The sequence below is a fragment of the Echinicola shivajiensis genome (assembly GCF_018642165.1).
In the GTDB taxonomy this organism is placed as follows: Bacteria; Bacteroidota; Bacteroidia; order Cytophagales; family Cyclobacteriaceae; genus Echinicola; species Echinicola shivajiensis.
The window spans coordinates 1-50,253 of the sequence record NZ_JAHHZM010000023.1; the positions used below are offsets into that span (position 1 = coordinate 1).

Annotated in this window: 41 protein-coding genes; 25 read left to right on the top strand and 16 right to left on the bottom strand. The window is 37.6% G+C overall.

The window, feature by feature from the left end:
- Nucleotides 1-406: 406 nt before the first annotated feature.
- The 10 genes from KMW37_RS21825 to KMW37_RS21870 all read right to left on the bottom strand — a co-directional run bounded on the left by KMW37_RS21825 (nt 407) and on the right by KMW37_RS21870 (nt 8,345).
- A complete protein-coding gene (locus KMW37_RS21825) occupies nt 407-1,105 on the bottom strand; it encodes a DUF6438 domain-containing protein (protein ID WP_215226764.1) in 699 nt (232 codons plus the stop codon).
- A gap of 153 nt (nt 1,106-1,258) precedes the next feature.
- Nucleotides 1,259-1,720 (bottom strand): hypothetical protein, encoded by a 462-nt coding sequence (locus KMW37_RS21830; protein ID WP_215226765.1) that lies wholly within the window; start codon nt 1,718-1,720, stop codon nt 1,259-1,261.
- 494 nt (nt 1,721-2,214) lie between these two features.
- Complete coding sequence (locus KMW37_RS21835; RefSeq protein WP_215226766.1) at nt 2,215-2,727, bottom strand: phage tail protein; 513 nt, start codon at nt 2,725-2,727, stop codon at nt 2,215-2,217.
- A 489-nt stretch (nt 2,728-3,216) separates the two neighbouring features.
- Complete coding sequence (locus KMW37_RS21840) at nt 3,217-3,558, bottom strand: hypothetical protein (protein ID WP_215226767.1); 342 nt, start codon at nt 3,556-3,558, stop codon at nt 3,217-3,219.
- Nucleotides 3,559-3,826: 268 nt separating this feature from the next.
- Nucleotides 3,827-4,252, bottom strand: coding sequence for a hypothetical protein (locus KMW37_RS21845; RefSeq protein WP_215226768.1), 426 nt, complete (start codon nt 4,250-4,252; stop codon nt 3,827-3,829).
- A 301-nt stretch (nt 4,253-4,553) separates the two neighbouring features.
- Entirely contained in the window at nt 4,554-4,817 is a 264-nt protein-coding gene (locus KMW37_RS21850; RefSeq protein WP_215226769.1) for a hypothetical protein, read from the bottom strand.
- Between the two features lie 534 nt (nt 4,818-5,351).
- Nucleotides 5,352-5,948 carry a hypothetical protein gene (locus tag KMW37_RS21855; protein WP_215226770.1) on the bottom strand — a complete coding sequence of 199 codons (597 nt, stop codon included), beginning with the start codon at nt 5,946-5,948 and terminating at the stop codon, nt 5,352-5,354.
- A 17-nt stretch (nt 5,949-5,965) separates the two neighbouring features.
- Nucleotides 5,966-6,349: a hypothetical protein gene (locus KMW37_RS21860; protein ID WP_215226771.1), complete on the bottom strand. Its 384-nt coding sequence runs from the start codon at nt 6,347-6,349 to the stop codon at nt 5,966-5,968.
- Nucleotides 6,330-7,712, bottom strand: a complete 1,383-nt coding sequence (locus KMW37_RS21865; RefSeq protein ID WP_215226772.1) for a hypothetical protein — start codon at nt 7,710-7,712, stop codon at nt 6,330-6,332. Before KMW37_RS21865 ends, KMW37_RS21860 begins: the two co-directional genes overlap by 20 nt.
- A gap of 369 nt (nt 7,713-8,081) precedes the next feature.
- Entirely contained in the window at nt 8,082-8,345 is a 264-nt protein-coding gene (locus KMW37_RS21870) for a helix-turn-helix domain-containing protein (RefSeq protein ID WP_215226773.1), read from the bottom strand.
- Between the two features lie 361 nt (nt 8,346-8,706).
- Here KMW37_RS21870 and KMW37_RS21875 point away from each other — a divergent pair, with 361 nt between their 5' ends.
- From KMW37_RS21875 to KMW37_RS21890, 5 genes are all read left to right on the top strand, one after another.
- Nucleotides 8,707-8,859: a hypothetical protein gene (locus KMW37_RS21875; RefSeq protein ID WP_215226774.1), complete on the top strand. Its 153-nt coding sequence runs from the start codon at nt 8,707-8,709 to the stop codon at nt 8,857-8,859.
- An 803-nt stretch (nt 8,860-9,662) separates the two neighbouring features.
- On the top strand, nt 9,663-11,243 hold the full coding sequence (locus KMW37_RS21880; protein WP_215226775.1) for a TlpA family protein disulfide reductase: 1,581 nt from the start codon (nt 9,663-9,665) through the stop codon (nt 11,241-11,243).
- A gap of 24 nt (nt 11,244-11,267) precedes the next feature.
- Nucleotides 11,268-14,447, top strand: a complete 3,180-nt coding sequence (locus tag KMW37_RS21885; RefSeq protein ID WP_215226776.1) for a SusC/RagA family TonB-linked outer membrane protein — start codon at nt 11,268-11,270, stop codon at nt 14,445-14,447.
- Between the two features lie 864 nt (nt 14,448-15,311).
- The gene (locus KMW37_RS22570) at nt 15,312-15,446 is read left to right on the top strand and encodes a hypothetical protein (RefSeq protein WP_262898210.1); all 135 of its coding nucleotides are present in this window, start codon (nt 15,312-15,314) and stop codon (nt 15,444-15,446) included.
- A gap of 439 nt (nt 15,447-15,885) precedes the next feature.
- Entirely contained in the window at nt 15,886-17,247 is a 1,362-nt protein-coding gene (locus tag KMW37_RS21890; protein WP_215226777.1) for a RagB/SusD family nutrient uptake outer membrane protein, read from the top strand.
- Nucleotides 17,248-17,327: 80 nt separating this feature from the next.
- Here KMW37_RS21890 and KMW37_RS21895 read toward each other — a convergent pair whose 3' ends face one another.
- Both KMW37_RS21895 and KMW37_RS21900 read right to left on the bottom strand, forming a co-directional pair.
- Nucleotides 17,328-17,600, bottom strand: a complete 273-nt coding sequence (locus KMW37_RS21895; RefSeq protein WP_215226778.1) for a hypothetical protein — start codon at nt 17,598-17,600, stop codon at nt 17,328-17,330.
- A 655-nt stretch (nt 17,601-18,255) separates the two neighbouring features.
- Nucleotides 18,256-18,708 carry a MauE/DoxX family redox-associated membrane protein gene (locus KMW37_RS21900; protein ID WP_215226779.1) on the bottom strand — a complete coding sequence of 151 codons (453 nt, stop codon included), beginning with the start codon at nt 18,706-18,708 and terminating at the stop codon, nt 18,256-18,258.
- An 836-nt stretch (nt 18,709-19,544) separates the two neighbouring features.
- Between KMW37_RS21900 and KMW37_RS21905 the strand changes: the two genes are divergently transcribed.
- Nucleotides 19,545-20,120, top strand: a complete 576-nt coding sequence (locus KMW37_RS21905) for a cyclic nucleotide-binding domain-containing protein (RefSeq protein ID WP_215226780.1) — start codon at nt 19,545-19,547, stop codon at nt 20,118-20,120.
- A gap of 563 nt (nt 20,121-20,683) precedes the next feature.
- Here KMW37_RS21905 and KMW37_RS21910 read toward each other — a convergent pair.
- From KMW37_RS21910 to KMW37_RS21925, 4 genes are all read right to left on the bottom strand, one after another.
- Nucleotides 20,684-20,827: a hypothetical protein gene (locus KMW37_RS21910; protein ID WP_215226781.1), complete on the bottom strand. Its 144-nt coding sequence runs from the start codon at nt 20,825-20,827 to the stop codon at nt 20,684-20,686.
- Nucleotides 20,828-20,830: 3 nt separating this feature from the next.
- Nucleotides 20,831-21,112 carry a hypothetical protein gene (locus KMW37_RS21915; protein ID WP_246581605.1) on the bottom strand — a complete coding sequence of 94 codons (282 nt, stop codon included), beginning with the start codon at nt 21,110-21,112 and terminating at the stop codon, nt 20,831-20,833.
- Nucleotides 21,113-21,187: 75 nt separating this feature from the next.
- On the bottom strand, nt 21,188-21,676 hold the full coding sequence (locus KMW37_RS21920) for a DUF5675 family protein (protein WP_215226782.1): 489 nt from the start codon (nt 21,674-21,676) through the stop codon (nt 21,188-21,190).
- A gap of 2 nt (nt 21,677-21,678) precedes the next feature.
- Nucleotides 21,679-22,443: a hypothetical protein gene (locus tag KMW37_RS21925; protein WP_215226783.1), complete on the bottom strand. Its 765-nt coding sequence runs from the start codon at nt 22,441-22,443 to the stop codon at nt 21,679-21,681.
- 1,288 nt (nt 22,444-23,731) lie between these two features.
- Here KMW37_RS21925 and KMW37_RS21930 point away from each other — a divergent pair.
- The 19 genes from KMW37_RS21930 (at nt 23,732) to KMW37_RS22020 (ending at nt 49,968) form a co-directional block, all read left to right on the top strand.
- Nucleotides 23,732-23,929: a hypothetical protein gene (locus tag KMW37_RS21930; protein ID WP_215226784.1), complete on the top strand. Its 198-nt coding sequence runs from the start codon at nt 23,732-23,734 to the stop codon at nt 23,927-23,929.
- A gap of 1,453 nt (nt 23,930-25,382) precedes the next feature.
- Nucleotides 25,383-27,179: an ABC transporter ATP-binding protein gene (locus KMW37_RS21935; RefSeq protein WP_215226785.1), complete on the top strand. Its 1,797-nt coding sequence runs from the start codon at nt 25,383-25,385 to the stop codon at nt 27,177-27,179.
- Nucleotides 27,180-27,295: 116 nt separating this feature from the next.
- The gene (locus KMW37_RS21940) at nt 27,296-27,949 is read left to right on the top strand and encodes a class I SAM-dependent methyltransferase (RefSeq protein WP_215226786.1); all 654 of its coding nucleotides are present in this window, start codon (nt 27,296-27,298) and stop codon (nt 27,947-27,949) included.
- 28 nt (nt 27,950-27,977) lie between these two features.
- Entirely contained in the window at nt 27,978-29,225 is a 1,248-nt protein-coding gene (locus KMW37_RS21945) for a glycosyltransferase family 4 protein (RefSeq protein ID WP_215226787.1), read from the top strand.
- A gap of 14 nt (nt 29,226-29,239) precedes the next feature.
- Nucleotides 29,240-30,145, top strand: a complete 906-nt coding sequence (locus KMW37_RS21950) for a glycosyltransferase family 2 protein (RefSeq protein WP_262898211.1) — start codon at nt 29,240-29,242, stop codon at nt 30,143-30,145.
- Between the two features lie 148 nt (nt 30,146-30,293).
- Complete coding sequence (locus tag KMW37_RS21955) at nt 30,294-31,112, top strand: hypothetical protein (RefSeq protein WP_215226789.1); 819 nt, start codon at nt 30,294-30,296, stop codon at nt 31,110-31,112.
- 11 nt (nt 31,113-31,123) lie between these two features.
- Nucleotides 31,124-31,708, top strand: coding sequence for a serine O-acetyltransferase (locus KMW37_RS21960; RefSeq protein WP_215226790.1), 585 nt, complete (start codon nt 31,124-31,126; stop codon nt 31,706-31,708).
- Nucleotides 31,705-32,661: a glycosyltransferase family 2 protein gene (locus KMW37_RS21965; protein WP_215226791.1), complete on the top strand. Its 957-nt coding sequence runs from the start codon at nt 31,705-31,707 to the stop codon at nt 32,659-32,661. The genes KMW37_RS21960 and KMW37_RS21965 overlap by 4 nt, the downstream gene beginning before the upstream one ends.
- Nucleotides 32,662-32,665: 4 nt before the next feature.
- Nucleotides 32,666-33,532, top strand: coding sequence for a glycosyltransferase (locus KMW37_RS21970; protein WP_215226792.1), 867 nt, complete (start codon nt 32,666-32,668; stop codon nt 33,530-33,532).
- 79 nt (nt 33,533-33,611) lie between these two features.
- The gene (locus KMW37_RS21975; protein ID WP_215226793.1) at nt 33,612-34,562 is read left to right on the top strand and encodes a glycosyltransferase family 2 protein; all 951 of its coding nucleotides are present in this window, start codon (nt 33,612-33,614) and stop codon (nt 34,560-34,562) included.
- A gap of 143 nt (nt 34,563-34,705) precedes the next feature.
- A complete protein-coding gene (locus KMW37_RS21980) occupies nt 34,706-35,650 on the top strand; it encodes a glycosyltransferase family A protein (protein ID WP_215226794.1) in 945 nt (314 codons plus the stop codon).
- Nucleotides 35,647-36,735 carry a glycosyltransferase gene (locus KMW37_RS21985; RefSeq protein WP_215226795.1) on the top strand — a complete coding sequence of 363 codons (1,089 nt, stop codon included), beginning with the start codon at nt 35,647-35,649 and terminating at the stop codon, nt 36,733-36,735. The genes KMW37_RS21980 and KMW37_RS21985 overlap by 4 nt, the downstream gene beginning before the upstream one ends.
- A gap of 581 nt (nt 36,736-37,316) precedes the next feature.
- Complete coding sequence (locus KMW37_RS21990; RefSeq protein WP_215226796.1) at nt 37,317-38,450, top strand: glycosyltransferase; 1,134 nt, start codon at nt 37,317-37,319, stop codon at nt 38,448-38,450.
- 585 nt (nt 38,451-39,035) lie between these two features.
- Nucleotides 39,036-40,217: a hypothetical protein gene (locus tag KMW37_RS21995; protein ID WP_215226797.1), complete on the top strand. Its 1,182-nt coding sequence runs from the start codon at nt 39,036-39,038 to the stop codon at nt 40,215-40,217.
- Between the two features lie 30 nt (nt 40,218-40,247).
- Complete coding sequence (locus KMW37_RS22000) at nt 40,248-41,288, top strand: acyltransferase family protein (RefSeq protein WP_215226798.1); 1,041 nt, start codon at nt 40,248-40,250, stop codon at nt 41,286-41,288.
- Nucleotides 41,289-42,310: 1,022 nt separating this feature from the next.
- A complete protein-coding gene (locus KMW37_RS22005; RefSeq protein WP_215226799.1) occupies nt 42,311-43,357 on the top strand; it encodes a glycosyltransferase family 4 protein in 1,047 nt (348 codons plus the stop codon).
- A gap of 1,000 nt (nt 43,358-44,357) precedes the next feature.
- A complete protein-coding gene (locus KMW37_RS22010; RefSeq protein WP_215226800.1) occupies nt 44,358-45,578 on the top strand; it encodes a glycosyltransferase family protein in 1,221 nt (406 codons plus the stop codon).
- Nucleotides 45,579-46,487: 909 nt separating this feature from the next.
- On the top strand, nt 46,488-47,666 hold the full coding sequence (locus KMW37_RS22015) for a hypothetical protein (protein ID WP_215226801.1): 1,179 nt from the start codon (nt 46,488-46,490) through the stop codon (nt 47,664-47,666).
- Nucleotides 47,667-48,984: 1,318 nt separating this feature from the next.
- Entirely contained in the window at nt 48,985-49,968 is a 984-nt protein-coding gene (locus tag KMW37_RS22020) for a polysaccharide deacetylase family protein (protein ID WP_215226802.1), read from the top strand.
- Nucleotides 49,969-50,253: the final 285 nt, after the last annotated feature.

Here is a 50,253-nt window from a genome sequence, read left to right on the forward strand (position 1 = left end):
ACCTCAAGGGAGAATCTTTGAGAAAGGGAATCTTGAAAAATGAATAAAAAATGACCTTCTTTAAATGATCTTTCTTAGTGGCACGGTTTGACCGAAATCACTGGCATGGTCAGACCGAAATAGCCAACCCATAAGCACCCTTATCTACTGTATTTCCTTTAGTATATTTTGCTTTACCCTCTCTAATATCTGAAAAAGTAGGCGCATTTCGGTTTCTAATTTTGCTCATTAACACTAAGAAAACCCAATAGTAAAATGCTCCTAAGTAATCAAATAAGTACATCGGTCTTAAATTTATCTCTGAAAATTGTGGTAAATGCAGATGGTTGACGGTTATCAGCTTGCGATAGAGTGGGAAGTAAAGACTGGGAGGTTATGACTCTGGATCGTCTCCACGACTATATAACTAATTCATTAACTGCCTTTCAAAGAAATAAAAGTACTTTATTATGTTTTCATATTTTCCTTGGAATAGGCCATCCTTAATTGAAATTGTAATCTCATTCGGGTATTCTACAAGCAAATTAAATCTTGGTGAACCCAGTGGTCTTGAAGATTTATCTTTTGGATAATCTATGATCTTAATCACCTCTAATAGATCATTTATTTCATTAATAATTTCATTATCTAATTTATACTCCTTCAAGCCTATTATTTCAGTGTATTTTTTTCCATTATAAATGACCTTTCCGTCAGAGAAAATCTCAACCTCAAAAACTGGACATGTACCGTCACAGGGCTCAATTTCAAAAAACAACTTATTAAACTTTCTCGTCTCTAAGGGGATGTATTTAAAGAATTGAGAAGTGTCATTATCAATAATTAAGGTGAATTCATTTTCCTTTTCAAGTTTTACAAAGCAGGTATCATAGATGTTTTCAAAATCTTCCTGCATGTTCTTGACAATTAGCATTTCATTATTATAAGTGAACTCAAATAAGCCTGGGGCTTCATAAATAGGATGCATCATTACAGAATCCCTGAATAAAAGAATTTTATCCTCGTTAAACCAAAAGCCATTTAGTTTTTGAGAAATCTGTTCTTCTCCTCCTCTACTACATGAAAGGATAGTCAAAAAGAAAAATATGTAGAAAAGTTTCTTCATTGTTCTTGAAATAGTCCACAACCTTTAGCAGCTACCCGAAGGTGACGATTTAGAAGCATTTCAATGTCAGCCAAGCAGGACTTTTGTAAGCACTGAACCGCCACTTTTGAGTACGTATTGTTATAAGCTGCTTTTTTGTTCGTCATATTGCAGTCAGTCATAAGTCCATTCTGTCAAAGTCAAGGTATTTGAATTTCTGTCAAGAGATATAATAAGAAAATAATAGGTGTAACACCAGCTTTCTGGTTCTATTAATCTTTCATCGTCTTTATTAAACCAATCTATTGAAAGAATGTAGAATTCATTGTCATTAAGTTCTTTATAAATTTCATAATACCTGTCTAATAGTAATGAAAATTGATTTCTGTCGTCACCCCATTCAGATTCATTAATAAAGTCGGAGAGAAATTTTGTTGTTCCTTTTAAATCTGTTTTCTTAAAGTCGGAAATTTTTATTTTCTCAATATCAAATGCTTGTCTTAAATAACCTTTGTCGGGTTCTTTCTTTATAAAATCTCTTAAGCTATCATACGAGAAATGTTTTGTCCTTAAAAACGTGTCAACAATTTGGTCGCTATCTATTTGTTCTGTAACTCTAATATTAAATTCAGTCAAGTTAAAACCTTGAAAGCTTTCGTCAATTTCGATATGTCGTTTAGTCTCGAAGATTGTCATTAATCACCCTTCCAAATATACTGTGATAAGCCAGATTTTAATTCCTTCTATTTTATCAACCATTAAAACTAACCATCTCCCAATTCCCAACAAATACCCCACAAATGTCATTGCGAGCAAGAGGCCATTGAGCCTGTCGAAATGTTCTCTTATGTGGCAATCCTGCCTTCGATAGACGAGACTGCTTCAACCTCTAACATTCAATATCACCCCCACTTAGGGTATTTTTACCCATCCCCAAAAACTAAAAGCCTCGGCTTTGATGAGATCTTTATAGATTATATTATTAGCTACTGGAAATATAAATTCCCAGGATAGGAAGGTGTAGTCACAGACTTACTTAGTTGTGGCAATCCCATCATTGATAAATGAGACTGCCACACCATTCTAAATTTGACTTGCAGTGAAGGTCCCAGTCAATGAAAGCTATAATTTTAATCGTTTTGTCCAGTATATATAATATAGTTAACAGCTTGATAGGGCATCATGTTATAATGGGGCGCATTTTCACCTACAACGGAAGTAACTTTATCGTCATTCCACCATGAGCAGTCAGGGGCTGATATATCATCTCCAGAATCACAACTGTTATTTCCCGATGGACGATATTTATACCCTCCAATGTTATGCGAATGACTTGGCATTTCTTCCTCTGTCAACCTATGCTGATATTCTCCACCGGTAAAGCCAAGAGGCCAATTGTTTGATGGATCATAGTTCGGGTTTCTGCTATCAGATTGGGGCCCCATATCGGGTATGCCGGTTCCCAAAAGTGTTCTACCTGCCAAATTGGGCGTAACATCTGAATTTAAAGCAGATATTAGTTTTTGATACTTGCTTGGAATAGCAGAACCGTCACACAATAACCAGCCGGGAGGCTTAAGTTTTATGTCTAGTGCAAACGCAACGATGGTCCCCATTGGTACCAAATCCATTGGAATATTCATAATATTTTTAATCTTATATCCTACTCTTGAGGCTTTTCGGTTTCGCCTCCTATTATGATCTGAATAGGAACAGACCGTTTTTTTATGTTGGTTCTGGTCTCAACATTTGCATAATCTGTTGTCACTGGATATCAATCGTAATCATATGTCTTTACCATTTATAAATTGCCTTTGCTGAAATAATGATTAGTCTTTAACAGACTTATTCATTATTGCTTGATTGACAAGTCCAGTTTCATAAATTGGCATTATACTAATTTCAAAACTAAAAAATTCAGACAAGATAAAAAATACCCCACATAGGGTGTTTTTACCAATCCCCTAAAAGAAAAAAGCCTCGGCTTTGACGAGGTCTTATCGATAAAGTAATTAGTTACAGGAATTACAAATTCCCAGAATAGTAGGGTGGAGTGGTATACTCCACCCAGTCGGGGGGTTATACAATACCGCCATGATTAAAATTAGCACAATCTGCCAAATGATCTTTATTTATTGTAATGCTTTGTTTTTTTTCTTCTTGTCAGATTTCTTTTTTAACCTAGCTTCAATCTTTTCTTCTGGTGAACCTTTAATCCAAGTAAAGGAACCATCCCTTTCATAATGAAAACTTGCATATATATGCATATTATCCTTTTTTAAGAATAATCCATAATGGTTTGGATAAGCTTCAACCTTCTTAAATTCATAACCTCTTTCAATACAATATTTACGTCCTTTTCTTTCAGCACCTTTGTCAGAAAGTAAGGTCATTAGCTTAATAAACCCAAAAAGTAGGAGAATTAATTCAACAATAGAACCTATGACGATGCCTACAATTTTAATTATTCCCATTTTTCAAAATCATGAAATTTCAAATCTCTTTTGCGTAACTGATTCGTCTCATAATCTTTAATATCCTCCCATGTTTGGTTTATAAATCCGTCATTGTCATACCAAATATCTCGGTAGGATAAGTGCATATGCCATCTGTCATTTCGCTAAAGAATATTACTTGCCTAGCAACCATTCTTTCAACACTGCATTCATACCTACATGCCTACTCTCAGTAGGTTCGGTCGCTCCGGCCACCCGAATGCTTGGTTATTGTAGGTAGCTTTTATTATTCTAATAATCCATTTATTTCATTGCCCAATATTTTTCCACCGTTCAAATATACCGTATTTAATCCTGCCAATAATAGAAGTATAACAGGTGTCAGAACAACAATTAGGTAGAGTAGTGCTCTATTCATTTTTACACTTTTATACTTTTCTTCTAACTTAAAGATTCTTTTATTTTTAATAAAAATCTGGTAGACAAAGAACAAGATAAGAGCCATGAATCCGAATACAACAATCATAATTGTAGACTTTTCGTATTCTATTGGTTCGCTAAAAATTTTCTTGTCAATGAAAGTTTTAATAGGCAAAAGAATCGCAAAAGACATAAAGAAGTAAACCACACTGATGTAAAGGGTAATACTGTGCTTTGGTGAGTCATTCTTTCGTCTATATTCCTCGAAAAGTTTTGCGAAAATTAAATTCATTCAATTCGGTTTTTTTAATTACCTACAACCTAAAGTGTTATAAACGTAATCTAGTCAAAAATCTAAACTATTTTCTTAAGACTATCAAGATTGCGGTTAGAACAAAATAGAAACACCAAAACTAACCATCTCCTCATTCCTTTCAAATACCCCACTTGGGGTATTTTACCCATTCCCAAAACAAAAAGCCTCGGCTTTGATGAGGTTTTCTACGATTTAGTTTTTTTACTGGAAAGACAAATTCCCAGGATAGTAGGGTGGAGTGGCATACTCCACCCAGTCGAAGATTCAAAGGTGCATTTCATATTTCATCAGTAGAAGGATTAATAATTCTGTTCAATTTTGGTTGAATCCACCAGATGCCAATCGGCCAAAAGATCATTAGAAGAACATACTTTAAGTATTCTCCAAAAGTAGCCTCAGTTCCTTGTTCTACAGTTCGTAATGCCTTACTAGGATAAAACATAAATTGAAACATGGCATACATTAAGTAAGTAATCCATATGAATTCAAGTAGTCCGTTACTCGAAAATTGTCCATTAAAAACTGCAACGATTATAATCATTGAGATTATCAGTATGAAAGCGTTCACAATGAATAGTGTCCTTGGTAGTTCCACTCTTATGGGCAGGTGTTCAGTTAATTGAAGTCCAACTGCAAAATACCAGAAAAAGCAAATAATCAGTCCGAATGAATTCATGGCTAAATTGAAAAGTTCGTTGTTCTCCCAAGTGAAGTTTGACGTTATAGAGCCAGTTAGGAGTATTATAAAAACCTGCCAGTGTTTGAGTCTTAGTATGAATTCCATTAGAGTTCTAGATGATTTTGCCATTAGCATCAATGACAGCCAACGTAAAGTATTTTACCTACAATCTAGGCAAAAAAATAAACTATTTTCTTAAGACAATCAAGATTGCGGTTAAAACATCCTTGGACAGCCAGCCCCGGTTATTTCGGGGAAGTCGGTTAGCCAACTCTTGTATCAATTAGCTCAGCCTCATTCCGTAATCAAGAATTTCAAATTCCAAAGATAGTAGGGTGGAGTGGCATTATTCACCCAGTTTGGGTACTAGCGACAACTTGATTTAAGTTTTAGAAATTAAAAAAAGGTCAAAATAATTGCTGTAATAAGAAAAACAAAAAACAATAAAATGAAGGCAATTAGAGTGATATAGCCTACAATCATCACAAAATTCTTTTGAAAATAAATTGATATGGATTTTCTTATGCCTCTATCATTTAGAGGTTTATACAGAATCAAATAAAATTCACTCTTAAAATTGCTTAGAATTATAGAAGATTCTTGATGGTTTTCCGAATAAACCATATTCGTAAATTGATCATATAGTTCCTGAACTGTATGATTTAAGGCATCATATAAGTTACTATCTAGTGAAGATATAATTTCTAAAAATGATACATTAAGTTCCTTACGTATTTCTTGTAGCTTAAATATTATTTTATCCTTACTACCTTGTTTATCTACTATCTGATTCCCTGCTAATGCACTATCTAATTCCTCATTAAAAAGTTTATCAAGTTTTATAAACACATCATCTAGAAAAGTGATTTTTGGAGTAATAATTACCTGCATATACCAAGACCTCTTATCATCTTGCTTTGAAGACCAATGTTTAAAAAGTCTTTCAAGAAAAAATAAAAAAATTATAATGTAAGAATGTATTTGTATTTCCAATTCTTTCTGTTTTTATTTTAAAAAATGTCTTTTAACCCATAATTTCTTTTCAAGGAGTTTCTTGCACTTCTTAATGCTTCATTTATATCATTTAAAATGATTTTTCTTTTTAGGCTATCAATAGAATCATCAAATATAAAATTATATTTCTTAGAGAACTTTTCATATCCCAAGTCTTTTATACTTGAATATAAAAAGCCAAGAAAAAAAGACGGGCTAATAGAAGTAGTGATTTTAGGAATAACTATATCAATTATCAAATTTTCATTCTTGTCTAATTGGTCCAATCTAAATGTTTTTCTACTATCTTCTCCTTGAGGTCTTCCTGAAAACATACTATTATTAGCACCCAGAACTTCACTCAAATTTATTTCCTTATGTTTACTTTGTGTGCTTTCCATTATTAATTTTATTTAGTAAATGTTTTTTATTAAGAAAAACTTTTACACTAAGCATAGTCCCAGGCAATTTTGATTTCAATTGAATCAAATTTGATGGGTCCGGTGGCAATTCTAAATCATTTTCAGAGTTCAAAGATAACTTATAGCTATCATTAGTTAACTGTGGTTTATATTTTTTATTGCAAATTAATAAAGTCTTTCCTGTATAAACTTTTAATGAAGGGAATAAGTTTCGGCTTTCATCTTCAAAATCTCCAATAGCAAAGAATGAATTTATAAAAGACATTGTACCTGATCCCCTACTTTCCTTTTCAAATTTTAATCGACTAATTCCATCTTGCATTGCATATAAAGTAAAAAGATCCTCTTTATTGAAATTTGAAAAGCTTTTAATTTTAAGACTTTTGGTAGCATGATTATCAATATAATCAAATATTTCTTTATTTCTATCCCGAGTTTCCATTAATCCATCATAGATAGAACCTCCAAAATTATAAAAACCCAAATTTAGTTCTCCTATTGGATTCACCTCTGATTTGTTAATCAGAAAATTAGCAGTAGCATACCATATTTCAAACGGGCTGTGATCTTCAGCGTTACTTAAGACTTCAGCTATTATTTTATCAAGTTTATTTCTACCTTCAAATGTTAGTTTTAAATCTATATCATTAAGGCAATTATTTACATATTCAGCAATTTTTGTTGTAATCTTACTCTTTTTGTTATCAACATGTTTAATTTGTCTCTTACTTCCTCTTAAAAAACCAATTCCTGAACGAGGAATGAGCTCGTTTAATTCTTTGTTTGCTTTGAGTTTCGTTATAAATCCATTTATTAATAAGACTTTATTTACTTCAAAATTTTCAGATTCTATGATTTCGACCTCAGGTTCTATTTTCAAATATCTCAATCTAGAATTTATTTTTTTGAATTCTTCCATCATTTCAATTCTAAATATCTGAAGTAAAAAGAGGGAGCCTAAATCTATTTGTGTACACTTAGAAAAATCAATAATTAATTTTGATCTATGGTAGAATACATTGTAAACACTAAAAATAAATTTTTTTATAACTAAGATTGATGCTTCATAGTTATTACTTAAAGAAAATGATCCTGAGACTACAACTTTATTAGATAAATCTATGTTATCAAAAAAGCCTACATCATCCAAATAAGATTTTAATTTAAATTTACTATTTTCATAAATCCTTCTATCGTATTTTAAAATAAAATCAACCTTTTCTTGATAGGCTCTTCCCTTTGTAAATTCCTTTTTTCCTAAAATTTTTAATCTTCTTTTCTTTACTTCTTTTTTTCTACGTTTTTTTTGTAAAATCCAATCAGATAATCTTCTTTTCTTCATTAACTACAGGTTAACCACAATCGCCTACCTTAAGATAATTATGTGGTAAATTTTTACGATAGCTCAGATATTCTAAACTATTTAAATTGATTTAAGAATTTCTTTTAAGCGGTTAAAAAGAAACTATTTGTAAATATAAAATAGCTAGACTTTAAATAAAATACCCCGCTTGGGGTATTTTTCACCAAAACCCCACAAAAAAAGCCCTCCAACCGAAGGGCTTTCATAATTTATTGAATAGGGTTTAAACAACTTATATAATCTCTTTGCTTTCTTAATTTAAGAAATTTGAATGTTTAAATCCACTGTTTATACAAATTTGCTCGGTTTAAAAGGGGGATTAAGTAGTATTGATTCAATTAAACATTTTTAAGTGTGGTTTTCCATATCTCCAAAATCAATCCCAAAATCAATATCAAAGATTTTTTTGGGGTTTACTCCATATGCTTTAGACAATTCAATAATTGTAGAGAATTGAATGTCTTTTTTTCCTTCTTCATATTTTTTTATGTCCGCAAAATCGAGGTCACATCTTAGAGCGAGTTCTCTGTAGCTCCTATTGGATTGTTTTTTTAGGACACCTAATCTTTCTCCTAATAATTTTAATAACCGTTCCTTTTCTTCAGGTTTCATTTTTTCTTAACTGATGAATAAGGAAGATGTGAGAAAAAAGAATAAATTTTGTTGGTCTAAAAACCAACACTTAGATATTTTTTTCTATATTTGTAGTAAGTGAAATTTCAAAATTTGAAATGGACCTATAATTTTGCGAATGAAATAAAATCATTTTTGATGCATTCGCACTTTGCGTCTCTTAACTGAAAACCGCCAAATTCTTTTAGGAACGAGACAAAAAGTGGGGAAATGCTCACGCCTCTGGCGTGGGCTACTCGCTTGCTCGTTCCAAGGTGCTTGGCGGTACCACAGTTAGAGTAAGAAAGAGGGCCTGCGCCTTATTTTTTGCCCTGAGACGTTCCATATAAACTTTAAAGCGATGGAACAGAAAACAAAACATTTTTCAGCGTTTGACCTTTGGATGGAAAGACCGACCCGTAAGGAACAGAAATCATCAGTTTTTGTCCCTCAGCAGTCTGGTATCACCATCTTTGACCTGGTCTTCCGCCGCAAACCAAAAAATCCTATTTGAGTCGCAAGATGATAGTAGATAGTATCAAGACCCGATTTTTGTCCTGATACTAATACTTATCCCATATATCGATACCGTGAATAATAACCGCTATCAAACCTTTTGTTAAATGAGTAGTGACCTGTTCCGATTGCTGATTGAAGGAACGGCAACAATTGAAGTACTTGATACTGAAATCTAACTACTTCATACTCACAAAAAAACGGTATCCATTTTTAAGCAATCAAGATCAATCCGGTATCTAGTCTAGCTACTTGATACTAAAATCTTGATACTTCACTTCGTTGGCTGCATTCGCCTGGGGGACGCCCCTCGCGTCTGGTAGGGCAGCCTGACCTGGGGCTTTATTAGCTCTGGGATTAATTAAATGATTTCTTAAAAAATGTAGAAAGAAGGAAGCTAAAAGTCGAAAGACAAAAGCCGAAAGCTTTGGAGTACGTATTGGACAGAGAACACAGGGACTTGAAGTCGGTGACGGAAATTACCCCCTAAATCCCCCTGAAGGGAGGGACAAGCGTAAAGAAAACAGTCTGTGACTGTTTTTAGCGAGTAGCCAGCTTGCAGGGCAAGTGATTTCGTTTACGAGATCGGTTCCTCACCCTAAAGGGGGAGGCTAGGAGGGGGTAAATACGAGATTGCTTCTTCCCTCTGGTCATCGCAATGACGGATTCGAGGACGTTCTCGTTTCCGTGCTCCAGTCTTTTATCTAGCGCATGTCCCGATCTCTATCGGGGTCTTGTGTCTAATATCTATTAAGACTTTAGACCAGGCATTCCAATATTTCTACAAAGACCTTAATAACTATGAAAGCGTTAACGAAAAACTGCTTCCTGGGATTGCTATGTCTTTTTGGAAGCAAAACATATAGTCAGGTTGCTTCACCTCCCGCCACTACTGGGCCGGAAACTGCTCCGGCTCCGGTGGTGGTGTATGGGGAGATTAAGGCCTATCATGATATTGATGAAATCGAACTCTGGGTTTGGAAAGAACATTTTGGCTATTATGCTACCTGGCCTGAGCCGCAGGTCTATAAGACCAAAACACAGAAGGGAAATCTCCTGAGGGCATCCATGGGGATGAAGATTTTCTTTTTCCAGCTTCCTGCCATTGATAAGCCGGTTTATATCCAGTTAAAGTCCAATAATGACAAATACTTTGATTCCTATCTGGCTGCTCCCGGAGATAGTCTTAGGGTAAGGATAGACCTCACTTTGGGAAATACCGTCTTCTCAGGGCCGGATGCGGATAAGTATGAATTGCAGTACGAATTGTACAGGACCAATTCGACCGAGAGGTTCAAGCAACCGCTTAGCATGGTGACTACAGACAAGAAGGCCTTTCTGGACAGAAATGATAACAGGGCCCAGTACGCCAAGGCACAAAGTGACACCATTCGCTTGGGGCGCTATCTTCATTTTGAGGAGAATAGCACGGAACTAATTCCCGATTTGCTTAAGGCACTTGCACTGGATTATAGACAATGCCCCGCTTATCAGTCTTTGTTGAGTCAGGAGAAAGAGTATCCTGATTACCTTTTGGAAACCTTGGAAGCGGATATCCTGTCGAAACAATATACCCGCTACCTGTCCCAGCTTAATAAAATAAGTCCTGCTGATCGTGCAAGGTATCAGGAAGAGATTAAAAGTATTATCGACCAACTTCCTGAAGGTACATTTACTGTAGACACCAAAGTGAGAAGCCCTTATTACAGGGATTACCTACTCCAAAAGAGTCTCGCACAGGCTTATGCAAGTCATCAACCCATCATGGATAGGCTACTGGGGATTGCTCCTGATCCGCTTAGGGATAGGGTAGTAGCCAAATACCTGCTCTTATATGCAAGGATCATGGATGAGCCGGAAAAGCAGTTTAAGCAAGCCTTTTCTTTTATCAGTACTCCCTGGATCAAGGATAAGCTGACAGCATATGCCGCGTCAAGGTCAGCAGGCATGCCCGTCTATGATTTTAAACTAAAGACGCTTGAAGGAAACACGGTTACTCCGGAAGACCTAGCAGGGAAGGTGGTGTTGATTGATTTTTGGTATACAGGATGCAAAGCATGCATCATTTATTTCCGTGAAACATTGAGCAAACTGGAAGATCATTACCGGGACAATGACCGCTTCGTGGTGCTCTCGGTTTCCGCGGACAGTGATCCTGACACCTGGCAGAAAAGTGCCATTGGAAACAGGTATTCTTCTGCCACTGCCCTTAACGTCACCACATCAGGTACAGAACATCCTTTGTTGGCCCATTATGACATCAAGTCTTATCCCTATCAGATTCTGATGGATCCAAAGGGAAAAATCATCCAAATAGGCAGCGTCAAAGGCCCTTTAGAAGAATTGACCAGGATCATAGATAATCATCTAGATGTTCGGTAATCCAATAACACTAACCCTAACACTATGAAAAGATACATACTTACATTGATGGCCTGGACTTGGGTATATACAGTTTTGGGCCAGACCATGACCAATTACCCACTGAAGGGACTTGTCTTGGATGAAACTAACCAAGAACCTCTTCCTGGTGCCCTCATTTCGGTTCAAAATGGGGCTTATAAGACCGTAACGGATCAAAAAGGTACCTTCGCATTATCATTGCCTGAGGGGATTTACCATTTTGAAATCTCTTATTTGGGATTTCAAACCAAAGAAATTGAGCTCAAGATACCTTCTTCTGGTAGGAAGACGATTTATATGGTATCAGAAAACCTATCCTTGCAGCAGGTAGAAGTAGTGTCTACTGGATACCAAAAAGTTCCACGGGAAAGGGCGACTGGTTCTTTTGCTTATCTAAACGAAGACCAACTGAATAGAAGGGTAAGTTTATCCGTTTTGGACAGACTGGAGGACATGACACCGGGACTGATTTTCAATAGAGATGGGGAGAGGGATCCTATTAGCATCAGGGGCCGAAGTACCATACATGCTGAAGTTCAGCCATTGATCATCGTGGATAATTTCCCCTATGATGGCCCTTTGGACAATATTAATCCTAATGATGTAGAGAGTATCACCGTGCTCAGGGATGCTGCGGCAGCTTCAGTTTGGGGAGCGCGGGCAGGAAATGGGGTGATTGTCATCACTACCAAAAAAGGCGCTCTCGGTCAAAGACCACAGGTCAGCTTTAATTCTAACCTTACTTTTACCGAAAAGCCCGATCCCTTTTATCTTCCCAAAATCAGTATCCCTGACTTCGTGGATTTAGAAAAACAGCTTTTTGAGCAAGGCTTGTTTGAGTCCGCCGAAAATTCGGTTTCCAAACAGCCCTTGTCTCCAGTGGTGGAAACACTGATTGCCCATCGGGATGGCAAGATATCCGAACAAGAAGCTGCAAGCCGCTTGGAATACTATAAACAGCAGGACAATAGGCATCAGTTAAGCGATTTGGTCTATCGCCCTGCACTGAACAGTCAAAGTGCCCTGTCCATTAGGGGAGGGGGAAACCTGCATCGGTACAGCTTTTCTTTGGGCTACGACCAAAACCGAAATAGTCTGCCAAACGGCAATCGCAAAAGACTAACCCTAAATGCTCAAAACCAGTGGAGCCTTTTGGACAATAAGCTAAACCTTAGTACAGGAATGTATTATGTAAATGGAAATACTGTCCAAGGTACTGCTCCCAATCTCCTCTATCCCTATGAATCTTTAGTAGATGAATTGGGAAATCCATTGGCCGTAACCCAAGGCTACAGTATCCGGTTCTTGGAGGATGCTGAAGGGCAGGGGCTTATGGATTGGAGTTATTATCCTTTAAGGGAACAAGAACAGATAAAACAAATAGCGAAACAGCAAGGTATCAGGCTTATAGGATCAGTGGATTATGGCTTAAGTCCGCATCTCAAAGCAGGTGTTTCTTATCAGTTCTGGAATAATGACCTGGAAAACCGAAACCTCCGGGAAGAGCAAAGTTATTTTGCCAGGGACATGGTGAACCGTTTTACCCAGGTGGAACCAGACGGGACTATTTTCAGACCGGTTCCTTTGGGAGCTGTGCTCGACCTTTCCAATGGCAAGGCCCAAAGCCACACCTTTAGGGCCCAGTTAAACTATAACCGACAGTTTGCGAAGGGAAACCGTTTGGATGCCTTGTTGGGGTATGAAATCAAGCGCATGGACAGAACAGGAGCGGGAATTCGCTATTATGGTTACGATGATGATTTGGGCTTATCCTCACCAATTGATGGCAGTCATGCTTACAGGCTTAACCATAGTCAAACTTTGGTATCCATTCCTTCAGGGATAAGCCATGAGGGAATAGCCGACCGCTTTGTTTCATACTTTACCAATTTGGCTTATACGCTGAGGAATAACTACATCTTTTCGGCAAGTGCTAGAAAAGACCGTTCCAACTTGTTTGGGGTGGACAGCAACCGCAAAGGAGTGCCCCTATGGTCGGTAGGGGGAAGTTGGCTGATCAGTGGGGAGCAGTTTTATAAGCTCAAATGGATGCCTTATTTGAGGCTACGGGCCACATACGGATACAATGGCAACATAGATAAATCCCTTTCTGCCTATACAACGGCATCCTACAGCATTTCTTCCAGTTCTCTTGTACCGAATTTACGTCAGGCCGTAGTCACCAATCCCCCAAACCCGGATCTACAATGGGAAAGGATCAAGATCATCAACCTGGGCCTTGATTTTGAAACCAAAAACGGGAGGTTTTCGGGCTATATCGAAGGATTTCATAAAAGAGGACTTGATTTGATAGGGGATATCCCTATGGTGCCCAGTAGCGGAGTAAACCAGTTTCGGGGCAACTTTGCCAGTACAAAAAGTAAAGGCCTGGACTTAATGCTGACCACTACAGTTCTGGACAAAGCAGTGCTTTGGAAAAACACGTTCCTTTTTAGCCACATTCAGGAAGAGGTCACTGATTATGGGGTCAATACCACCCAAGTGACCAATTATTTGACTGCCGGTCTAATTCATCCGGTTATTGGCAAGCCGCTTCATAGTGTATTTACCATACCTTGGGCAGGTTTGGACAGAGATACTGGAAATCCGCTCGGGATACTGGATGGTGAGCCAAGCATGGATTATGCCGCCATCTTTAATACCATGGCATTGGAAGACCTTGATTATAAAGGGACCGTAAGGCCTAGGTTTTACGGAGCTTTTAGAAATGACATACAATGGAAAGGATTTGCGCTATCCGTTAACATCAGTTACCGATTGGGATATTTCTACAGAAGGAATAGCCTTAGCTATTTGGATGTGTTGGAGGGACGTATGCCCCACAGTGATTACTACCTCAGATGGCAGCAGCCAGGGGATGAACAGAAGACAATGATTCCGTCCTTCCCCGATGCCTATAACAGCAATAGGGAGGCCATCTTTAGGTTTTCGGAAGCACTTATTGAGCGGGGAGATCATATAAGGCTTCAAGATATCCGTCTGAGCTATACATTGGATAAGATACGCATGACTAAGCTACCATTTAAGCGGGCAGAATTATACACCTATGCCAATAATTTAGGTATCCTTTGGAAAGCGGCTAAAAACGATCCCTTGGATCCGGATTTCAGAAGCAGCAGACCATTGAAAAGTATAGCCCTGGGATTGAAAATAGATTTCTAAATCATCAAAGACATAGCTCCGTCTGCCGTATTCATGTTTAATTTAAACCGGATTGATTATTAAAGGCGAATCTTGGTGGGCGGGGCTTACTTTAAGTAAAAAGTAGCAAGATGATAGTAGCAAGAACTATAGAGAAAAGAATAAAGATGAAAGACTTGATTTCGGAGGCGAGTACACGTGCTGTTCCAAGTCTTTAGCAAAGCGGTGACTTGGAACTTAACTAAAAGAGAGTCTGCCTGGAGGCAGACAGGTCTCCAGACTCCCACTAACGAAAACGCTTTTAAAAACAAATAAAACACTAATGAAACAGCTTCGTCCACCAAATCAATCAATGTTCAATTTTAAACAAATATTAATCGGGTTACACATAAGCAGGTGGGTGGAGCTTGTTTCTTACGTTCGTGTTGTTCCAAGGCTACAATTCGGTGTCATTCTGAACGCAGTGAAGAATCTAAAAAACAATGAATGGTATTAAAGAAATAGGATTGCCACAGTTCCAATATGTCAGGCTGAGCGGACCTGTCTAACCACCAGGTAGAGTCGAAGCCTCTTGTTGCACTTCGACACGCTGTTCCAAGTCTCTAGCAAAGCGGTGACTTGGAACTCAACTAAAAGGGAGCCTCCAGACTCCCACTAACATAAACGAATAAAAAAATAGTATAAAAAAATGAATTGCGACAGCCTCTGAGACATAAGGCCAAATACTCTCGCTCACGTGAACAAGTCTTGCTACTATGTACTAAATACTAGCTACTATCATCGAGTCCCTTACCGCCAACTTTCTTCATATGTTAAAACACAACATCATCAGCGGGAAATGTTTCCAGAAGGGAAACCGGGACTCTTTTAGTAGCAAGTAGAAAGATGAAAGTAGCTAGACTGAGAAAAGAACAAAGAGTAAAGAAGAAAGACCGAACTATTAAAACAATAATCCCAAAACAGGCCCTTGGAGCTGATGGTTTTGTGCTGATGACGGAGGGCGTTAAAAAAAGAAGTTAGCTAGCCCTCGGATAGATCCACTTCTTTTTAGCCCAGAGGCATCGGCACAAAATCTCTTTGGGTTAGACAAAATTATTATCGAATCGAAAAATGTCCCAAAGGGAAATCAGCTCCACCGGCCTAGCTTTTTCTTGCCTCCCGCAGGCGAGGTTGTTACTTTTTTCAGCAATAGCCTGTCCCGATTCCTATCGGGAGGAAAAAGTAAGAGGAACAAGCGTAAAGAAAACAGTCAGTGATTGTTTTTAGCGAGTAGCCAGCCAATAGGGCAGATGATTTCGGTTACGATATCAAGAAGTCCCCCTCAAGGGGGATTTAGGGGGTAATTAATTGACACGGAAACCATAACAGCAATGACGGATACGATACGACCTCGCTACTATAAATTAAGTCTCAAGACCCAAGACTCAATACTCCAGACTAACGACTAAATACTAAAAATATGAAAAACATATCAAAACTCATCCTCACCACCATGATCATCAGCATCATTCATTTATTAACCTCATGTAACGATTTTCTGGATGAAAAGCCCACTAAGGACTTGGTAGTTCCCCAGACCTTGGCTGATTTACAGGCATTATTGGACAATGCCACTTGGATGAATACCACTCCTGCAGCTGGGGTGCTTGGCAGCGATGAATTTTATGTTACTGATGCAGGATATAATCTGTTTCGAAGTCAAATCGCAAAAAATGCCTATACATGGGAAGGAAATATTTTCGAAGGAGCTTCGGACTTTGGTGAATGGTCCGTTCCTTTTAGGGCTATTTTTTATGCCAATATTGTATTGGAAGAAGTAGCTAAAAATACAGAACCCAATGAGGATTTACGTAACCAAATTAAAGGAGCGGCCCTGTTTTATAGGGCTTATGCCAATGCTTTCTTACTTGAGCTATTTGCTCCGCCATTTTTAAATGATCAGGATGCAGACAAGTTGGGTATTCCTCTCAAAAAGAACTCTAGGTTACAAGAGCCCTTAAAAAGGGCCTCCCTTAAGGATAGTTATAAATGGGTGTTTGCAGATCTGGAAATAGCTTATGGGCTTTTACCAGAGGAAGCCGAATACCCTACTAGGCCCACTAAAATAGCAGTGAATGCATTAAGAGCTAGGATATATTTAAATAGAGGAGATTACGGAAGGGCTTTAGAGTTTTCAAACAGGGTGTTGGAGCATAAAAGTGACCTGATGGATTATAATGAATTAAGTAACCAAAGCTATTTTTCATTTCCTAAGTTTAACCAAGAGGTTATTTTCCACTCCACCAACCTTTCCTACGTATATATAGCCATGCCTACTACAGTGGTTGATCCAGCACTCTATGCTTCCTATCAGGATGGAGACCTCAGAAAGGAACTGTTCTTCAGGATCAGGGCAGGGAATGTTAATTTTTTCGGTAATTACACTGGAACATTATATCAATTTTCAGGGCTTGCGGTTGATGAGGTTTATCTGATCAAAGCAGAGTGTGAGGCAAGGGCCGGAAATGATCTCCAAGCCTTGGACACCTTAAATACTTTATTATTGACCCGTTGGAAATCTGGAAACTTCAGTTTGTTTGATGATAGCTATGATGGAGATGTGTTAGCGTTGGTCTTGGAAGAGCGTAAAAAGGAATTGGTTTTCAGGCACCGAAGATGGTCAGATCTTAGGAGGCTCAATGAAGATCCAAAGTTTGCAAAAATACTGACCAGAGAAGTCAATGGAGAAACATTTTCGCTTTCTCCCGGAGATCCGAGGTATGTGCTCAGTATTCCGCAGATAGAAATTGATTTTCACCAATTTGATCAGAACCTGAGATAGAAAAGTATTCAAATAAAAAAGCTACCGCCAGTGGAGGTAGCTTTTAACCTTTTTTAAATTAGTTAGGCGTTTCGGGACATTTAGGGTTCAGGAGTAAGAGAAATATTTACAAATGTTCCCGGCTTATTAGGAATGGCATTTTCTGGATCATCATCCATTTGATCAAACAGACAATGTTCTGAACTTTGATTACACAGATATTCCACTCCCTCAGTTGCTCCCGTGGCATCATACCACTTGTCCTCTACGGAATCATAGCCAAACTCAGTCCCATCCACTTCAAGTGGAGAAGTAAACGCAAATGCGGCAATAATAGCCAACAAAAATGCACCTCCGCGTAGGAGGTTCTTCATTGAATTTTTCATAATTTTAGTATTATAATGAATAATAAATTCCGGTCGTTTTGGTTTCGTGGACCTTCCGAGAGGGACGGCCGGATTTCTTCCCCCTGCTGATGCCAGCCAAGCACCCCGTACCTTCACTGGCCATTCTAATGTTTTGGTGTAGAATCGTTAAATTGTCTAACTGGTTAATCGCTTAATCGGCTGTACTGTTATCCCGATCCCGTCTTGCTAGTCGGGATTTGCAATGCCTATACCCGATCAGCTTTCGGTTGTCCCGTCTGTTGTCCCGCCAGCTGAGCTGCGGGACCATATAAAAGTGAGTCTCCGACTCACCCAATTCATCTGTATTTGCAATGCCCCTTACCGATTCTTATTTTTTCTTAGCTCGTACCCCCGCAGACCAACTTCCTCTATTAGAACTCCGTACTTCCCACTTCGTACCTTGCTAGTCTGGATTTGCAATCCCGACTCATTTATTCATGTGGTCCAGAATTGCAATCTTGACCCTAAATACAAGGCATTTGCAATGCCCCTCACCGAATCCTATTTTTTCTTAGCTCGTATCCCCACAGACCAACTTCCTTTATTAGAACTTCCCACTGTGTACCTTGTACTTCCCACTTCCCACTCCGTACTTCCTACTTAGTTCCTCGTGCTTCAATCTTCAATCTTCCGTCTCCCGTCTCATATCTAAAGTCCCCTTACCATCCGGCTTGACCAGAATTCCGACCACCGCCAAGACCACAAATCCCAGGTTGAATAGAAAATGCGTTTCCCATCCAAGGCTACTGATCACACCGCCACAGCTGCAGGGAATCCTGCCAAACACATCCGTCAGCACCAATCCGATATAGACCGTAAAGCTGATAAGACAAATAAGGCATGCCCAAAGAGAAAGCGTTCTTGTTTTTGGGAAGAGAAGCATAATGGCCAATACCAATTCCATTATTGGAAGCCCATAAAGTAGGAGCGTAGCCATCCATTGAGGAAAAACTTGATTGTACATGGCATTTTGGGTTCCACCCCAGTCATACCATTTACTGAAGGAGGTGTAGGCAAATAGCACCATAAGCACCAAAGCAATTCCTTCCCATAATACTTCTCCCAACTTTTTCATCGCATTCCTTTCTTTCGCTAGTCTGGATTTGCAATCCAGACTCCGTTGTCCCGATCCCGCCTTGGCGGACGGGACGACTAAAATTGAGTCTCTGACTCACCCGCTGATCCAGATTTGCAATCTGGCCCCATAAATACAGGGCATTTGCAATGCCCCTTACCGAATCCTGTTTTTTCTTAGTTCCTATCCCCGCAGACCAACTTCCTCTATTAGAACTTCCCACTTCGTACCCTGTACCTCGTACTTCCTACTTCCCACTCCGTACTTCCCACTTCGCACCTCGTACTTCAAACCTCGTACTTCATTCTAAGGACATTTGCAATGCCCATGTCTAATCCACTTCAATAGCGACAAAAAAATAATCTTCCGCCCTCAAATGCCTCCCCACTTTTTCCACTGCACATTCCTACATTTTCCCTGACGGAAGGTTGTAATGATTTGATTTCAAAGTAGATGAACCTTTTTGTAAAGCCAAATTTTTGATATGAAAATAGTGTTATTTATATGATTTATATTCATTTGTTAAGATGGTTCCGACTTGCTAATTCACCCCACTTTTGAAGACCATGGTGTACAATGTTAAGCCGGTTAACACCTGCTAGATTCGATTAGCCTTATAAGATTTCTATTGCTTTTAAGCCTCTTTTTGATCATATTCGCTTTTAATATTGAAAAATACCACTTTTAGGTGCCTTCTTATCAGGATTGTTTGCTTTTACACGAATACCACATACATAAGGAGATATATAATGGAATTTTTAAAAAGGAACAAAGGAGTTGTACTTAATTCTTATATATGTTTAATAATATATTGGAATAATTAAAATATTATTGTTATGGATCATTCAGACTTTTATCTAAAAAAACTGTATAATTTTTTATTCAATGAAGGGGAGGAGTTTTACAATGAAACGAATGAATTCATGGAGTATATTAGCCTATCAAGTGGGAAATTTTTGGGGCCTTATGATATATTGGATTCCCCTTTATGTATAATTGTAAAGGGGGGCATTGCCAAGTTTGAACTTCGCGGTCCGGAATACCAGTGTACGGATCTTTGTCTTAAGAAGGAAGTAGCTTTTGACAATGCCATATTAAATGGGGGCGGGGACAGAAAAATCAAGCTGATTGCCTCGGAAGAAACAGAGGTAAAGATTATTCCCTTGACCAAACTCACTAAATTGATTGAGAAACATAAGGTAGAAAGTACTTATTTAGCCTTGTTGAGCCAGTTTTGGACAGCCAGGGAGGAAAAGAGAAATAATTTATTGTACATCAAGCCAGGTTCCAAAAGAAATCAGGTATTCAAAAGCTGTAACCCGGACTTGGTACAGCATTTCCCTAAAAAGACCATAGCCAAATACCTCAACCTTCACCCCAGTTCCTACAGCCGGATCGAAGGCGACTTTTAACCCCACCTCGGACTTCATCTATCACAATTCTCATTTAGTCCTTCACATCTCTCCCTTCGTACCTCGTACTTCCCACTTCCCTCTTCCCTCTTCCCACTTCCTACCTCGTACCTCATACTTCAAACATCTCCTTTATGGGACTTTGTTCGACCCCTTCAGGGTCGTGCGGATTTGCCTTGGCGATTTCGTCTACGTAGATTTTACCCCTTCGGGGTAATTTGCAGAACGATTTTACGTCATAGCGAGAGGTCAACATTTTCTCGAATATAAAGTAGCTGAATGACGTGAGCCAAAATTTCATTCATTCTGAACGTAGTGAACCTGTCTGCCGAAGGTAGAGAATCTCAATTAGGTATTGTGTTACTGGAAGAGATCCCAAGCTTCCTCAGGATGACATTTGTTTTCTTCTCAGAAATCAAGTCTTTAGTCTAACATCTAAAGTCTCAAATTTCCCGTCTCACCACACCGTACCTCGTACTACCAACCCCCAGTTGTCCCGTTAGCTGAGCTGCGGGACGATTAAAATTGAGTCTCCAGGCTCAAATCTCCCGACTTCCTGCTTCCTACCTCATTACCCTGCTGTTCCACCTAAGCAATGCCCTTAATCCTAAACAATAAACCAGTGAACCCTTTAAACATTCCCCAATTCCCCATTTTACATTCTCCATTCCCACTTCCCACTTCTGTCTTCCTACTTCGTACCTCATACTTCACCCTTCTTCCACCGTCACCTGACATAAAGCAGAGATCACTGCGCCGATCAAACTCATATAGCCGCCCCAGTCATGGATCACGTCGGGTAATCCCTCTGGAGCCCCCATCAGTACCGCACCTACTGTCGCCATAACAATGCCCGCATTCCGCAGGCTCCTGAAAAATGGTGGAGTAGGCTTTCCTGCCCGCTCCACGATTTCATGCCTCAATTGATTGATTTCCTTTAACATCCTGTTTTTAATCTTGATTGATGATTGCCAAACTGTTCTTTTATCCAATCCCTGAGTAAACCCTCCATCAGTTGGACGGAGGATTTAAGGGAACCAATATCCTTCTGCATGGTCCGAAAATCATCATGCAGGATTTTTAGAAAGTACAGGCTTCCACTGATCAGTACCAGTTGCAGCCAAAGTCCGGGATGATTGATCATCCATTCTTCCATTTGTTCCATAGGTGATAATATTGAGATCAATAGGGATCCCTTGGTTCATCTGTTCGAAAATAAACTGCTTGAAATTTTGATAAGCTATCCGCGATGCTTTCACCTGGATAGCCTCCTGATGAAATAGCACGGGATGTATACCTCCATATTGCTCGGTCATTCCCTTGGAGAAACTTCGGATAGGATGGGCATATTGGCCATCTCCCTCCAACTCAATATTCCAACCAAGCTGGGGAATGTACTTTCTGTGTAAGGGGTAGTGCCCCTCAGGGATAAATGACACTTGGCCATTTTTATCCATCTGAGGGAACTCTACCGTCTTAACTAACTGCTCGCCTTTCCAATAAATAGTGCCTTGGGCACAGTCATCGAAAAGACGCCTGAATAGATAGAGACGCATGGTTAGCTGATCTTCAGGCTTTCCAAACACCTTAGGGAATTGGTCTTTTGTCCCTTGAAGTCATAGTATTTGCCATTGACCTCCTGACTAAATTCCAATCCCAAAAACAATAGCTGAAAAGCAGGGCTGATGCTACTGCTTTGCGTGACCGAGAGATTAAGGTCCGCAAGCAAACCTGTATTCAAATCAAAGAAGTCACTTTTTACGATATCCAGATCAAAAGTATCTTCCTTGTCCACGTCTATGGTCAGTAAGCTAAGTGAAAATTGCCCTACATCTGAGCCATCCGGAATAATATCCTTGGGCAATTCAAAGCCGGCCTGCAAACTGAAATCTCCCGATCCAGTGCCCATAGTATACTCGATTTTTTCTCCCAGTATATATCCCATATGGGATTGCACATTAAATTCAAATCCATTTAGCGGATCTGGTTCCCCTTCCATGGGAGTACGCATTCCCCGGTCATTGACGGGATCGGACTTAGTAATCATATGCATGACTTTTGATAATCTACCCACCGTTCTTGGATCCGTATTGCTGGGACTAAGCACCGGTCTTAGCGACCTTCTGATTTTTCCACCCGCTCGGCAGCTCCTTCCAAACTCCGCATTATTTTGGCGGGTCCTTTCATAGCGCGGATCATTTTGGATACGCGCTGCATCCACGCCTCCTTTTTTCCTTACGCGGTACACACCATCCTTGGTCTTATAATAGTTAAGATCATCCATGGTGCCTTTTACCTTCAGCAATCCTTCTTGTTTTGGCATAACATTTAAGTTTTAAAATGAAACATACCCTAAGATCAAGAGTGAAATTCATAATGTAAAAAAACAGGGAACGGATAGGACTAAACAGGATAAGTAGATGCTCAAGGGAACAAAAGAAGGGAAAGGAAGAAAAGGGGATAAATAGTAGTAAATTGTTAGTAATAGGCCATATTACGTATATCAGTAACTTTTATTATTAGAACTAAATGCTTATTTTAAGGTCTCATTAGGTTGTATGGTTTATAATTTAACTTGAAATAGCTATAAAAAAATAAGGTCGATAAAGAGTCTGGAAAGTCTTTGCTGTTCCATGGACGTTTCCTAGACGTCTCCTAGATGTCTCCTCTACGCTTCCTCTTAGTGTCCTCTTTGGAGTCACGATATGACTATATATAAATTAAACATGTATTCATCCGTTGGAAGAAGCTGATAGCCTAAGGCAGATGCTTTGATTTTTCAGAGTTACTAGGAAGCATATTATATATTTGGAAATGAAATATAATCCAAAAATGAATAATTGGCCCTTGGGGCATTAGTTTTTGAGGCAGTTGCGGAGGGCGTTAAAAAAGTGAGTTAGCTTGCGAAGGAGACGAGCAAGATCCACTCACTTTTAGGCCGTAGAAGCTTTCTCAAAATCAAATTGAAAGAAATGAATTTTTTCGAAATCGAAATCATTCAATTTGAATAATGCTCCAAAGGCCTAGATTTTTGGTCCTTTTCATCAATGGAAATGCGTAGCATTCATGATGACCATCAAGAATAATAAAAAATACCTGAATAAAAGGACAGGAAAAAGGATAGGAAAATAGAGATAGGTATTAGAAGATGATTAACAAAATAATCTGTATATCCGCAAAGACACCAGTAGCTTTTTGTAAATAAGCTATTCTTTCAGTAAGAACACAAAAGTCCAAAGGAATGATATTTTATTCCGTGTAAATCTGTGGAATCCGTGAGAAATAAGTTTACTGGTGTAATAACGGATAATCATATAAATTAATTAAAATCAAACTTAAATAGTACAGGGAGAAATCCTGATAATGTCGATTGAGATTTGCTAAATGACTATACTTATTCCAATATACTATGTCAGAACAAATTAGATGATTGAAAATAATAAAAGCAAAAGGGTGGTGCATAAGCACTGTATTGGAACCCCACGGATTAAACAGAATGCGATTAAAAAGTGGAGGTACTTGTGAAGAGGGGAAGTTTTTATTTGTAACCCGAGAGTTTAGTAGACGGTGACGAAAAAGCCTTAGCTCGGGTTTGGTAAAATAGTTGTAGAATGAAGCAAGGAAGACGATTGTTTATGTACTGCAAAGACGTCATGATGATTACAGGAAAAGGAGAAAAGGCCAGCAGAAACCTTATCAGAAGGATCAAAAAAGCCTTTGACAAAAAAGAACATCAGGACATCACAGTAGTCGAATTTTCTGTTTATACCGGTGCAGATCTAGAAGATCTATGGCCATATATAAGATAGCCTATCTAACCGGTATGGACGATTTTTGAGGATTTATTTATAAACCACTAAAGAATCAAAATCAAAAAGATCTCCCCACAAAGGAGGTCTTTTTCTATATATCTATTTTCCACTCTTAATTAGCCGTTGTCCTGCCAGCCTAGCTGCAGGACCTTGTGTGTATTTAGTACACCGATGACTTATAACTAAAAATAAAACTGGCTGGTCCAGATTTGCAATCTGGACCTATAAATACAAGGCATTTGCAATGCCCCTTAACATATTAGCTTTATTTCCTAAGTCGGCTGACAGTGGCAATCTTGTGTCTTTTATACGTTACTGCGAGAGGTTAACATTTTCTCAAATATAAAAGAGTTGTATTAGTAAGCTTCAAATCGATGTCACTCGCCGCGGCGAGAGGATCTATTTACCTAATCGTTACTGGAAGAGATGCTTCCTATCGTCAGCATAGCCTGCCCCAAAGAATATCGGGGACATTTTATTCAGGTCAATGGACATTTGTTTTCGTCTCAGAAATCCATGTCTTTAGTCTCACATCCAGAGTCTCAAATCTCCCGTCTTCCACCTCCCTAATTCGTACCTCGTACTTCCTACTTTTTACTTATTTTCCCAATGATCGGAGTTTTGCAGTGACGGAGATGAAATTAAGTTTCTTATCTCCTATACTTTCCAACTCAAACTTCCAATTTCCCCTCAACACGCTGTTATCCCGTCGACTCTGTCGCGGGATCAAATAGCTAGGAGTCTCTGACTCCGCATTTCTTTATATTTGAGTCGGAGACTCAAGGTTAACCAGTACCAAGTCGGAGACTTTGTACAACCTATCTAATAATACTCCAGACTCCCTACTCAAGACTAATAAAAATCAATATCTGTGTTTATCTGTGCCGATCTGTGGTTCCCTCACTTCAAATTCCCCTACTTCGTACCTCCCACTTCGTACCCCGTACATCATACCTCATACCTCGTACTTCCAATACTTTTTTCCTCCAGACCAACACAACCTTTGGGACCTCAGCGAACTCCGTGCCCTCTGTGGTTTATAACCTTCCCACTTCGTACTTTCTACATCGTACCTCGTACTTCATTCCTCGTACTTCCAACCTCGTACTTCATCAACAAAATCCCGTAAACAAACCCCTCCATATCCAAAACATATAACAAACATTTCTTATTTTAAGTCCAATTCCCCAGCCACTCCCTTGCATTTGTCACCCAAACGAGTAAATTTGTTACTCATGAGTAATTTTTTTACTCACTCCCGCTAGGTGCCACTGAAAGATCAATTGGGACCGACCGGGCGAAGCTATTGAGCAGTTGTTAGATTCAATTAATACATGCTTTTTAGAGTTTATTATTCTTTATACTGATCTATAATTCCAAATCTAGGCGGATTAATAAAAAAATGATATTACAAAAAAAGATAATGATTGGATTTAGTTAAATAGTTGAAATGAATTTGTTGAAAAAAGCAATCTTTAAATACTTTAAGCACTTTAGCTATTTCTTTCAATACTTAAGATATAGAATTTTTGTGACCTTTATTTTAAATGTCTCTGTTGGATTATTGGACGGTTTTGGCTTGGTAATGTTTTTGCCATTACTTAAGTTGAGTGATAAGGAAACGGCTTCCGAATCTTCGGATTTTGGTGGTCTTGATTTTTTGGTAAATGGTTTGGAGGGTATTGGAATCAGTATGAATTTAAACAACGTGTTAGTTTTAATGTTCGTGTTTTTTGTACTGAAAGGAGTTGCACGGTTTATAGAATCATACTATAAAACTATTGTACATAATTACTTTATTAAGTCCATACGTTTTCAGTTGATCGATGGATTGAGTGATATGGCATATAAAGCCTTTGTAAGTCAGGATGCTGGAAGAATACAGAATACTCTTGCGGGAGAAGTCTCTCGAGTTTCTTCTGCCTATAGTGCTTATTTTATGACATTACAATGTAGTATAATGGTAATAGTTTATAGTATTTTGGCTTTTATGGCCAATGCTCAATTTGCCATTTTGGTAATTGTTGGTGGAGGAATTGCAAATGGGGTATTTAATATTCTCAACAAAAAAACAAAAATTGCTTCAAGTCAAATATCAAACGAGGGTCATGTATACCAAGGATTATTGATGCAAAAGGTGAATTATTATAAATACCTAAAGGCAACAGGAAGTTCATATTTTTACGGGGAGAGGCTTAAGCGGTCTGTGGAAAATATTGAAAGTAGCAATAAAGCCATTGGCTTTTATAGTTCAGTCTTATATGCGGCGAAAGAACCATTAATTATTGGAGTGGTAGTAGGAATTATCTTTTTGCAAACTTCATTTTTTGGTCAAGGTATAGGAGTTATTTTGTTAAGTCTGATGTTTTTTTATAGAGCGTTATCATTTTTAATGAACCTTCAAGGATTCTGGAATAATTTTCTTTCCAATTCTGGAGCTTTAAATAATATGAAGAGCTTTATTAGTAGTTTAGATAGGAATAAAGAATTGGTCGGTAAGGAAGTATTTGATAAATTAAAACACGAGTTGCGACTTGAAAATGTTCATTTTCAATATGGGAAAAACGAAGTGGTCTCTGGAGTCAATATGACTATAAGGAAAAATGAAACAGTAGCTTTTGTGGGAGAAAGTGGTAGTGGGAAAACTACAATAGTTAACTTGATTGCAGGCTTAATGCCGGTTAATTCTGGAACAATATATATTGATGGTCATGATACTAGAGATTTAGATATTCGATCCTGGCAGAGGTGTATTGGCTATATAAGTCAAGAACCTGTTATTTTTTCTGGTAGTATATTCGATAATGTTACCTTTTGGGCAAGTAAGTCTTCTGAAAATAAGCAACGATTTTGGGAAGCTATGGAAAAAGCTTCTCTTTCTCATTTTGTAAGAGAATTGGAAAATCAAGAGGATACCCTATTAGGAAATAATGGGATATTGATCAGTGGTGGACAAAAACAACGTATTTCAATTGCCAGAGAATTATTTAAAGAAGTAGACATTTTGATTATGGATGAGGCAACATCTGCTTTGGATTCTGAAACAGAAAATCAAATTCAAAATAATATTGATCAATTAAAGGGGCATTATACAATACTAATAGTAGCCCACCGCTTAGCGACAATAAAGCATGCTGATACCGTAGTTTTACTTTCAAAAGGTAAGATAAGAGGATTTGGGAAATTTGAAGAATTAAATAATAAATCAAGAGAATTTAGTCGAATGGTTTCATTACAGAGGTTTTGAAATATATGCTATTGGATACTAATTTAGTTTTATTTGTAGACATTGTTAACTAAACTTTATTATGATCTATTTTGAAAATAGCGTGGTGCAGTTTTAGATAATTATATATTTTAAATATGAAAATTAAGATAATTAAGGTACTGGTTTGGGGAAAGCATTTATTGTTAAGAAAAAATAAATTTAATTCCTCGAATTATTGGGAAGAAAGATATAAAAAAGGAGGAAATTCTGGATCAGGTTCCTATGGTAATCTTGCTTTGTATAAAGCTGAAGTTTTAAATGAATTTGTAGAAGACAATAATATCAAAGATGTTATTGAGTTTGGGTGTGGAGATGGAAATCAATTAAGGTATTATTCCTTTCCGAAATATATTGGTTTTGATGTTTCTGATACAGCAATAGAAAAATGTGAATTATTTTTCAGTTTTGATAATGCAAAAAAATTTAAAAATATAAATGACTATAATTTTGAAAAAGCTGAACTGACAATATCAGTTGAAGTATTGTTTCATCTCATTGAGGATAATATTTATAATGAATATATGAATCGTTTGTTTGATTCATCTTTGAAATATGTTATTATTTTTTCATCCAACAAAAATGATAATTCTACTCCTATCCATGTAAAACATAGAGTATTTACTGAATGGGTTATCGAAAATAAACCTTCATTTAAATTAATTAAAATTATAAAGAATAAATATGGAATAGAGAATGACCCTAATTATTCTTTTAGTGATTTTTATATCTTTAAAAAATTCTCGAATTAAATAGGGATGATATACATTATATGCATTTATGAATAACAGGAGTCCCAAACGAATTGCATTTATAGTAGATACATTTCCTAGCGTTTCAGAAACTTTTATTTTGAATCAAATTATTTATTTGAGGAATAGAAATTATCATGTCGGAGTCTTTGCAAAAAATAAAGGTCAATTTCTTCATGAGGATTTAATTGAATCATCTTTAATAGACGAAATTCGGTATTATCAAAATATACCAAAAAAAACATATTATAGATTAAAAAAAATAATCCAATTCATAATTAATAATTATAGTTTATTACATTTTTTTAATCTTTTTAAATGTTTTAATTTTTTTAAAATAAAAAAGTCCTCAATTTCTTTATATTACCATACTCTCTATACATGTATTTACGAGCTTTATGATTATGATATTATTCATGCCCAATTTGGTCATAATGGTGCATTAATTTCTCAGTTTAAATCATTAGGGATTTTTCATGATATTCCATTGATAACTACTTTTCATGGATATGATATGATTTTAGGAAATATTAAATTTTATAATAAATTTTATAAAAGCTTGTTTAAATATGGAGATTTATTCACTGTCAATTCTAAATATTCAATTGAAATATTAGAAAAAATTAAAGGTAATGTAGAAAGAGTAAAGTTGTTACCTATGGGGGTTAATACTGATTATTTTCACCCTAGTTACAATAAAAATAAAAATGATTTTATAAGAATTTTATTTGTTGGACGTCTAATAAAACTAAAAGGTGTTGATAATTTGTTATCGATAGTAACTGAATTATTGAATAAAAATATTCAAAACTTTGAATTATTAGTTGTTGGTGATGGACCTGAAAGGGACCGCATGGAAAAAGAAATTTTTAATAAAAAGTTGGGAAATACTGTAAAAATTCTTGGTGCTCAATCTCAATCAAAATTAATTGAGTTTTATAGTTTAAGTGATGTTTTCCTTTTTCCCGGAATAATGGATCCAAATACCAATAGGGCAGAAACTCAAGGATTGGTTGTTCAAGAAGCCCAAGCTATGAAATTACCTGTTATTGTATCTAATGTAGGTGGAGTTAAATATGGGATGAAACATGGTGTTACTGGGTTTGTTATTGGAGAGATGAATATTTATGAATATGTAGAAACAATTGAAAAATTAATGAAGTCTCCGAATCTGAGAAGAAATATTGGGGAAAAAGGACGGGAGTTTGTTTGTGACAAATTTGATATAAAAGTATTGGGAGAAAAATTGGAGAAATTATATAAATCAGTATACTAGAAGATTTTAAAAAATTGTCAAAAAAAAATATATTTTCCATTTTAATTCCCAATTATAATAAATTTCAATTTTTGAAAGCGACTTTGGATTCTGTTTTGAACCAAACCTATTCTAATTGGGAATGTATTATTGTAGATGATCATAGTACGGATGCTTCTTGGGAAATTATAGAGGAATATGGAGAAAAAGATAAAAGATTTAAGATTTACAAAAGGCCAGAAAATCGAAAAAAAGGAGCTAATTCGGCAAGAAATTACGCCATAGAAATTTCCAAAGGCGAATATATAGCATTTTTAGACTCAGATGACATTTGGAAGCCAACAAGACTTGAAAAAGTTTTGGGTTTTATAAATAATGGCAATCATTATTGCATTTTTAGTGGAGCTTTAATTCACAAAATTAATAGCTCAAAAAAAATCTCATCTCGTGATATTAAACCAAATGAATCTGCATTTGACTTTATTTTAAGTGATGACGTTTTTTGTCAAACTTCAAGTTTAGTGATTCATTATACAATTGTGAATAAAGTCAATTTTGATGAGGAGATGATGAGGCATCAAGATTATGATTTTTTTATTAGGGTAAATGAAGTTTATCCTTGGAAATATTTTGAAAACTATGATGTTATTGTCAATTGGACCAGAGATAATATTCAAAAAATCAATTATTATAATTGTATACCATTTTATGTAAAGCACTGGAAGAAAAGTAAGAATAAAAAAATTAGGTATAAATATATTATTAGGATAACCTCATCCTCGGTTAGAGGAAATTTCAAATATAATTTAGCTTCCTATTACAGGAATGTTTTGAAGAATGAAGGATATCAGTTTTCATTCAAAGAATATATATTGTTTTATACTCCATTTGTTTTTTCTCTTTTATCAAAGTTTAAATGGTTTATAAAAGGTTTTTTTTGATAGCAGACTAAAGGATCAAATAATTGCTTTGTAATATTGAATTATGGTTAGATTAAAATCAAATTATCATAAGTTTATAGAAGACTTTAATTCATCAAATGATAGGTTAATTTTATTGTCTACTTATTTTACATCTAAGTTGGATCCAATGAGAGGACTTCAACAAACAAATGATAATTTTGAGTATTTTAGACAATGGTATGAAAGTGTAGATGAATTAGGATTGAAAGCGGTGATTTTTTGTGATACTATTTCAGAAGAATTTAAAAAGAGATATGAAACTGATAAAATTTCTTTTTTACGATGTCAATTGGGACCTCATTCATTAAATGATGAAAGGTTTTTTATTTTTTATGAGTTTATACAAAATTTGAAGGATGATATTTTCGTAGTCTCCACGGATATAAATGATGTAATTATCAATAAAAATCCTTTAGATTTATTAGAATCTCAGCCGGATAAATTATTTGTAGGGAGAGGCCATAGAAAAACATGGAAGAATGGAGGGTGGCTACTGGATGCCTTATTAAATTTTAATCTAAAGCACAAAGAAAGGACTCCAGTTAGTTTTTTTAATTATCCTGTTTTAACTCCAGGGACTTTAGCAGGGAAGAAAGTCATTATTAAAAAAATCTACAAAGAAATGATTGATCTCTTTTCATCTCTTGGAGATGATGGGAATTATGATATGCAGGTATTCAATTATATTATGCTAAAGTCTTATTATAAACAGCAATCAAATTGGGATAATATTATTCCATTTAAGATTGCTCATAAATATTACAGTTTGATTTATAAGCTTTCAAGAAAGCTTGAAAAGGAATATAAGAGCTATAAATATGATCTGGTGACTCCAGAGGAGGGGATTTGTACAAATGATCTGATATATGCAGGTTTCCCATTTGTAAGTATGGTGGGAAAATATGAAAAAAAGGGAGTTTCAAAGGCTTACCTAATTCATAAGTAAATAATGAGGCAATGATTCAATCCAAGGTAGATTATTTAACCTATTTGGAAAGGGATTTGTTTTCAAAATTTGGGGTTAAGAAGTTATCTATTAAAAGAAAACTCAAACTTTTTTTTTACCGCGACTGGGTATGGGAATTTCAGAAAAGCTTAAGGCGGTTAGAGTATGTTTACAATTGTAGAAATGGTATTTATAGAAAGCTAAGCCTTCCCTTAGTATTTCTTAGGTATAAGCGTTTATCAGTGAAATTAGGCTTTACCATTCCTATAAATACTTTTGGACCTGGATTGGCAATTGTTCATCAAGGAACTATCATTGTAAATTCAGGAGTAAGGGTGGGGGCGAATTGTCGTATTCATACCTGTGTAAATATTGGGACTCAAGCAGGATATGCGAGTAAGTGCCCTATTATTGGTGATAATTGCTATATTGGACCAGGAGCTAAACTTTTTGGAGACATCAAAATTGCCAGCAATATTGCTATTGGAGCTAATGCTGTAGTTAATAAATCCTTTCTAGAGGAAGGAGTTATTATTGCAGGGGTTCCTGCAAAAGTAATAGGAAAATCTGATACTAAGAACTTTAATAGAAAATGACGACTCCATTAGTATCCGTAATTATTCCAATATATAATAAAGTAAAGTTTGTAACAGCATGTTTAAAATCTGTTGAACAGCAAACTTATACCAATTTAGAAATTATCATCATTGATGATGGTTCAAATGATGGTTCAAGGGACTTAATCAATAAATTTGCCGAAACTACCTCTAGAAAAGTCTTTGTATTCCGTCAAAAAAATAACGGAGCTTGTCATGCAAGGAATTTGGGTATTGAAAAATGTAAAGGAAAGTATATCCAGTTTTTAGATGCTGATGATCTTCTGGATTCAAAAAAAATTGAATCCCAAGTTAGGGAATTGGAAAAAGAAGGTGAAGCTGTTTTGGCATTTGGACAATGGACATATTTCAATATCGCCATAGGGGATTTAGGCGATCAGTATTTATCAATTTATAAAAACTATGAAAGTCCGAAATCCTTATTGATTGAGATGTGGTCAAAACAATTTATGATAGCTCCATTTTCTTGGTTAACACGCAAATCACTAGTGAATAAAGTAGGAGAATGGGATGAGTCTCTGAAAATCAATCAAGACGGAGAATATTTTGCTAGGGTAATTGATGCCTCAAATAAAATTATTTATACACCAGCAGCTAAAGGTTATTATAGAAAACCTACCTCAAATAATATAAGTACAAAAAAAAATAAAGCTACTGCTTATTCTCTGTACAAAACATTTACTCTTTATGAAGAGCTCGTTGAGGATTTAAAAGGGTATGATGCAACTGTAATTGCGCTTTTAAAGAATTATGAGCATTATATTTACAGAATGAATCAAGTTGCTCCTGAATTATGTGAAAAGGCTTTTTTAAGAATTAAGAAATTAAAAGGAAATAAATTTCCATATACAGCATCTCAATCAAAGCTTTTATTTTTAGCCCAATTTATAGGCTTGGGAACAGCCTTAAAACTTAAGGCAATTTTTAGTTAATTTAATGATTTCTGTAATTATTCCAGTTTATAAAGACATCCAAGGACTTAGGAAGGTGCTTAAAGCTTTGGATGAACAAAGTTTGAGTAATCAGTATTATGAAGTCTTGGTAGTAAATAATGATCAGGAAGAAATAGATGGTTTAGATTTAGAGGTTGATTATTCATTGACTTGGTTGAAAGAAGTTATTCCAGGTTCTTACATTGCAAGAAATAAAGGAATTCAATCCGCTAAGGGGAATGTTTTGGCCTTTACAGATGCGGATTGTATTCCTGATGAAAATTGGCTATTAAATGCCAACAAATATTTTGACAGAGAAATAAATAGGGAAATAGGGATTCTCACTGGCCCTGTACCTTTATTTTTTAAAGATTCAAATTCCTTGTCTCCAACAGAAGTCTATGAGAAATATACGGGCTTTACCACTCAAGCATATGCTAGAGAAGGTCATGCCATTACCGCCAACTGGTTTTCCTATAAAGATGTGATCGAGGAATTTGGAGGTTTTAATGAGTCATTAAAATCAAATGGAGATTCGGATTTATCAGGAAAAATCAGTGCTAAATATAAAATTGTATATAAGGAGGATATTATAGTAAATCATCCTGCTAGGTACCATACAAGGGACTTGGTAAATAAATATAGAAGATTATTGGGTGGTGCATATACGAGAAGATTTAATGGTAAGACATGGCCTTATACAGCTCATGTTTTGAATTTTATTTTAAGGAGGTATAGATTCTCATTGAAGAAATTCTTTACAGTTCCTATTCACGAATCCTGGGCTATTTTCAAAGTTTGTAATGCGATCAATTGGGGAGCAGTTCAAGAATATTTTAGTTTGATTAGAGGTGGCGAGACGAAGAGGTAGGGATGGCATTTCCCCATAAAGAGCCTGTCCCGGTACCGGGAGGGCTAGGGGGTGAGCCAAGGCAAGCAATGACGTAAATATGAATCCATTAGTTTCCATTATCATCCCAGTCTATAATAAAGTAGCTTATGTGACAGAGACCATAGAAGCTGCCTTAGAGCAAACTTATCCCCATACAGAGATCATCTTGATCAATGACGGATCCACGGATAAATCTTTGGATATTTTAAAACAGTATCAAAACAAGTATCCTGAAAAGATTATTCTTATTGATCAAAAGAATCAAGGGGTTTCGGTTGCTACAAATAGAGGTATCAAGGAAGCCAAGGGAGAATATATTCAGTTTTTGGATGCGGATGATTTGATATCGTCAGACAAAATTCAAAATCAAGTAGGCTTATTGGAGGATGAAGAAGAAGGAATAATTGCTTCCTGCGAATGGTTGATGTTTAGGGATAATAAAGCTGATAATTTTCCTATTCCGTATGGGGTGTTTCAGGATTTTGACAGTGGTATAGATTTATTACTACAGTTTTGGAACAAACAGGAAATGCACCAACCAGCAGTATATTTAACCCATAGGGATTGGATAGAACAAGCAGGCCCATGGGATGAATCTTTATCTATTAATCAGGATGGAGAGTTCTTTTGCAGGGTCTTACTGAAGGCTGGAAAAGTCAAATATGAGCAGCAAGGAAAGGTCTATTACCGTACACCTGGGGAGACAAACGTATCGCAACAAAAAAGTAGAAAGGCCTGGTCATCTTTATTGGAATCATATCAATGTTACCAAAGAGAGGTACTGCAAGTAGAGGATTCCTTAAGGGTAAGAAAGGCACTTAATAAAGTATACCAAAAATTTATCTATGATGTTTTCCCTAAGCATTCAGATTTAATTGCTAAAGCTGAAAACCATATTCAGAAATTGGGGATCTCAGAAAGGACCTATATAGGCGGCCCAAAATTCCAAACCTTATCCAAATACCTGGGCTTTAAAAATGCCTTAAGACTGAAGCGATGGATAAGTTAAATACCCCCTAAATCCCTCCCGAATCAAGTTCGGGACAGGCTCTGAAGAGAGACCTATTGATTTCGTTTACGATTATGGTTCCTCACCATAAAGGGGGAGGTTAGGAGGGGGTAAATCAGAGACAAAGACAGATGACAAAACCAATGTTTTCCATAATCATCCCTTTATACAATAAAGCCCCTTATATCTGCAGAGCCATTGACTCCGTACTGGGGCAGTCCTTTAAGGAATTTGAGATTATTGTGATCAATGATGGTTCCACCGATGGGGGAGAGCAGTTGTTGGAAGAGAAATACGGGAATCAAATTCAATTGATCCACCAACCTAATCAGGGAGTATCTGTTGCACGTAATAAAGGAATAGTAGTAGCAAAAGGAGACTATATTGCCTTTTTGGATGCGGATGATTATTGGCACAAAGATTATTTGAGGTTTGTTAATCAAGTGATTTCAAAGCATCCTGATATAGGAATTATTGGAACAAAATATGATTCTATAGAATTAGATCATGATCCTGAATTGGAATATATTTTTTTAGAAGATTATTTTAAGAGAGCGATTAGAAATGTGATATTTTTTACTTCTGCTACAGTCATTCGTAAAACCTTTTTTGAACAACAATCGGGATTTGATAGTCGATTAAAACTGGGTGAGGATATTGATGTATGGTTGAGGGCTTTTTTGTTTTTTGGAAAGGGAATATATATTAACAATAAATTGGTGTACTATAATCAAGAGGATATTAATGCAGCAACCACCAAAGATTATCATTTAGAGGAAACCCTTTTAGGTAAAATATTAAATGCAGACTATACTGCTGATCTGGAACCTCTACCTAAAGAATTGAAACTTGATTTTCTGAAGTTTCGAGATAAATGGATACTATTTACGCTTTTTTCTGCCTTTAGATTAAAGGAAAATGAGAGGAATATTAAAATGATTTTAAACAAAATGGATTCATCTTATTTTATTGTTCATAGGATTTATCAAATACCTTATCCCGTACTCCATTTTCTGTTCAAAAGGCCTGATTTTTCAAGTCTGTTTAGGAAGTATTTGAAATTTTGTTTCCGATATATCTATTCATGAAAATAATTAAAATACTAACGGAGTTGGACTTTGGTGGGGTGGAAAAAGTAACCCAATTGACTGCTTTAGGAATGAGAGTATATCCAGAGGTTGAATTGGAGATATGGGCATTGGGTAAAGGTGGGAAGGTAGCAGAGGAATTAAAGGAAAGTGGAGTTCAGATAAAGGTTTGGAATAGGAATCCCAGAATTCCCAATTGGAACTTGATGGTTGATTTAAAAAAAGCACTAAATACATATAAACCAGATATAGTCCATACAGCAGGAGCTGAAGCCAATTTTCATGGCTTATTTGCAGCAAGATTAGCCAAAGTACCAGTTAGAATAGGAGAAGAAATCGGTTTCCCGAATCACCATAAAGCTTGGGAATGGATTTTTAAAGGGGTGTATAGTACGGCTCATAAAGTGATAGCTATTTCGAATGCCGTAAAAGAATATATTGGGAATAAAGGAGAAGTAAGACCTGAAAAGGTAGCAGTAATTTATAACCCCGCACAACTACAGAACGCTGTTTTAAATGGAGAAGCAGTAAAACAGCCTTTTAGATTTGTAATGATAAGTAGGTTGACAGCAATTAAGAATATTGCAGCAGTACTTAAATCATTGGCCAATATCATTCATGGTGCTCCCTATGAACCAAAGCTATTGATCATTGGTGATGGAGAGGAAAGAGATTCCTTAGAGGAATTAGTAAGGAAATTGGATATAGTAGAGAATGTGAAATTTTTGGGCTTTCAAGCGGATGTATCACCTTTTTTATTTCAATCAGATGTATTCTTAATTCCATCGTATTCGGAAGGTTCCTCGGTAGCACTGGCTGAAGCCATGATGGCAGGATTGCCTTCCGTCATTACCAAAGTGGGAGGGGCAAGCGAAATCATTGGTGAAAGTAACTCCGCTAAGCTCATTGATCCCCATAATCCCCAATCCATAGAAAATGCCATGTTGCAGTTCCTCCAAATGCCTGAAAAGGAACGTTTGGAAATGGGAATAAGAGCCCAAAAAGAAGCCCATAAATACTCCGTAGAAAACCATATAAAGAGTCTTTTAAGCTTATATCATTCCTTATTGGAAAGTAAAAAATAGTGCCGTTTCCGTCATTGCTAATATAGTACTTAATGTCATTGCGATCCGCCCTGTCTGACGCCAGGCAGGCGAAGCGGAGACTGTGGCAATCTCGTTAAATAATATGAGACTGCCACGCCTACTTTGATCGCTACCATTGACAGATATTACTTAAAATGTCAGGCTGAGCGGAGTCGAAGCCTTAAAATACACCCTTCGCCTTAAGTTTATCCTGAGCTATGTCGAAGGGCTCAGGGTGACTCCGTATAAATGTTGCCAACTGTCATTCAGCTCCCTTATATTTGAGAAAATGTTGACCTCTCGCAGTGACGTAAAATTACCCGTCCTTGCGAGCCCGGTCAACCGGGAGAAGCAATCCCATCTACCGAAGATGAGATTGCTTCGTCGTCATGTTTGCTACTACCATTGACAGTGACGTGAATAATATGTCATGCTGACGATAGGAAGCATCTCTTCCAGTAACGAGTAGGAAAAGAGATCCTCTCGCCGCGGCGAGTGACATCGATTTGAGGCTTACGTCATGCAACTCTTTTATATTTGAGAAAATGTTGACCTCTCGCTTTGACGTAATAAAAAGTAATATGCCCCAAGAAAAAATCCGTATCCTCCACTGCATAGAAACCATCTCCTCAGGAGGGGTAGAGCAAACACGCTTGACCTTGGCAAAAGGACTGGATAAGGAAATTTATGAACTGAAAATCATCTGTACCTGGAAGGGAGGTTCGGTTGCAGAAGCCTTGGAAAGGGAAGGTGTGGAATTGATTCCCATTGGAGGATTTAAACATCCCTTTGAATGGGACAAACATAAAAGGGTAAGCGGTTTGATTCGGGGTTTTAAGCCCCATATCATCCATGGGGCCATCTTTGAAGGTATGAGTATGGCGGCCATTGGAGGGATGTTTGGAAAAGTACCGGTGGTGATTTTGGAAGAAACCTCCGATCCCCAAAACCGCTCCCAAAAAGCCATTTGGCTCCAACGCTTCTGGGTGAAAACAGCAGATAAAATCATTGGAATTGCGCCTGCTGTGGTGGATTTTTTGAGAGATAAAGTAAGGGTTCCTGAAAGAAAATTGATTTTGATCAATAATGGAGTGGGAGAATTGAAGGGAGTAGAAGAGGACACCGTTTTAAGGTTAAGAGATGATTTAGGAATTAAGCCTACCGATATCATAATTGGCTCTGTGGGTAGAGTATATGATCAGGTAAAACGCTTCTCGGATATTATAGAAGCCATTAAGCTGCTGGATAATCCTCATATTAAATTCCTTTTGGTGGGGGATGGCCCAGACTTAGAAGATATAAAAATAAAAGCCGAGCAATTGGGATTAAAAGATCAATTGCTCTCTGTAGGATATCAAAGCAATACCGAAGCCTATTATCAATTAATGGATATCTTTTGCATAGCCTCATCCAATGAAGGCTTTGGCTTGGTAGCAGCAGAAGCCATGATGCACCACTTGCCTGTGGTAGCCACCAAAGTGGGCGGCTTACAAAATGTGGTGGTGGATCAGGAGACAGGTTTCTTAGTTCCCCCATACAATCCTCAAGCCCTGGCCGATAAACTCCAATACCTCATCGACCATCCAAACCTCCGAACCCAACTCGGCCAAGCCGGCCACGACCGAGCCAAAAAGCACTATTCCGCAGAAAGATATGTAAAGGAGGTAGAGGATTTGTATTTGGGGCTGTTGAGGGAGAAAGGTATTACCCCCTAAATCCCCCTTATACTCCGACAAGCTCAGCAACCGGGGGACATGTTGATTTCTCTCAAGGTAAAGGAATATGCATGTAGTTAATGAACGTCATAATATTCAACGCAATTCTATTAGTTGGCTTTTGGAGCATTCGGTTTTGGGACAGTTGGTGGTAGCGTTAAAAAAATGAGTTAGCTCGCGAAGTTGACAAGCGAGATCCACTCATTTTTAGCTATCAGCAACTGGTACAAAATCAAATTGAGTAAAGATTATTTTGTTCGAATCATAATTTGCTCAATTTGAAGAATGCTACACAGCCTAGATTTTTGGTTCTTTTCATCAATGGAAAAGAACAAGAAACAACAAAAAATTTATAATATTTGTCTGCTAGTAACATTTCGGATATATATAAATTAATTCCTTGATCAACTAACTATTAATGTATTTGTATAAAATCGAACTACTAGTGCAGTTGCACATATACATACATATAATTAATCTCTATATTTACCCCTACATAAAAACCACAATAGTCAAAGAAATACTTTGCTCGACCTCATTATCATCATCATATGCCTTATCGCCCTGGTCAATACCAACCAAAGTATGGCCAATAAATTTGGCCTGCCCCAAAAATACCAACAGCACCTCCATTACCTACTGTTTTACCACCTCTTTTTTAGCCTGTTCTTTACCTGGTATATCCTCAATTTTGGTGGGGATTCCCAAGGCTATTGGCGTTTGGGAATGCAGCAGGTTTTGATAAAAGGTGAAGAAACATGGATGAAGTATTTTGGGGAAAGTACCACCTTTATTTTATGGTTATGTTATATACCAAGTAAAGTTCTAGGACTGAGTTATTTGACAGGGAATGTCCTTTTTGGTTTTTTAGGTTTTATGGGTATTAGATATCTGTTTTTAATGACAGCAGAATTATTCCCAATGAATCATAAGGTATTGAATATTCCCTTATTTCCTATAATCTTTTATATGGGAAATTTTAATTTTTGGACTGCAGGCGTTGGAAAAGATTCATTATGTTTTTGGGCCATTGCCTGGTTTATGTTTGCGGTACAAAAGTACAATACGCGTTGGTGGCAGGGTTTAATTGCTTTCTTTTTTGTGTATATGGCGAGACCGCATATGGGGCAGGCCTTAATTGGAGGAGCTGCCATTGCTATTATTTTTGGAGCAGAAATTAGAAGAGAATATAAAGTTACTTTAGGAGTATTGGCATTAGTGGGAACGGTTTATTTAAGTTCCCATACTTTGGCAGCAATTCAGCTAGAGGATTTTTCAATGGAGAGCCTTGAAGAATATACAGGGACTAAAATGAAAAATTTAAGTGGTGGGAATGTAGGATCAGGAGTGGATATGAGAGGTTATCCATTACCTTTTAAAATTTTCACCTATTTATATCGACCTATATTTATCGATGCGCATAATTTTATGGCCTTATTAAGTTCCATAGAAAACGCGCTATATCTATGGTTAAGCTTATTTATTATCCGAAACTGGACCCCAGAAGCCATAAGGGATATGCCGGTTTTCTTAAAAGTGGGTTTTGTGACCTTTATCCCCGTTACCTTGGCTTTTGCCAATAGCTTAGGAAATTTAGGGGTGATCATGCGGATGAAGAATATGATGATGATCTACTTTGTCTTATTTATATTCTTCCTAATTGTTTATAATAAAAAAATGCGGTATCAAAAATACTTGCAGAAACAGCAGTATTATAAAAAGCGCCAAGAAATTATTAATCAGAAAGCTTTAGAACAAGCCAATTAAAGTGATAATACATTTAGTAACCATTTAGAATTGAAGTATTTTTATTTTTTACAGGTATTTAGAGGAATTGCGGCATTGATGGTCGTATTTCATCATCAATGGAATAGTTTTTCGCACTTTTTAGGTCTGAAAGATGAAATTGCCGAAGCTACTGCGGCTTTGGGGAAATATGGTGTGGATTTTTTCTTTGTACTGTCAGGATTTATTATCGCCTTTTCAAATGAGAAGTTTAGAAATAATAGATCAGAATTAGGAAACTATCTATGGAAAAGGGTAATAAGAATTTATATACCCTATCTTCCTATTGGAATACTTATGCTATTGGCATATTATTATATACCGGGTTTTTCGGCAGCTGGACGGGATATCAGCATAGGAGCATCCTTATTACTCCCCTTTGGTACTCCTGCTTTATCTGTTGCATGGACCCTGATCCATGAAATGATATTCTACCTGTTTTTCTCTTTTTGGTTTATCTCTGCTAGAAAATTTTATTGGGGACTACTAATTTGGATTGGACTTATTCTATTAAATACCTATTCTGGGTTGGGATATTTATTTAATGTATTAGGACCAATTTCTGATAAAATCTTTTCACATTATAATTTAGAATTTTTTGTTGGTCTATTTGCCGCAAAAATATACTTGAATCAATCTGAAAAAATCAGCCTGAAATGGCTGTTTATATTGGCAATTTTTTCTGTTATATTATTTATATATTTATTTTTGAATAGATTATCATTGTTTTTCTTTTTAGGTAATATCTCTTTTTCTGTTTTTTGCGCTAGTTTAATATTGCTTTTTGCTATAAATAAAATCGATACCAAATATATTAATCAAAGAATACTCCTTATTATAGGGAATGCATCCTATTCTATTTATTTAATTCATAATCCCTTAATTTCCTTGATGGCAAGGGTGTTTCCCAAGACCCCATTGTGGTATATTTCTGCATTAGAATTTTTGATAGGATTTATATTATGTGTATTGTTTGGCGTATTTTATAGTTATGTATTTGAGGGTAGGGTAATGACAAGGGTACGGAAATTAAATTTATCATATAAGTTTTAAGCGTTTACATTGCCGCAACAAAAGAGGAAAATGCCTAAAGCTGAATGCCCAAAGCAAAAGGCCGAAGGCTTACGCTGTTCCACATTTGCAATGTGGAACCCAAATAAAAGGGCATTTGTAATGCCATAACAAATGCGGTTGTGCTGAGGGCTGTGCCCCAGCACCATTAATGTTGAGCCTGCCTTTGCCTACCTTTAGGTAGGCCTGCCTGCTGTAGGCAGGTCTCTGACTCAAAGAAATATTCAGGCAATGGAGCTATCGGCTTTAGCCATTTGGCATTCAGCTTTTAATCAGTGTTCTCCGTGCTTAGCCCCGGACCCAGAAGGGGGGCAACATACGTAACGCATAGGTATAACGATGATCTCCGCCCCCGAATGGGTCCAACTTACGTATCGCAGAGGTTCAAAATTTATCTTGACCCCTAGGGGGGCAATATCACTAACGCATCGATATAACCATTATCCCCGGACCCCGAAGGGGTTCAACATACGTAACGCATAGGTATAATAATTCCTCTCGCCCCCGAATGGGTCCAACTTACGTATCGTAGAGGTTCAAAATTTACCTTGCCCCCAAAGGGGTCCAATATCACTAACGCATCGGTATAACGATGATCCCCGACCCCGAAGAGGTTCAACAACGTAACGCAAAAGGTATAATAATTCCTCTCGCCCCCGAATGGGTCCAACTTACGTATCGCAGAGGTTCATAATTCACCCGTTGTGCTGAGGGCTGTGCCCCAGCACCACTAACCCTGAGTCTCAGACTCATTTGATAAAATAAATAATTAGCCCCATTGGCTTTCGGCCTTTAACCTTAGGCCTTTGACTTATACTCAACCTCAGTGATCTGTGTGCTATCTTTGCGTTACTCTGTGCTTACCCCAGACCCCGAAGGGGTCCAATATCGCTAACGCATCGATATAACCATCATCCCCGACCCCAAAGGGGTCGAACAACCCTAACCTAAAAGTGCCTAATACTCCTATAAATAAAATACTCTTCCTCCCAAAATACCCCCGGATGGGAGCCAGCAGCAGGCTGAGAACCTTTCAGTACCTGCCCCTCTGGGAGGCAGCAGGCTTTGATTGCACCGTATCCTCCTTTTTTAATAAGCAGTACCTGGAAGAACACTATGCAAAGCGCCCCATCGCCAAACGCAATGTTCTAGCCTGTTATCAAAGGCGCTGGAAGATACTCCAGAAAGCTGGGGATTATGAGTATATCATCATAGAAAAAGAACTCTTTCCCTATATTCCCTTTGCCCTGGAAAAATGGGCTTTTAAGCAAGGGCCCCAATATATTTTTGATTATGATGATGCCGTATTCCATAATTATGATTTGCACGGAAATCCATGGATCAGAAGCTTACTAAAAGATAAAATAGACCAACTAATGGCCAGGGCTGATCGACTTTGGCTCGGAAACGAATATTTGGCAACTAGGGCCCAAAAGGCAGGGGCTAAGAACATCATGGACCTGCCTACGGTCATTGACTTAAACAAGTACAGTCCAATTCCTTTAAAGGAAAATCAAAACTTGAAAATAGGCTGGATAGGCTCTCCCACTACCCTGAAATACCTGGAAAAGCTCAAGCCAGTGTTTGAAGCACTTAAGAAGGAACAAAGTTTCACCTTAAATATCATCGCCAATGGGCAGGGGATAGGACTAAACCATTTCGAAGAAACTTTCCAATGGTCCGAGGAGGAAGAAGTGAAATTGATCCAGCAGTTGGATATAGGCATCATGCCACTGAACGATAGCCCTTGGGAGCAGGGCAAATGTGCCTATAAACTCATCCAGTACATGGCCTGTGGTCTTCCAGTCATAGCATCTCCCATAGGCATGAACAAGGAAGTGGTCAAACATGTAGAGAATGGCTTTTTGGCCAGCACATCAGAAGAATGGATCAAATACCTTTCCTTGTTAATATCAGACCCAGAACTCCGCAGAAAAATGGGCACAGCAGGCCGAAAACTGGTAGCAGAAAAATACACCCTCGCCCACAACTGGCAAAAAATCCAAAGGCAGTTGAATGAGGAATGCGTAATGTGGAATGCCGAAAGCTGAATACTTATTCCCTTCTTAGATCACGCTTTACCCTGTCCCGATGACTATCGGGATCTTTGTTCTTGACTCTTTACTCTTGCTACTAGATACTAGTTACCCGATACTTTACAATGCTGTTTCACATTTGCAATGTTGAACCATTATAATAGGGCATTTGCAATGCCCCTTGCTATTCACTTTAAACCCAATCTCGATTGGTTCTACTTAATGATTCATTTGTTATCGTGTGAGGTTCGACCCCTTCAGGGTCGTGGTGGATTGGTGTTGTTTGACGTCTGCGTATATTTGACCCCTTCGGGGTCTGGAGGTGAAAATCGGAATGTTGAAAGAGGAATTAGGGATGCTGAAAACTGAATAGCTTAGGTTGAAAACATACTCCATTCTCAATCTTTGCTCTTTACCCTGTCCCGATGACTATCGGGATCTTTGTTCTTGACTCTTTACTCTTGCTACTAAACACTAGTTACTAGATACTTTATACAATGCTGTTCCACATTTAGGAGTGCGGTGGGCTCCCCTTCAGGGGCTGGGGGTAGCGGAAGAAAGAATCCCCTCCAGTATCGATGTTGGAAAGAGACTCTTCCTTGCACTCAGAGTGACAAGGAGCTGTAGCTGCTCAGCATTTGTCATATGAAGCATATCCAGTCTTTGCTCTTTACCCTGTCCCGATGGCTATCGGGATCTTTACTCTTGCTACTAGATACTATCTACTCAATACTTAATACCCTTATCTATTCCCCTGAAAGGGTCGAGCACACTATCAAGGTCTAATATTTATTACACTCTTGACCCCGACGGGGTCAAACACCATTAACGAAATCCTGATCACCAAAAGGTCCTCCTGACCCTGAAGGGGGCATATATATGTAATCGTAAGCGTTCTTCAAATCAATGCACTGACCCCAAAGGGGTCAAACTTTATTAACAGCGCTAGCCCACCAATAGTCAATCCGACCCTGAAAGGGTCGAACATAATTCTTACTCAACAAAGCCATACACCTTGAATAATAACAACCACCCAAAAAAACTCCTCTTCATCACCTGGGATAGTGACAGCACTAACTACCTGGAAAGCCTGTTTCTCCCCATACTTGCAGGTATACAAGAGGAAAATATTTTATCCTGCTCCATCTTGCAGTTCTCTTGGGCAAAGCCCGATAAGATCAATTGCCTAAAAAAACTTGCTGAAGAAAAAGGAGTAGCCTATTATCATCACTCCATAACCAGGAATCCTCATCCCTTATTAGGGAGTTTGTGGACGGTACATCAAGGGCGGAAAATGATCAAAAAATTGATTAAGCAAGAGGGCTTTAATATCATTATGCCTCGAAGCACCATGCCAGCCCTGATGGTCAATAAGTTATGGTGGTTTATGAAGCGGAAAGAAGTAAAAGTAGTCTTTGATGCAGACGGCCTGCCATTGGAAGAGCGCTTGGACTTCACTTCCTTGAAGTCAACTGATTTTCAGTATAAATACCTGAAACGGCAGGAAACCAAAATGCTCAAAAAAGCGGACAAGATTTTATGTAGGACCCAGAAATCCATTGATTATCATATCCCAAAAGTCGGAGAAAGTAGACGTACGGATTTCCATTTGGTAGGCAATGGCCGGGACAAGGACTTTTTTACCTTTTCTGAGCAAAATAGGAATAGGATCAGAATGAACTTGGGATTAAAGGAAGGTGATAAATTATGGATATATACGGGTTCACTTGGGCCACAATATGCCTTAAAGGATATGGTAGGGATATTCGAATTATATTTGGAAGAACATCCTACTAGCCGTTTCTTGGTATTGTCAGCCAATGTGAACTATCTAAACCAGCATATCCCTAAAAACCTTAAGGATAAGATTATCCATAGACTAGTCCCTTTTAAAGAAATACCTGCTTATTTGTCTGCTGCGGATATCGCCTTATCGTTGAGACTTCCTGCTTGGAGTATGCGAGGGGTAGCACCCATAAAGCAGGGAGAGTATTTATTGATGGGACTTCCTATTATAGCCAGTAGTAAGATAGGGGATACAGAGTTCCTTTTTCAGAGCATGCCATTTATACATTTATACTATCATGCAGATAAGGAAAGGCAAGAGAAGGCAGTGGAATGGTTCGATCAATTGCCCCCAGTTAACCGCCAGGAGATAAGGGATTTTGCCTTGGAACATTTCAGCTTAGAAAAAAGCATAGGCTCTTATAAAAAAGCATTAAGTGAATTTGTTTAATATATTGATTTACAATTATATAAGATGTGTATTCGCAATTTTACCAGTAAAGATTAAAATCGAAACGAAATGATCGTTTTGATTAAGAGATCAACTGCTTCGATCTTCAGGCCTCAAACTTCCGACCACTTCAGCCAAGTATTTAAGGTTACTGGCATCACAGCTGATAATCAGAATATCAAATAATAAATAGTCTTCGGGCTATTTTTTTGTTTGTGGGGACTACAAATCGTTGTCATCCTGACGATAGAGCCTTTCCAATAACGATGTCGGAAAGAGACTCTTCGCTACCCTCAGAGTGACAAAATTTAATGCCTCATCCAATTTACCACAAAAAACAGATCTAGTCTTTGCTCTTTGTTCTTTCTTCTCTCATCCTTCGTACCTCATACCTTGTACTTCGTACTTCATACCCCATACCCCCTCTGTGCCTAGGTCTAGCTCCATGAACCGAAGAAACCCTTCCAGTAATGCAATGCGACAAAGAGACTCTTCGCTACCCTTAGAGTGACAAGATTTAATGCCTCATCCAATTTACCACAAAAAGCAGATCTAGTCTTTGCTCTTTGTTCTTTCTTCTCTCATCCTTCGTACCTCATACCTCGTACTTCGTACTTCGTACTTCATACCCCATACCCCCTCTGTGCCAAGGTCTAGCTCCATGAACCGAAGAAACCCTTCCAGTAATGCAATGCGACAAAGAGACTCTTCGCTACCCTTAGAGTGACAAGATTTAATGCCTCATCCAATTTACCACAAAAAACAGATCTAGTCTTTGCTCTTTGTTCTTTCTTCTATCATCCTTCGTACTTCGTACTTCGTACCTCGTACCTTCCATCTCAAATCTCACATCTCAATTCTCAAGTCTTAAATTTTTTACTAGTTTAGATTTTTCTTAACTACCTAAATATGCTCCAGTACATTTTTATCATCCTTTTGGTTTGTCTTTGTATCGTGGACAATATACGTTTGGTAAAAAGAAAGGATCTGCCCAATTCCTATATGGTTCACCTACAGGGATTATTGCTCTTTCACATGGCCATGGTACTGGTTTTTAGCTATTATATAGGCAAAGAAGGGGGTGATAGCAAAGGCTATTGGGAACTGACTGGTCCGCTTGCTCACCCCAATCCAGATTCCTGGTGGGACTATTTTGGGGTAGGTTATCCATTTATGTATTGGTTGAATTATATCCCCTCCAAAGTCCTGAGTTGGTCTTGGTGGACTGGGAATATGATTTATGGGTTAGTTGGATATTATGGTTTTCGGTTTTTGAGCAATATAGTGTTTTTACATTACACCAATGGCCCCAAGTTGAGAGGTTTGCCGATAGCTTTGGCACTACTATATCTCCCCAATTTACATTTCTGGACTGCAGGGGTGGGTAAGGAAGCAATTTGTTTCTGGGCGATGGCAGCCTTACTTTTTGCCTTATCAAAAAAGTACAGCCCTAAGTACCTGGCATTGGCACTGTTTGCCTTGTTGATTGTCTTTATGGTCAGGACATATTTGGCAGCCATCATTGTGATAGCCTTGATTTTGCTGATTGTTTTTGATTTTAGATTGCTTTCAAAAAACCAAAAGTCCATTTTCATTTTTGCCTTGCTTTTACTGGGATTATCTCTGCCGGCTTTTTACTGGTATTCAGGAATAAAGGATATGCCTACTTTTAATCCTTATGATATTAGCAAGCACCAAATAGAAATGCTCAGTGGAGAGGGAATTGGTTCCTCAGTGCCCATGTTGGATTATTCACAGCCCATGCGCTTGATAACATACTGGTTCAGGCCTTTTATATGGGAATCTGGAGGCAGTTTTATGATTGGAGCAGCAGCAGCTGAAAACGCCATTACTATGATTCTTTTGATATTCTTTTTATTAAAAGCCCAATGGAGGACCTGGAGGAAAATTCCTCTATTTATTCGCTTTGCACTTGTCCTATTTGTGTTCAGCTCCCTATTATATGCCAATAGTTTGGGGAATATGGGGATTATGATGCGCATGAAAGCCCCCTATATGCTATTGTTAATATTATCCATAGTTTGGATGTACAAGGACAAAACCAAAGAAACATCTTTGCGTTCATAGCGCTCACCTTTGCACGCTTTGCGTGAAACTTTTTTTGTTTCTCGCAAAGCTCGAGGAGCAAGCGCAAAGACCGCAAAGGGTCTTGGGTAAGAGCTTGCACAACTCCGAGCATTCATATCCATCATTGTTTTCTCTGCGTGAAGCATTTTTTGTTTCACACAAAGTTAGCGAAGGATGGTCAAAGACCTCAAAGCGTATATTCAGTGATAATCATATATTTCTTTCAGTGGCCGCCGAGCATTCTTAATTCCCCATACAAAATAATAGGCTTATTGGATATGGCATCTTTGCGTACTTAGCGAACAGCTTTGCGCCCTTTGCGTGGAACCTTTTTATTACTTCCAGTGCTAGCCAAGACTTTACAAATGTGTTGACTGTTTTATATAAAATATCTTTGTGAACTTAGCGCTTACCTTAGCGCCCTCTGCGTGAAGCATTTTTTGTTTCTCACAAAGCCCGCGGAGCATGCGCAAAGATCGCAAAGGGTCTTGGGTAAGAGCTTGCAAAACCCCGAGCATTCATATCCATCATTGCTTTCTCTGCGTGAGACCTTTTTTATTTCTCACAAAGTTCCCTAAGGATATGCAAAGACAGGAAAGGGCTTAAGTAGTAATGTAATACGAGTATTGAATAAAGCATCTTAGCGCACTTAGCGCTCAACTTAGCGCACTTTGCGTGCAGCCTTTACAAATCCCTATAAATATAATAGCTGTATCAAACAAAGTTCCTTTGTGTACTTAGCGAACAGCTTTGCGCGCTCTGCGTGAAACTTTTTTATTCCTTTCATTGCTCTATAAGCCTCTCCAAATCCCAATAAAAATAATTGCTGTCTTATAAAAGCATCTTTGTGAACTTAGCGCTCACCTTGGCGCGCTTTGCGTGAAACTTTTTATTCCTTTCATTGCTCTATAGGCCTCTCCAAATCCCAATAAAAATAATTGCTGTCTTATAAAAGGATCTTTGTGTACTTAGCGAACAGCTTTGCGCGCTCTGCGTGAAACTTTTTTATTCCTTTCATTGCTCTATAAGCCTCTCCAAATCCCAATAAAAATAATTGCTGTCTTATAAAAGCATCTTTGTGAACTTAGCGCTCACCTTGGCGCGCTTTGCGTGAAACTAATAATTAAATTTACCCTTGCTGGTGGATTTATAATTATTAAGCTATTGGTTATAAATTTTACTTTACAGGCTTAATTATTTAGTTTTGCCATATAAATAAGAGGTCTAAAACACTTTTTTGGGTAAATTGTAAGTGTAATAAAATATTTTTGTGATAAACAGTAAATATTTATATACAAAAGTGTATTTTTAATTATTGATGAGAAATTCCATTTTTACCATATCGCTAGACTTTGAACTGCATTGGGGAAGATTCGATAAATTTCCAATTGCAGCAGAATTGGAATATTACCAGAATGCGCGCATGGCCATCCCGAAAATCCTAAATTTATTTGAGGCTTTTGGGATAGAAGCTACCTGGGCTACGGTGGGCATGTTGTTTGCTGAAAGTTGGGATGAGTGGAGGGATTATTTACCCGATGAATTCCCTGATTATGCAAATGCCAATCTCTCAGCCTATGAATGGGCAGCTAAAAATATGTATGCGGCTTCCAGCTGTCTTTTTGCTCCTGATTTGATCAAAAGTATCATTAATACACCGGGACAGGAAGTGGGTTCTCATACCTTTTCACATTATTATACTCAGGAAACAGGGCAAGAAATGTCCCAGTTCAGGGCCGATTTAAGAATGGCTAAGAAGATTGCCAAGGACAAATTTGGTTTAAGCCTTAGTTCTTTGGTTTTTCCTAGAAACCAATACAGCGCACATAGCATCAAGGTTTGTAAAGAAGAGGGCTTTGAGATTTTTAGAGGGAATCCTTCAGATTGGTTTTGGAAATCGCCGGAAAAAAGTAATCTCTTGAAAAAGGTCTTCCGAACTGGAGATACCCTTTACCCTTTGGGAAATGATACTTCTTATTCCTTGGACGATACTTATAGGGGTGACTCAGAGATAATTAATTTACCTGCTTCTAGATTGCTTAGACCTTATCGAAAGCCTTCCATGTTTAATAACCGAAGGATTCAGCGAATTATGGAAGAGATGACCTTGGCAGCTAAGAAAGGAAATGTTTACCATTTATGGTGGCATCCTCATAATTTTGGTACTTATACTTCAGAAAATTTAAGTCTTTTGAAAGTTATTTTACAGCATTACCACAATCTTAGGGACCAGTATGGAATGGAATCCTGTAATATGCTTTCCCTTAGTGGTGTGCAGCATAAGGTTAAAGCTGTCTCCTAATATTTTTTTGCATTGCAGAGCTAAATGCCATTAGTTTTTTGAATGATCACTTGTTACTTACCCTAAGGGCTAACACATCCGTAGACGTGGTATAAACCAGCATCCCAACGACCCCGAAAGAGGTCGAACAAATTCTCCTTTTTGGTATTTGAGAATGGCACGTTGTTGTTCCTACTCCTACCATTGACAGGGGTAACTTATATTTGTCAGGCTGAGCCCTTCGACTTAGCTCAGGATAAACTTAAGTCGAAGCCCTAAGACAAACCCTTCGACTCTACCTGGTGG

Coding starts and splice junctions, on each gene's coding strand:
- KMW37_RS21955 (WP_215226789.1), top strand. CDS start 30,294: ATGAGAGGACTTCAACAAACAAATGATAATTTTGAGTATTTTAGACAA.
- KMW37_RS21825 (WP_215226764.1), bottom strand. CDS start 1,105: ATGAAGAAACTTTTCTACATATTTTTCTTTTTGACTATCCTTTCATGT.
- KMW37_RS22015 (WP_215226801.1), top strand. CDS start 46,488: ATGCTCCAGTACATTTTTATCATCCTTTTGGTTTGTCTTTGTATCGTG.
- KMW37_RS21905 (WP_215226780.1), top strand. CDS start 19,545: ATGGATCATTCAGACTTTTATCTAAAAAAACTGTATAATTTTTTATTC.
- KMW37_RS21925 (WP_215226783.1), bottom strand. CDS start 22,443: ATGCCAAAACAAGAAGGATTGCTGAAGGTAAAAGGCACCATGGATGAT.
- KMW37_RS21870 (WP_215226773.1), bottom strand. CDS start 8,345: ATGAAACCTGAAGAAAAGGAACGGTTATTAAAATTATTAGGAGAAAGA.
- KMW37_RS21930 (WP_215226784.1), top strand. CDS start 23,732: ATGAAGCAAGGAAGACGATTGTTTATGTACTGCAAAGACGTCATGATG.
- KMW37_RS21860 (WP_215226771.1), bottom strand. CDS start 6,349: ATGGAAAGCACACAAAGTAAACATAAGGAAATAAATTTGAGTGAAGTT.
- KMW37_RS21945 (WP_215226787.1), top strand. CDS start 27,978: ATGAATAACAGGAGTCCCAAACGAATTGCATTTATAGTAGATACATTT.
- KMW37_RS21880 (WP_215226775.1), top strand. CDS start 9,663: ATGAAAGCGTTAACGAAAAACTGCTTCCTGGGATTGCTATGTCTTTTT.
- KMW37_RS21900 (WP_215226779.1), bottom strand. CDS start 18,708: ATGAAAAAGTTGGGAGAAGTATTATGGGAAGGAATTGCTTTGGTGCTT.
- KMW37_RS22020 (WP_215226802.1), top strand. CDS start 48,985: ATGAGAAATTCCATTTTTACCATATCGCTAGACTTTGAACTGCATTGG.
- KMW37_RS21920 (WP_215226782.1), bottom strand. CDS start 21,676: ATGCGTCTCTATCTATTCAGGCGTCTTTTCGATGACTGTGCCCAAGGC.
- KMW37_RS21940 (WP_215226786.1), top strand. CDS start 27,296: ATGAAAATTAAGATAATTAAGGTACTGGTTTGGGGAAAGCATTTATTG.
- KMW37_RS21995 (WP_215226797.1), top strand. CDS start 39,036: ATGGCCAATAAATTTGGCCTGCCCCAAAAATACCAACAGCACCTCCAT.
- KMW37_RS21835 (WP_215226766.1), bottom strand. CDS start 2,727: ATGAATATTCCAATGGATTTGGTACCAATGGGGACCATCGTTGCGTTT.
- KMW37_RS21910 (WP_215226781.1), bottom strand. CDS start 20,827: ATGAGGTACGAAGTAGGAAGACAGAAGTGGGAAGTGGGAATGGAGAAT.
- KMW37_RS21960 (WP_215226790.1), top strand. CDS start 31,124: ATGATTCAATCCAAGGTAGATTATTTAACCTATTTGGAAAGGGATTTG.
- KMW37_RS22005 (WP_215226799.1), top strand. CDS start 42,311: ATGGGAGCCAGCAGCAGGCTGAGAACCTTTCAGTACCTGCCCCTCTGG.
- KMW37_RS21845 (WP_215226768.1), bottom strand. CDS start 4,252: ATGAATTTAATTTTCGCAAAACTTTTCGAGGAATATAGACGAAAGAAT.
- KMW37_RS21890 (WP_215226777.1), top strand. CDS start 15,886: ATGAAAAACATATCAAAACTCATCCTCACCACCATGATCATCAGCATC.
- KMW37_RS21980 (WP_215226794.1), top strand. CDS start 34,706: ATGTTTTCCATAATCATCCCTTTATACAATAAAGCCCCTTATATCTGC.
- KMW37_RS21840 (WP_215226767.1), bottom strand. CDS start 3,558: ATGGGAATAATTAAAATTGTAGGCATCGTCATAGGTTCTATTGTTGAA.
- KMW37_RS21885 (WP_215226776.1), top strand. CDS start 11,268: ATGAAAAGATACATACTTACATTGATGGCCTGGACTTGGGTATATACA.
- KMW37_RS21965 (WP_215226791.1), top strand. CDS start 31,705: ATGACGACTCCATTAGTATCCGTAATTATTCCAATATATAATAAAGTA.
- KMW37_RS21975 (WP_215226793.1), top strand. CDS start 33,612: ATGAATCCATTAGTTTCCATTATCATCCCAGTCTATAATAAAGTAGCT.
- KMW37_RS21895 (WP_215226778.1), bottom strand. CDS start 17,600: ATGAAGAACCTCCTACGCGGAGGTGCATTTTTGTTGGCTATTATTGCC.
- KMW37_RS21875 (WP_215226774.1), top strand. CDS start 8,707: ATGGAACAGAAAACAAAACATTTTTCAGCGTTTGACCTTTGGATGGAA.
- KMW37_RS21985 (WP_215226795.1), top strand. CDS start 35,647: ATGAAAATAATTAAAATACTAACGGAGTTGGACTTTGGTGGGGTGGAA.
- KMW37_RS22570 (WP_262898210.1), top strand. CDS start 15,312: ATGAAAGTAGCTAGACTGAGAAAAGAACAAAGAGTAAAGAAGAAAGAC.
- KMW37_RS21935 (WP_215226785.1), top strand. CDS start 25,383: ATGAATTTGTTGAAAAAAGCAATCTTTAAATACTTTAAGCACTTTAGC.
- KMW37_RS21850 (WP_215226769.1), bottom strand. CDS start 4,817: ATGATTATAATCGTTGCAGTTTTTAATGGACAATTTTCGAGTAACGGA.
- KMW37_RS21970 (WP_215226792.1), top strand. CDS start 32,666: ATGATTTCTGTAATTATTCCAGTTTATAAAGACATCCAAGGACTTAGG.
- KMW37_RS21865 (WP_215226772.1), bottom strand. CDS start 7,712: ATGAAGAAAAGAAGATTATCTGATTGGATTTTACAAAAAAAACGTAGA.
- KMW37_RS21990 (WP_215226796.1), top strand. CDS start 37,317: ATGCCCCAAGAAAAAATCCGTATCCTCCACTGCATAGAAACCATCTCC.